Genomic DNA, 57,077 nt, shown 5'->3' with positions numbered 1-57,077 from the left:
ATTTGCTTTTTTGATAGTGTGTGCTCACTTAAAATTTAACGTTGGCGCTTTGTTTTGTTCAGTTTTCAAAGAGCAATGTCTTTCGGAACAGCTTATTTATAATAACATTTTCATTACTGCAAGTCAACAACTTTTTTAAAACTTTTTAAAGTTTGTAATCTGTTTGCAACTCGTTCGTAACGACAGATATAAATATAACACCATTACGTTAACTGCGCAATACCTTTTATAAAGTTTTTTTGAGATAATGTTGTTTTTCTTATAAACCCTAGAATCCACTGTATTGAAAGACATGAAATTATAATTAAAAAACAAAAACCGAATTGGACTTACCAGGATCAAGAGCTACGCCCATGATCCCGGCTATCCGAATTCGGCCCTGCAATCAAAACTCATTTTTGCTTATATTAGCGATGTCTCATTAAAGGGAATAACAGGACGTCACGTATAGAAGGAGAATTGGTCAATAGCATAACCAAACGGTCAACACCAATTCCCAGTCCGCCTGTCGGCGGCATTCCGTATTCTAATGCCTCTAAGAAATCTTCATCCATTTCATGAGCTTCATCATTACCTTGCTCTCGTTCTTTCAATTGAGCTTCAAAGCGTTGACGTTGATCAATGGGATCATTAAGTTCAGTGAAGGCATTTGCGTGCTCCCTACCTACAATGAATAACTCAAAACGATCTGTGAAACGGGAATCTTCCGGATTTTTCTTTGCTAAAGGAGAGATTTCCACTGGATGCCCGTAGATGAATGTAGGTTGAATTAACTTATCTTCGACCTTTTGTTCAAAGAATTCATTTACGATATGGCCGAACTCCATGGATTCCTTAACTTCAATCCCATTTTCTTTAGCAAGCTGCTGGGCTTCTTCTTTACTCATTTCAGTCCAGAAGTCCACACCAGTATATTCTTTTACAGCGTCAACCATGTGAAGTCGTTTCCATTCCGGTTTCAACTCTATCTCATACTCCCCATACTGGATGGTCGTCGTCCCAAGAACTTCTTGAGCTATATGGGCAATCAGGTTTTCCGTTAAGCTCATGATATCTTGGTAATCCGCATAAGCTTCGTACAATTCGATCAATGTGAATTCAGGATTGTGCCGTGTGGACACTCCTTCATTTCTGAAAACCCGGCCAATTTCATAAACTTTCTCCAATCCGCCGACAATTAAGCGTTTTAGGTGCAGTTCAATGGCGATCCTTAAATTCAAAGGCATATCCAAGGCATTATGGTGAGTAAGGAAAGGGCGTGCAGCAGCTCCACCAGCAACAGAGTGCAATAGCGGCGTCTCCACTTCAAGGTATCCATGATCGTCCAAATACCGTCTCATGGCTTGTACAATACGACTGCGCATGATCAACGTATTTTTACTTTCCTCATTTGTAATTAAATCGACATAACGTTTACGATAGCGCTCTTCAACGTCCTTCAAGCCGTGAAATTTATCAGGTAACGGGCGAAGCGCCTTAGCAAGGAACACATACTCTTTAGCTTTAATGGAAAGTTCCCCAACTTTCGTTTTGAAGATAACGCCAGTTACCCCAACGAGATCACCAAGATCTGTTTGGTTGAAAATTTGGTAAGAATCTTCCCCTATGTTATCCAAACGGACATAGATTTGGATTTGGCCGCTAATATCCTGGATATGGGCAAATCCCGCTTTCCCTTTTCCGCGCTTCGTCATGACACGGCCAGCAATCGTAACTTCAATTTCTTTTTCTTCAAGCTCTTCCTTTTCTAATCCACCATAAGCACTGATTATCTCCTGAGTGTTATGTGTGCGTTCGAATCTGCTCCCGAAAGGGTCTTGTCCATTATCAATCATGGCCTGCATTTTATCGCGCCTTACCTGCAGTTGGTCATTCAATTCTTCATGACTCACGAAAATCATCTCCATCTTTATTAATAAATGCCTTATATAATTAATCAAAAATTCTTTTGCATACATATTTATTCTTACATAAAGTAAAGGAATTCAACAGCTTTTTATCTTAAAACATTGTTTATATACATATAAAAACTGCCAGGATTACTGGCAGTTAAGATAAGCGTATTATAGGAAAATAGGAAGGTAATGTCAAACATCAGACCATTTGGATATTTTGTTGCTTCGCTTCAATATCATCAACAAGTCCATAAAGAAGATTTACAACATCTTCCCTTGTTTCACAAACATTAATTCCTTTGCGAGCCTGAGCATTCCCTTTAACACCCTTTAAATACCAAGAAGCATGCTTACGCATTTCACGAACTGCTACATTTTCATTTTTCAACGCAATCAGTCGATCCATATGAAGCACGCAAACGTCCATCTTTTCACGAACTGAAGGTTCATCCATAAGTTGACCGGTTTCTAGATATTTTACAGTCCTGTAAATCATCCACGGGTTACCTAGGGCTGCACGGCCGATCATGACTCCATCAACACCCGTTTCCTTCAGCATTCTTTCCGCATCCTGTGGAGTTTCCACATCACCGTTACCGATAAGGGGAATATTAATCGACTTCTTCACTTCACGGATGATGTCCCAGTTAGCTTTTCCTTCATACATTTGAACTCGTGTCCTGCCATGCATGGAAACGGCTTTACCGCCTGCACGTTCAACAGCCTGAGCATTCTGAATCGCAAAAACATGCTCATCATCCCAGCCAATGCGCATTTTAACCGTTACCGGCTTTTCAACGGCATCAACCACCGCTGAAACCATCTCATAAATTTTATTTGGATCGAGAAGCCACTTCGCACCCGCATCACATTTAGTGATTTTAGGAACAGGGCAGCCCATATTGATATCAATGATATCAGCATTTGTATTTTTATCTACAAATTGTGCAGCTTCGACCAAAGATTTCTTTTCACCGCCAAAGATTTGCAAGCTTAACGGCTTTTCTCTTTCATCTATATAAAGCATATTCATCGTTCTAGCATTTTGTAAAACGATTCCTTTATCACTGACCATCTCCGCACAAACAAGACCAGCACCAAATTCCTTGACGGTCAAGCGGAATGCCGAGTTGCAGACTCCCGCCATCGGTGCCAGCACTACCGGATTCTTCATTTCTATATCGCCTATTTTTAACACGTTGACCTCCTATAACATTCTTTCATTTATCGTCAGGTGGCTGAAGCTCCTCAATGGAAACATGAAGAATTTCCGCCACTTCCAGTAAAAATGCTTCTGAAGGGTTGCGGTTCCCTCGTTCAACTTCTCCCAGCAAGGAAACGGAAACACCTATTTCCCTCGCAAACCCTTCCTGGGTATAACCCTTTAACTTTCGAAAAGCGCGAATACGCCTTCCCCATTTTTCACCTTCCATAATCGAACTCCTTCTTTATCCGAAATCTGTTCAAGCAGGTCGCTCAAAGGTGCATCCATTTGCGGAAGTGATATATCAGGGTCCACTTCCATTAAAGGCACGATAACAAAAGCCCTCTCGTGCATACGAGGGTGCGGGACTGAAAGAATCTCTGTCTCAATATTTTCTTGATTATATAACAAAATGTCAAGGTCTATAGTACGGGGACCCCACCTAATCTCCCTTTTTCTTCCTAGATCTTGTTCGATTTTCATACACGCGTTAAGTAAGTCTTCGGGTTCTAAATCGGTTTCCACTTTAAGAACAGCATTTAAAAAACAGTCCTGGTCTTCATATCCTATCGGGTCTGTTTCATATAAAGAAGAGCAGGCCATCATCTTGATATGCGGATTCTCAGACAATAATTGGAAAGCTCTTTGGAATGTTTCAAGGCGATCCCCTAAGTTCGACCCTATTGAAAGGTAAGCAATATTTATCACAATCAGCGTCCCCTTACAATCTCTATAGCAACCGACTCATAGTGACCTGCTATCGGGGGATCTGGTTTATAAACCTTCACGGTGCAAGTCTCGATGGAAGAATATTTATTAAGTAGTTCTGAGGCAATTTTTTCAGCGACAGCTTCCACTAACTTAAAAGGTTCTCCCTCAACAACACTTTTACACACTTCATATAACTCGCCATAGTTGATCGAGTCTTCAAGCTTGTCACTCTTCCCAGCCTTGGCTAAATCAGTCTGAACGATTAAGTCCACTTTAAACCGCTGACCAAGCTTCGTTTCTTCCGGAAAAACTCCATGATAACCATAAAACTCCATCTTATTCACATATATCTTATCCATTTCATTCACCTTTTCCTAATAGAGCGTCCATCATCTTTGCAGCCCGGGCCATTTCCTTCACGTCATGTACACGAACCATCTGACAGCCTTGTTGAATTCCATGGCAAATTGTAGCGGCAGTGCCTTCCATCCTCTCACTAGGCGGCAAGTCCAGAACATGGCCAATCATGGACTTTCTCGATGTCGCCAGCAGCACGGGATAACCTAATGATACCAGCTTATCAAGATTCCTCATCATTTCCAAATTAAACTTTAAATCTTTCGCAAATCCAATACCTGGATCGAGAATGATGTTTTCATCCTTGACTCCCGCATCCTTTACCAATATGATGCTTTCGAATAAATCTTGAAGTACATCCCGGACAAAATGTCCATACTCCATATTATCCCTGTTATGCATCAAGATAATCGGCACCTTATATTCCGCTGCAACCTTTGACATCAAGGAATCAGCTTTACCTCCCCAAATATCATTTAATATATGGGCTCCTGCCTTTACCGCCTCTTCTGCAACTCTTGATTTATACGTATCGACCGATATTGGAACCTCAATATTACGCGATATCGCCTCAATTATTGGGGCGACTCTCTCTATTTCCTCTTCATCCGATATCCTCTCATAGTTAGGACGGGTTGACTCACCGCCTACATCCAATATATCCGCCCCATCGTTGACCATTAGTTCGGCATGCTTCAAAGCAGCATCTATCCGATTATATTTTCCGCCATCCGAAAAGGAGTCCGGCGTAACATTCAAAATCCCCATGATTAAGGTTTTCTTGCTGTAATCCAATTCAAATGAACCGCATTTTATTTTTGGTGCTCCTGCTAATGACATCCAACGTTCTCCTTCGCCTAAAGAAATCTATATATACGAGTTTACCCATTTACATAGGTATAGTGCAAGCTCCATGAAAATCAGGGATACTTCTGCATACTTTGCTACAAAAAGAAAAGCAAAGCCCCATAGGAACTTCGCTTCTCATTTAGTGTCTGTCTTACTCAAAGTTATATAATGGTGTACTTAAGTAGCGTTCACCATTACTCGGTATGATGGCAAGGACCTTTTTGCCTTTACCCAGTTTGTCAGCCACTTTAATGGCAGCTGCAATTGCGCCTCCAGAAGAGATACCGCCAAGGATTCCTTCCTCTTTTGCTGCGCGGCGGGCATAATCAAATGATTCCTCTGTATTTACTTGAATGATTTCGTCATAGAGATCTGTATTCAAAATGCTAGGAACGAAGCCTGCTCCGATTCCTTGGATTTTATGGGGTCCTGGAGTACCACCCGATAATACTGGAGAGTCCGCAGGTTCAACAGCGTAAATTTTAATGTCAGGGAATTTTTCACGCAGGACTTCACCGGCACCTGTTATGGTTCCGCCAGTACCGATTCCGGCAACGAATGCATCCAGGCCTTCATCTCCAAAGGCTTCAACGATTTCAGGGCCTGTAGTGTTCCGATGTACTTCAGGGTTGGCTTCGTTTTCGAATTGCTGTGGAATGAAGTAACCTTTTTCTTTAGACAGCTCAGTCGCCTTTGCGATTGCACCCTTCATTCCTTCAGGCCCAGGAGTAAGAACTAATTCCGCCCCATATGCGCGAAGCAAGTTACGGCGTTCCAAGCTCATCGTCTCCGGCATAACCAGAATTGATTTATAGCCCTTTGCCGCAGCTACCATTGCCAAACCTATTCCAGTATTTCCGCTTGTAGGTTCAATGATCGTATCACCTGGCTTAAGGGTACCATTTTTTTCTGCCGCTTCGATCATCGCAAGGGCGATACGGTCTTTTACACTGCTGCCTGGGTTAAAATACTCAAGTTTCAAATAAATATCTGCACTGTTTTCATTTTGAAGCTTGTTTAACTTAACAATAGGTGTTTGTCCAATTAAATCGATTACAGAATTAGCTATACGTGCCATTTTCTCCACTCCCTTATCATTTCAATACCGAGTATGTTTATTGGTTTTATAATTTTAAAGTTACCAGTTTTAATAGTTCATTGTCAATGATTAAATACTATATTCTAAATTTTCTCACACAACCATTGACCTACTTTTCTTCCTTCAATCCATAAAACCATTCTACATCAAATTCGTCCCAGAAAATTTTCCCTGAGACCGGTGCCTGAATCTGTTCAAGAGCTATTTGGCGGTGAATCTTGTCTTTAACTTCTTCATATTCATACTGCTTGCCCTTTATTCTTTCATGCAGGTAGAGAACGGCCCAGCCATCCTCCGTTTGGATTGCATCACTCCACTTTTTCACCTTCAATTTCTCGGCAGCGGCAATGTATTCCTTGGAGACTTGCTCGTTATCCTGGGATATATAACCCATGTCGCCTCCTTGATTGGCAGTGAATTCATCAAGGGACTTCTCCATTGCCAAGACATCAAAGGAGACACCTTTCTCCAGTTCACGTATGACTTGGTCTGCCTGCTTTTTTGTAGAAGTGGTGATATGGGAAATATGGAAAGCAGTAGGAATTCTATAGATATCCTTATTATTATCATAATGACTCCGCATTGCCGATTCGGAAACCGAAACGTCCTTGGTGAGGAGCTTCTCGAGAAGGATACTCGACTGAATTTCCTGCCTCAGTTGATCGTTACTTTTATTAAGGTTCTGACCGGCAGTCCCATACATCGTTTTCATCATTTTAAGTTCCCGATCAAGCTCTTCATCCGAAGTCTTCACTTTGTATTTTTCAGCTGCCTGTTTCACTACCTCTTTATCGACCATTTCCTCAAGTACATCTTCCCCATATCTTTTTTCGAGCTCATTAATCCATGCTTCCCGGGAAATATCCTTGGATCCAACCTTTGCGGCCGTTTCTTCCCCAATGACGGATTTTGAAATGATAAGTGGTTTTATGACAAAGATAATGATAGTCAATAGGTTCAACAAGGCAAGGCCAGCAATAATCGCCCGAAGCTTTTGTTTTGGCAAACCCTTATCCCCCGTAAATTATTTTTTTGTTTCTGCCTCTAATTTCTCGAGTTCTTCCTTCGAGAATTGGTAGGTCTGATTACAAAAATGACAATGCGCCTCCGCTTGTCCGTCTGTCTCAATGATATCCCGGATCTCAGCTTGTCCTAGGCTAATCAATGCATTCGCAATTCTTTCCCTGGAACATTGACAGGAGAATTGGACATCCATTTTTTCTAGTATATTCACATTGCCCTCACCTAAAATTTCAATTAGGATTTCTTCAGGAGTCATGCCACTTTGAATCATTTTGGAAACAGGAGTTATCGTGCTTAGTCGATTTTCGATTTTGGAAATCGTATCTTCGGATGTACCCGGCATCAACTGAATGATAAATCCACCCGCTGCAAGAATTGAATTATCCGGATTCACGAGAACCCCAACCCCCACAGATGATGGCACCTGTTCGGAAGTAACAAAGTAATAAGTGAAATCTTCACCTAACTCTCCCGATACAAGCGGTACTTGCCCCGAAAAGTAATCACGAAGACCAATGTCTTTAATAACAGTCAGCAATCCATCGGTACCCACCGCTCTCCTTACATCCAGCTTTCCCTGCTCATTCAAATCAAAGTGGGTTTGCGGGTGAGTGACATATCCGCGGACTTCTCCCTTTGCATTGCTGTCGACCAGGATGGAACCAATCGGTCCACCGCCCTCGATTTTAATCGTCAGCTTTTCTTCACCTTTTAACATTCCGCCCATCATAACGCCTGCCGTCATAGCCCGTCCAAGGGCAGCAGAAGCAGTAGGCCATGTATAATGGCGACGCTGCGCTTCTCCTACGGTGTCTGTTGTTGAAACAGCATAGGCCCGTACCTGTCCTTCATAGCCTAACGCCTTTATTAGATAATCCTTCATTTATTTTGCTCCTTTCAAGCTTTGTATTACTTCTTCACTTGCTCACGATTACGTTTATAAATCAACTGCAGCCCCTTTAAGGTCAAAAATGGCTCCACAACGTCAATAACAGTGGACTCATTGGCAATTAAGGTAGCCAACCCACCTGTCGCTATTACCGTTGGTTCTAGATTACTTTGCGCCTTAATTCGATTAACGATTCCTTCTACCTGCCCAACATATCCATACAAAATGCCAGCCTGCATCGCGGACACCGTATTTTTTCCAATAATCCCTTCCGGCCGGCTGATTTCTATTCTTGGAAGTTTGGCTGCTTTTGAATAAAGTGCTTCCGTAGAAATATTTATACCCGGAGCAATGGCTCCGCCCATGTATTGTTTATCCTCGTTTATGTAGCAATAAGTCGTGGCCGTGCCAAAATCCACGATAATGAGAGGGCTTCCATATTCCTGAATGCCTGCAACCGCATTAACGATTCGGTCAGCTCCCACCTCACGGGGATTTTCGTATTTAATATTCAATCCAGTTTTTATTCCAGGTCCAACTATTAGCGGTTTAATTCCAAAGTATTTTTTGCACATGCGTTCAAGCGCAAACATAATTGGCGGAACTACCGAAGAAATAATGATTCCATCAAATTGATCAAACGAAAGACCCTCATGTTGCAGCAAAGACTTTATGATCATTCCATACTCGTCTTCTGTCTTGTGACGGCTAGTCTCTATTCGCCAATGATATTTTAAAATATCTTCATCGTATACGCCTAATACAGTATTCGTATTCCCAACATCCAATACAAAAATCATCGTTTCATCACTCCGGTAAATTATTCTCCAACATCATAACACACTGTTATTTCCCACGCTATTAGTCGCACTTTTCGAAAGGTACCCCAAAAAACCTTATCATAAAAGTTAAGAAAAGGGTATTTCCGAGGCGGAAATACCCTTTTGAATTAAGTCAACTTAAGACTTTTTATTGTCATCTTCGTTCGGGAAGGAAAGCGGCTGATCTTGAGGTGCACCTTCTTTGATTGGAGGGGTATTTAAACCTTCCTCCGTTATTTCAAGGTCCTCAGGTCCTCTTTTATCCAATGGATCTAATAGGGCCTCTTTTTCTTCCTTCTTCTTATTGATGTTCACCTTGACATTCTCATCAGTGGTTAAATTCCCATTCAGTGCAGTATAATCACGTTCTGGCAATTTACCATTATGGAATAAACTTTTGATTTGTTCAGCATCAAGTGTTTCCACTTCAAGCAAGGTTTTTGCAACCAAATCAAGTTTTTCACGATTTTCAGTAAGTATCTTCTTACATCTTTCGTAAGCTTCCTTGATGATACGTTGAATTTCAAGATCGATTTCATATGCTATTGCATCTGAATAGTTTTGATCATTGTTGAAATCGCGGCCTAGGAAGACCTGACCTTGAGAATTACCGAATTGAAGCGGTCCAAGCTTACTCATACCATATTCCATAACCATGCTCCGAGCTATGCCCGTTGCACGCTGGAAGTCGTTATGCGCACCGGTGCTCACTTCTCCGAATGTAACTTCTTCGGCTACACGGCCACCCAATAGTCCTACGATTTTATCTTTAAGCTCAGGTTCCGTCATGAAGAAACGATCTTCTTTCGGCAGCATAACTGCATAACCGCCAGCTTGACCACGAGGGACAATCGTAACTTTATGAACGACCTCGGCATCATCCAGAACCAATCCAATAATGGTATGGCCCGCTTCATGCCACGCTACGATATTTCTTTCCTTTTTGGAAATGACACGGTTTTTCTTGGCAGGTCCAGCGATAACACGATCCGAAGCTTCATCCAAATCGGACATGTCGATCTTCTTCTTATCCTGACGGGCAGCTACAAGAGCCGCTTCATTCAGTAAGTTTTCAAGATCGGCACCAGAAAATCCTGGAGTACGCTGAGCGATCGCTTTCAAATCGACCGTTTCTGCTAAAGGTTTATTGCGTGCATGCACTTTAAGCACTTCTTCACGGCCCTTGACATCAGGTCGGCCTACCGTTATTTGACGGTCAAAACGTCCTGGACGCAATAATGCCGGATCCAATACATCAGCACGGTTAGTCGCAGCAATGATTATGATTCCTTCATTACCACCGAAACCATCCATCTCCACCAGGAGTTGGTTCAATGTTTGTTCACGTTCATCGTGACCGCCACCAAGACCTGCGCCACGTTGACGTCCGACTGCATCAATTTCATCGATAAAGATGATACATGGCGCATTCTTCTTAGCATTTTCAAACAAATCACGAACACGGGATGCACCGACACCCACAAACATCTCAACAAAATCAGAACCACTGATTGAGAAGAAAGGAGTTCCGGCTTCACCAGCCACTGCTCGTGCCAGTAAAGTTTTACCTGTACCAGGAGGCCCAACTAAAAGTACCCCTTTAGGAATACGGGCACCAAGCTCGGCATATTTGCGAGGGTCTTTCAAGAATTCGACGACCTCGACAAGTTCCTGCTTTTCTTCGTCCGCTCCGGCAACATCATTGAAGCGCACTTTTTTCTTATCATCATTATACAATTTCGCCTTACTTTTCCCGAAGTTCATGACACGGCCACCGCCGCCGCCTTGAGCTTGGTTAAGTAAAAAGAAGAAGAGGATAAAAATGATTACAAATGGAATGATGGAAGTGAAAAATGTCACCCAGCCACTTGTCTTTTCTGGAGGTTCGACAGTGATGATGTCTTTATCCAGCTTGGTTACAGCGTCATTGATCCGGCTTTGCGAATACTCACTGAAAGGCACGTACGTCACAAAGAATTTGTTTTCCTCATAACCTTTGAGCTTTCCTGTGATTTCAAATACACTGCTTTCGGGCTGCATCGTAAGTGATGTAACGTCCCCACTCTCCAAATGCTTATAGAATTCATCTTGGGTCAATTTTACGTTTGGTTCATTGTTATTATTAAAAATGCTTACAATCCCAATGATGACCAAAAAGATCAGTAAATAAAATATGGTATTACGGAAGATCCGATTCATCCCTTACCTCCTCCCACGGGTAAACAAACTATAGTAAATACTATCATACAAAATTAATGAATTACAATAATTTAACACCGCTGTTTTTATCTGGTCTTCTCTTTCAAACAGGTACGATTAATTCGAGTAAATTTCAGGCTTCAATATGCCAATATACGGGAGATTACGATATTTTTCCGCAAAATCAAGACCATATCCGACAACAAATGCATCCGGTACGATGAACCCGGCATAGTCCGGAGTGATATCCGCTTTCCTGCCTGTTGGTTTATCCAATAAGGTAACGATTTTAATTGATTTTGCTTTTCGATAACGGAAAAGTTCCGCAAGATAGCTAAGAGTCAAACCGCTGTCGATAATATCTTCGATGATTAAAATATCCCGGCCCTCAACTGATGTATCAAGATCCTTGATGATTTTCACTTCACCGGAAGATACAGTGGAGTTACCATAGCTTGAAACATCCATAAAGTCCATTTCAAGATGTGTATCAACGCGTTTCAGTAAATCTGACATAAATGGCATGGCGCCTTTCAGCACTCCGATGGCCAACGGGAACTTACCTTGGTAATCAGCTTCAATCTGCGCACCCAATTCCCTGATTTTCTTTTGAAGTTCTTCCTCTGTTATTAAAACCTTTTCAATGTCGTTTTGCATGGTCATTGTAATTAATTGCCCCCCATGAAGAATTAAGCTTTTTTATATTCTAAGTAGATTAAAGATTTTTCATCAGAAATTATATCCGGCTCAACATTCGATTTCTTTAAACCAGGCAGCCAAATGACCGTTCCCGTTTGATCGATGATGACCGGCCACACATTTCTTTCTAGCATCGGGATCTTTTCATTAATAAAAATATCCTTTAACTTTTTAGTTCCACCTAATCCCTTGACGGCCATCCGCTCGCCTTCATTCCTGTTTCGGACTGTAAGAGGAAGCTGAACAGCTGATTCGGGAAGTATAAAAGAATGATTTCCTCTAAGTACCGGAATTTCTTCTTTTATATAGTGCGCTTTAATCTTATATCCATTCGGAAGAATAGTCTCACCGGGAATTTGTAATTTATAGGAATATTTTTGGCTTTTTTGCCGGAAAAACCTAAACGTGCAAGTTTGATATGATTTTTCCGCAATAAGGCCCTCCGGAAGATGCAATTCTGCAGATGGTTGAGGATTCAAAAACAAAACTAAAAGTTGGTCAATATGTAATGCCGAAAGCGATGAAGGTCTCTCCAAATAAAGATAGTTTAATATTAGTTGAATCGCCCTTCTTTGTAAAGGTTTAGGCATCGCGAGAACCTTATCAATCTGAATAACCGCTTGATCTTTATCCTGTGTGATCCAAACATCGGACATTTTGCTTGAAACCAGGTTCAAAAAAAACTCTTCATCTTCATAAAGCTCTTCACTGAATCGTTGAAAATGCTCATGAACCTTGCCATTTTCTTTCTTTAAAAACGGAAGGACTTCATGTCTAAAACGATTTCTAGCATAGACACCGGTTTCATTGCTCGGATCAAATCTTGGTTCGATATCATGAAGGCCCGCATATTCGATTATTTGGCTTTTCGTGATTTCAAGAAAAGGCCTGATCAGATTTCCGGTATGGAAACGTCTCTTTATAGGAATACCTGCCCTTGCCTTCCCTGTCGCCCCTCTAGTTAAACGCATGAGCATCGTTTCGATTTGATCATCTCCATGATGCCCCAGGACAAGAGTGGAGGCTTGGTGCTTATCCATCATTTCTTCATAAAAGGCAAAACGCAGCTTTCTTGACGTTATTTGTGAACTTTCCCCCGTCTGTTTCATCCGGGCTGGAACATCGATCCTTTTTCCCTCAAATGTAATGCCCCACCGTTCACATATATGCTCGACATATTTATAATCCTCATAGGATTCTTCACCACGAAACATATGGTCAACACTCGCAACAATCATCTCGTAATGAAAGAGAGATTGAATTTCCTTAAGGATATGGAGAAGCACCAATGAATCCGGCCCTCCGGAAACGCCTATTAGCAACTTCGAGTTCTCCTTAATCAATTCGTTTCTATAAATGGTGCTCAGAACTTTTTCCTTTAACATACAATCTTCCTTCTTTATGAACAGGCATTAGTTTTATACGATTCAATCATGAAATGGTTTCAATTATTCCATGGCATTTCACCTAATAACTATATCATAACAACTGTTCATATATGTAAAGAACATAGAGCATCGAAATGATGGCAACCAACAAAAAAGTTTCAAAAAAACCGCCACTTTTCTTTTTTGAATGGTTTTGGGACCTTCTTGCTTGTCTCGTTGCAGGTTGAATTGTTTGTGACTGGCCGGTAGATGCCTTGGTCGGACCCTTTTTCTTCGAGTGATTTTGCTTACTTAGCACCGTGACCAAATCCTCCCGCATTTGGAGGGCAGAATCATACTGCCCGTGAAGTGCTTTATCCAATATCTTTCTATATGGGTGCAATTCCTTTTTCTGCTTAATCAAGTCGTTAAGCTGTCTATACCCCTCCCCTTGCTTGTGGAAACGTCCAGGATAGGCCGAATTGATTATAATCATCGCCACAGCGAACAAGTCATATTGCGGATCTGCCTTTCTTGATCCAAGACCCCAGTAACCCCTGTCAAAGAACTCGGTGAATTCTTTAACAGATCGCCCAATTAAGGTGGTTCCGCCTACATCTACGCACCTCACCTTATAGGCTGGTGAAGTCACAATCAAATTCTCAGGTTTTAAATCGCCGAACACCCAGCCATTGGTATGCAAGGCAGACAAGCTGGTTAAAAGCTGAAGCATTAAGACTCCAATCCATGATGACCCTTTCTTATCGATGAAACGCAAAAAATCGTGTCCGTGGATATATTCCATGACATAAAAAGGGAGCTGCTTTCCTGTTTTCATGAAATCATCCGCTTCCAAAAAGGAAGGTCCAAGGGTAGACCCCTGGACCTTTGAAAAGGATTTTAGGATATTCATCTCCGAAATAATGGACGTCCCATTATCACTGAGCTTTAAAGCATAATGACGATTTTTGCTTTCAACCAAATAGACGATCCCGTTCGCTCCACACCCCAATTCCTTAATTATTTTGTACTGGTTTTTATTCCATTTTCCAGTGACCAAACTGCCAGGCAGGAGTTTACATTGATTCCTCAAAGTATTGTTCATCATCATGTGATAACAATCCCCTCAATGAACGTTTTTTATTGAAATATGTTAAAGCTTCACGAATGGCTGGACCTGTCGGAGTGAGTCCCCCTGTACTAAGCTTTGGAAAAGTTGCCGTCAGGGCTTCAAGGTTCGGGGTCCAATCCAGCAACTTTTCAACATCATTTCTTTTCCCAGGAAATACGAATACGGAAAAACTGCTGTCACCCATTCTTGCATTCATGCTAAGGGAAAGATCTAATAAGGAATCTTTTACTGTAGGCAGTTTATGTTTCATGCTTGCACTGGTATCAACAAGAATCAGTACTTCGAGCTTGCTCGTTTCCCCAAGCTCATCGACCACCTCCATCACTTCTCCTCGTTTATCCGGCGGAAGATCCTCCATCGTTTTTGAATCTCCAAGTATTTGTTGAAGTTCGCGATTGATAACTCCCTGTATAGTTTGAGTCATTGCCTTTTGTGTCACCATTTGGACGGTTTGTGACAACTGCTGGGAATAGACTATTTGACTTACGCCACCTCCTGAACCAGCAATCTTCTCGATCTCCTTAAGACCCTTTTCATCTATAACATCATTTTCCATGACACCTATGACATTGATTGTTATGCCTTGCTTCCTTGCTAATTCAGCCATGGCAGACGGCTCCTCACCATGATTTGAACATCCGTCGGTTATAAGCAAAATCTGTTTTAATGTTCCTGCTTTCATGTTTTGCTCTCCCTTCCTATCAATTTGTTACCATAATTGACTAAAAAGGGGGAATTTATACGCTAAGACATCGCATCAAGTCACATCATGGAGTGGAGTGCTTGAAAAGTCTCTTTACCTTTTAACCTTCTTCCATTTCACCACCTCATTTTTGGTTTTATTTATTATATATATAAACGGCCTACTGGGCCTTTTTGCGTTTTGGAGAAACGGGAATGGATGCCCATTTCGGTGTGTTATGCTTGATTTTCGATGTTACCACTGTCATGTCATCATCTATGATCCCTTTTGTTCGGATGACCTCTTCCAATATTAAATCAGAGATTTCCTGCGGATCGTCTGTTTCCATTTCCTTAATTTTCCGTTTAAGCCAGAACTCGATATTTTCAACATGTGAGGGGCCATCGAACACTCCATCGCTCATCATGATTAGTATGTCCCCTGCCTTGAGCTCTTCTGATACAACATCAACATCGAAATCCTGGATGATTCCCATAGGGAGGTTACTTGATTCAATTTTTATTATCCTATCCCCCCTTTTAATGAAACTCGGTATTGAACAGATTTTTAAAAACTTAGCCTTTGCGTCCTGAAGATCAATCATTGCCAAATCAAGAGTCGAAAATATTTCATCGGTAGTGCGTAGAGATAATACGGAGTTTACGGATTTAATGGCTATTTTTTCTTCAATTCCCGATTGTAAAAATTTTTGAAGCAGCTTCAATGTCTCTGTACTTTCAAAATGGGCCCTTTCCCCATTTCCCATTCCATCACTAATGGCTATTGCGAATTTGCCGCAGCCAATTTCCATGGTCGTATGACTATCTCCTGATACAAGCCCTCCCCCCTTGGCAGCATGAGCAACACCCGTTTCGACCGTGAATTTTTTTGCTGACCTAAATATCACCTCACATTGCCCGTTTGGATACGTTGCACACTCTTCTGAATGAACGACTATCGTTTCCCCTAAAATGTCAGAAAGCATAGGTGCAATCAATTTTTCACATTCCCCTCTGCCCTGGCAGTATGGGACACTCATTTCTATATCAACATTCCCTTGTTCTAGACTGTATATTTCTACATACCCTATGTGCAGGCCAAAATCCTGGATGGCTTCCAAAATGGATTCTTCATGTACATGATGATTCTTCCTTTCCCTTTGAATTTCTTTCGCAAAATCATCCATTACTGCCGAAACTCCCCGCAATTGATCCGCAACTAGCTTCCGGCTTTCCTTCACCTGCCTTTTTAATTTTTGGTTGGCTTCAAAATAAGTAAGCTCCTGTGATATCGCCCCAATGACCTGAGGGCCGCGGCTACAATATTTCCCCCATTCCTTCGAAGTCTTTTGGGGAAGCTGACCATTATTTTCACTTAATTGAAGCATAATTTCCTGCATGCCGTCATAGGTTGTATTAAAGTTCTTGGACCAGCACTGTTCCTTTTTAAAACAAAGCTGGCACGTCTTTTCCGTTACATTACTTAAGAAGTAGTCGAATTCTTTCTCATCTTCCTCCAATCTCCCCCTTTCATCCACTTGGGAAAAGCTATTTGAGAGCGCCTCAAATACATGTGAGAATTGCTCCACTCTTTGAGCGGTGACATCCCTCACTTTCCGGGCATACTGCTGCTGTTCATCAGAATTCTCGACTGTTCCCGGTATATGTTTCGCTATTTTGTTGATTATGGATGACGGTGTTAATATAAATAGGGCCACAGCTATAATTGATTCATAGAGGGTCACCATAATATTGCCGGTGCCCTCACCATATAAACCTATCAGTAACGTAGCAATCATGAGGCCCGCGGCAACCCCTATCTTCCTTCCCTCCTTCAACAGACCGCCCAGAAGCCCGGAAAAAGCGAGAAGGCTCATTTGATAGAGACTAGCAATACTTGCCAGGCTGAATATCAATCCAGTAACTACACCTACAGTGGAGCCTATGGCGGCCCCTCCCGCCAGCCCGAAGAGGAGGACCAAGTATCGCGAGAATATATGGTCGAGTGATAGATCGTATATCATCCAGCCTATGGTTCCGGTCATCACCGAAGCCAGCAGGATGATGATGCTGACGATTTCCTCCGTCTTTAATGATTGGGACTTTGTCCGAATGGTCAGCAGCGGGATGGACTGTATGAAGATTAAGGTTAAGATCATTGCGAGTCCCGCCTCTACTCCTATCATCATTAAGTCGTACAGCTGAATCGTTCGGAATACCAGATATTGCTCGGCCAGGTTGACCAGGAATAGTGAAGCAAAAACGTACATCGACATCGTCTTGAATTGTCCTTCCACGGCGGGCTTCTTGATCTTATGAAATAACAGGAGCAGAAACGCCGATGCAAAGATGACTAAACTATTAGAATAGTGAACGGTCAGCCCACCTGCAATCAATCCGAATAAAGCAAGTGGTGCCCTGTCACGTCTCATGAGAAACACGGCTGCGAAAAACGGAAGTCCAAATGGTGCCAGCTGTGAAAGAATTAATGCCCGTCCTAATAAAAAACCAATAATTGCTAAAGAGATACCTTTTTTTATGAATATGTCTTCCGTCTTCATTTGCAGTTGTTGGATCCAATTGATGGCCCCTGCCTTCGCTTCTTTTAACTGAACATCACCAAGAGGTTCCATCATAGGTCTTTCTACTTTTTCCATTTCAACACCCCATTCGTATTAGTGATTTTTATTATATAGAGGGCTTGTTTATTTTTTTGTCAGAATTTTATAAGCGGATAAGAAAAACGTTCGACGAAATTCTTCTTGAACAATCATTTGTATACAGGTTTTTGTGCCTTTTTTTCCAATACAGAAACGGGTGTTCTTTTTTTTTTGAAGAAAAGCAAAGTTTTTAGGTTATTTTTGCGGAAAATAACACGAATAAATAATCAGGAAATGGAAACCGACAAACTTTATTTTTTTTGTTGACATTTATTCTTCACGAATGTAAGATATAACTTGTGCTTCAGTAGCACTTATCATTATGGCGGCGTAGCTCAGCTGGCTAGAGCGTACGGTTCATACCCGTGAGGTCGGGGGTTCGATCCCCTCTGCCGCTATCTTTTTTCATAAAAATAATGGCCCGTTGGTCAAGCGGTTAAGACACCGCCCTTTCACGGCGGTAACACGGGTTCGAATCCCGTACGGGTCATCAAATACAAAAGCGCCTCTTTACACCTATCTCAGTAGGTGAAGAGGCGCTTTTTTTATGTTGTTGATAATTAAAAGAAGACAAGCCGGCAAGCTTGCCTTTATCTACACTATGAATAATTTCACAGGAAAAGTTGCTAAACTATTATTTTCAGCAGCAGTTTTATCCGCGTCTTCCTCCTCGACCTCCCCGTTTCGTTTCGGTGCTACGTTTAAGGGTCGTTAAGCGGTCTTCGCTATCTTTTAAGAATTTAGCCATTTTTTGCTCAAAGTTTTCCTTCGGTTGGAAACCATTACCTTTCGAGCGGAAGTCTTTGGAACGGCTGTCATTCCCTCTTCCTTGGCGCGGACGTGGTGTGTATGCAGGTTTTTGCTCAGCTTCAGGACGGTCTATCGCTTTTTTTATGGACAAGCCAATCTTGCCATCTTTAACATTGATGACTTTCACCTCAACTGTATCGCCCACTTTTAAATGATCATTGATATCCTTGACATAGTTATCAGCCACTTCACTGATATGGACAAGACCGGTTGAACCTTGAGGTAGCTCTACAAATGCACCAAAATTAGTTATGCCTGTTACTTTACCTTGTAACTTGCTGCCTACTTCGATTGACATAAAAAAAATGTTCCTCCTTAGAAATGTTAAAAAATCTCTTCACTCTATATTATAACGAAAGTAAAAAAACAGTGTCAATATTAGTCACTATCTTCCTTCCCTTTTGGAAGGGTAAATATGATTTCGCCTTTTTCAGATAAGAAATAATCCCGTCTGGCTATTTTCGCTATATAGTCGTCGTCATTAAGCTTTACGATTTCTTCTTTAAGAAGGGTCTCGTCTTTTTTCAATTCAGCTAACTTTCCCTTCAATTCTTCCTTCTGTTGTACTTTCTCATCCAGTGCAACATTTTGCGTTATGAGGGTGGAAACGGCAAAAATCAAAAAGACAGCGGCGAAAACTGAGTAAAGAGTTAATCTACGCATTAGACCACGCTTCTTTTTTTCTACGGTTTGTACTTTTTTCTCTTGTTGAGCGACGTAGGGATTTTCTATTTTTGCCACTTTCCTTTTACGCAGGCTACTCATTTTTTATCGCTCCTCATTTCTTTTTATTTCTCCATCTATTTAGCGTTCTAAATATAGAATTCTTTATTTTCAATAAAATCCCTTTTCCTTTATTATAAAACTTCCCGACGTTTTTCGTAACAAAAACCGGCAATAAATTCCATATATAGATCAAAATCCATTTTAATGGCCTCCAGAAAATATTCAAAATGAAAAGAAGTATTTTCCCCGCCCATTTTAATAATGCTAAAACGAACTTACATATCCCGAAGATAATGGCTATTACAGATACTATTACCCATTTTATCGGAACAAATATCAGCATGTGAACCGAATTCGTTATAAATCTCGCCAACTTTATCACAAGTATTATCAAAAACTCTAAAAAACGTTGATAGAAACCTTTGAAAAGTGCTTGATAAGCTGAAAAACCGCATAATAAGGCCAAAAATAAATAAAGGCGAAACTCTCCCTCATTCACTAAAAACAAAACATAAAAAATAAGGAGACCCTGAATGATCCAGAAAAGGAAGTCATGGATGAATACAATCCACCTTTTCCTTTCTGATCGTTTCAGGAACCGGCTATACGTATCCAGGGCAGCTCCAAAGCCACTGCCCATGCCTATCATCGCAAGCAACGTATAAAATTGAATCGTTAAGGTCATTTGAACAATTTGCCAAAGAAGCCTTTAGCTTTCTCCCCTGATTGCTCATCTAAATAAACAAGGTCGAAAATCTTTCCCTTAATGGAGACGATGCCTTTATCAACGTCTAAATTCTTCATTTGCAAGTTTTGGCCCCGGATAGATAAGAATCCCATTACAGTTTCGAGCAGAAACTCCTCATTATCAAAACTTTCAACTTGTTTGACACCGGTAATATCAAGCAAACGGCGGCCTTTCATCGTTACATCGTGCTCTTGGGTCGTTCCCTTTGTGTAACCAGCATTCGGATCATTATATTGGCTCATTTTTTCATCCCTCACAGTACCACTGATTTTGTACAAGTGTATGTCCGTAAGAGCGGAATTAGAACCAAGCCTGTCCTTACTCCTCCGCTAGCTTTTCTTCCTTTACGATGGTATACATATCTGCAGCCGCTTCTTTTTTGGTCGTTTCTTGAATTTTATCGACACGTACCGTAACGAGCTTTTGACCGAATCGTACAGTCAATTCATCGCCATCTTTCACATTTGAACTTGCTTTGGCCTGTTGTCCGTTAATCGTGATTCTCCCTTTATCGGCAACCTCTTTCGCAAGTGTGCGGCGCTTGATCAATCTTGAAACTTTTAGGAATTTATCCAATCTCATCGACATTAATATCTCTCCCTTAATTAAAGTCCTTTAGCTTTTGCTTCATCCCAATATGAATCCAGTTCTTCCAATGTATATTCCTCAAACTTTTTGTCTGCCCTTTGAATGCACTCTTCTATATATGTAAAACGCCGGTGGAATTTCTGGTTTGCTTTGTAGACGGCTTCTTCCGCTTGTATGTCATAATAACGTGAAATGTTGACAAGCGCAAAAAAGAGGTCGCCCAGCTCTGATTTTATTCTTTCGACATCCATTTTCGGGCTTAATATTTCAGCTTCCAATTCCTGTACTTCTTCCCTGACCTTTTTCCAGGCTTCGGAAACCTCATCCCAATCAAATCCAACCTTCGCAGCCCTTTTTTGATACTCTTCGGCCCGAAGTAAGTTTGGCAGCGATTTCTCAATCCCATCAAGTATGGATTGCGATGCTTTTGTTTCGCTCCCTTTTTCATTCTCTTTGATTTTCTGCCAGTTCACTAATACATCTTCCTCGCCGTTCACTTCAACATCTCCGAATACATGAGGGTGGCGTCGAATCATTTTCGCCGTAATGCCTTCAATCACATCGTCTATCGTGAACATGCCCTCATCTTCACCGATTTGTGAATGAAGCATCACTTGAAGCAGGACATCCCCAAGTTCACCAACCATGCCCTCATCGTCCTCTTCATCGATGGAATCAATCAGCTCATATGCCTCTTCTATTAGATATTTCTTCAAGCTTTCATGAGTTTGTTTCTTATCCCAAGGACATCCTTCAGGACCTCTAAGTTCTGCGATGACCTGCCGCAGCTTAGAAAACTCCCTGTATCGTAAAGCTTCTTCCCTAACAGGCGGGACATAAACACTCGTCAAGTTACTTAACTCCATCTGACGGTCGAGCTCGAACAGAGCGCATCTTGTCACTTTTTCCTGACTGCTTCCTGCCGCTGTAACGATATATACCTCGTAGTCATCCGGTAGCTTTTCCATTAAAGTCAGCTTCACATTGGACGCACTGAATGCGTCATACACCTGTCCGATTATCATATGCTGGGTAATGTGCAAATCATCTGGTGAAAGATCTGTTCCATCCAATAGCTGGAACCCTTCAATCGGATCGATTTTAACAGCCTGAAACAAGGGATCAAGGAAACTTTGCCCGCCTTCCAGCTTAATGGCTATTCCAAGAGCCGGACCCTTTTCGAGCAAAAGCTGAACCGTTTTTTCCGCTACCATAGGATGCCCCGGAACTGCGTAAAGAACGGAACGGTTTGAAGCCTCCTGTAATAATGTTCCGGCAATTTCTTCATATACCGCTTCAAATTGGTCGTGCTTTTCATATATCCCGTCAAACGCCGTGAAATTGATTCCTTCCTTTTTCAAATCCCCGATAACCGGATGATCAATAGTTCTGATGAAGCATTGTTCTGTTTGCAGCATTTTTTTATAAATTCCTAGGGGAAGCTGATCTAAATCCCCTGCACCAAGGCCTATTATCGTAATCTCATTCATGATTTCGTATACTCCTATTCGTTATAATAAATCGTTTAAGCTTTGAACCTGCAGGTATAAGTGCAAGTTCTTCTTCACCAAATAAGCCTGAACGAATGGCGGTCATCACAAAAACGGCTGCACCGATCCCTACACCGGTCAAAGCTTGAATCGTAGCTAACAACCGGCTCTCGCCTGAGGACATCAATTCGAATAAGCCATTGAATATAACAACCGCCGTACCCATGTAAACCGTACTCTTCAAGATTATTAACACGTGCTTCTTTTCAATTAATGTCTTTTTAATATGTACTCTCAATACCACATAAAATAATACAGACATGATCATAAACGCAAGCACTGTTGCCGAGGCTGCTCCCGCGATTTTGTAATGAGGCACCAGGACAAGGTTCAAGGCCCACTTGCTGACCACACCCACAAGCGTGATGATCACCGGTATGAACGAATAGCCTAAGCTTTGAATCACTGCCGCTTCTGCCATTATGACGGATGTGAATAAAATCGATAAAGAGAAAATTGCTAAAGTAATGGTCCCTTTAACATCCGTGAACAGCATATGATTGACAGGCTCCATCGTCACCACCAGCCCGATCGCAGCTGCGAGTCCTATCGTCGCGCTTACACGAAGCGCCAATTTGATTTTATTCAATAATTCATGTTCACTTTTCCTCTGAACGAATCCGGATATTACAGGTACCAGTGCCAATGCAAAAGAATTAGCCACGACTGTACCTAGCTGAAGCAAAGGCTGTCCCCGGTCATATACCCCTTTCCATTCCTTGGCTTCCTTTTCCCCCATCCCCGTTTCCCTTAGTAGGGAATATAGGTGCAGAGAATCGACAAACTGAAACAAGATAAGGATCAAGCCAGTTATACAAAAGGCCAACCCTTGGAAAACCAGGACTTTGGAGATTTTGATGAAATTCACCGGTTTGATTCTCATCCGTAAAAAAAGCTTCCATTCTTCTCTTAAAATAACGAAAGCAATAAGCAGTACCAGGCCGGTCATGCCCCCGGTTATCGAACCGAGGACCGCTCCCTTGCCGACCACATAAGGAGAGTAGCCCTGATTCACGAATATCGTTGAAAGAACCAGTATCGTCAACACACGGATGCATTGTTCAGCGACCTGCGAACTTGCTGTCGGTAACATGTCGTTTATTCCTTGAAAATAACCTCGTAAAACAGATGAAATCGGCATTAATAGATATGAATAGGCAACGATTCTCAGCAGACCGGCTAAACGAGGATCCTTCATCCATCCTGCTATCCAATCAGCGCCAAGGAATAGTGCAGCAAACATCATGACTCCTATCGAGCTTAAGACGACGAATGATGTCATTAAAATGTCGTTGACCGCAAAGTTATTTTTGGAAGACTCCCGTTCAGCAATAAGTTTGGATATGACTACCGGAAAGCCGAGTGTTGATAATGTAAAAGCAACACCGTAGAAGGGGTAGACCTGTTGATAGATATAAAACCCGATGTCACCCGCAATGTTCTGATAAGGAATGCGATAGGCCGCACTCAATACTTTTACGATAATCGCAGCTGCGCTCAAAATCAGCGCACCTCGAAGAAGTTCATTTGATGTTTTATTAGGCTTTTCAGCCATTCTTTTTCCCCTTTTCACTCATATGTGGTAGTTATTATAGCATAATTCTAATGGTTATTTTTCAATTCCAGCCATACTGTTAATTAATTTCCATATCCACTTCTTTTTTAGAAATTGCAAAAAGGACAGCGCGATTGCTGCCCTTTCCACCTTTAAAAATATAATGGCATGTCCAAGGTTACTGTTCCATTTGTCTAGCTAGGAAACTTGCTGCTGTTTCAACCGATTTCTGTTCCACTTCACCAATGGTACTATCTTTAGAGAAAATCAAGACGGCACCAATCGGGTCGCCACTCGCAATGATCGGAGCTGCAGTATAAGATTGGACCTCTTCATCATTGGAATCAACGAATGAAATTTGTCCATTTGGAGACTCCAGGACAGGATTTCTTTCTTCCATGATTTTTTCCACTAGTTCACTAACGCTTTTATTTAAGTATTCTTTTTTGGAGCCGCCTGCCACTGCAATGTAAGTATCCCTATCACAAATCATAACTGGATTTCCAAGGCTATCATAAAGTGCTTCTGCATATTCCCTAGCAAAATCGCCTAATTCACTAATAGGAGAGTATTTCTTAAGGATGACTTCCCCATCCCTATCCACAAATATTTCCAGTGGATCTCCTTCACGGATACGGAGGGTCCTGCGAATTTCTTTCGGGATGACGACTCTTCCTAAATCATCAATTCGGCGAACGATACCAGTTGCTTTCATCTAATGTTGCCTCACTTTCATCTAATTGATTTGATAAATCCTCATTTTGTAGCAAAATCATCACCAGCTATTGTACTTAGTATTTTTCTAATGGTAAGTTCTATGCACTTTGAAAAAATTTTTCTTTTTGTTGCATTTTTTTACCATGGTACCTAAAAAAATTTCTTCAAGAGGACTATCATTCAATTTTAGTTTTTTGTGGCTTGAGTCTCTTTTTTTACATATTGTAAACCCTTGGTCATCTCAAATAAGATATTAAGCCATTTGCTTTGTTCTACGCCCTTTATGTGCAGGACCAGCTTCATTCTATTGCCGTCCATGCCGAAGCCGACCATACGGCCATACTTCGATCCCAGCTCGAACACCTTTTGTCCATCCACATCGCTGCTGACCTTTTCCCTAAGGATAATGCTGATTTCCTGCTTTAATTGTTTAATGCTTTCAATTCCGGCCTTTTCAGCATATACCTTCATTTCGGCAATCAAGAATAAATAGGAAACTTCGTCTGGATACTCTCCGAAACGATCGATCATTTCATCCTGTAATTCTTCCACTTCTTCAAGCGAAGCAATACCTCTGAACCTTTTATACATTTCTATTTTCTGATGTCCATCCATTATGTAGGCATCAGGGATATAAGCATCCACTTCAACATCAATTTCAAGGGTGTTCTTTTCTTCGGCTGGCTGGTCATTACGTTTCGCATCTACCGCTTCTTTCAGCATTTGTGAATACAGATCAAAACCGACTGAATCGATGAAGCCATGTTGTTGAGCCCCCAAGATGTTTCCAGCTCCCCTGATGGATAAATCACGCATCGCGATTTTGAACCCTGAACCCAATTCTGTAAATTCCTTAATGGATTGAAGACGTTTTTCTGCCACTTCAGTCAACACTTTATCTTTCCTATAAGTGAAGAATGCATATGCCACCCGATTGGATCGTCCTACACGCCCACGCAGCTGATAGAGCTGTGAAAGTCCCATTCTATCCGCTTCATTCACGATAAGCGTATTGACATTCGGGATATCAACACCCGTCTCTATAATGGTTGTACTCACCAAAACATCATATTCGCCTTCTAAAAAGCTGAACATGACGGATTCCAGTTCTTGCTCTGTCATTTGCCCATGAGCATAGGTGACACGGGCATCGGGCACAAGCATGGAAATTTCTTCTGCTTTTCTTGCTATATCCTCTACCCGATTGTAAAGGAAGTAAACCTGACCATCCCTGGCCAATTCCCGTTCTATCGCTTCCGTTACCAACGAGCCATTATACTCCATGACATAAGTTTGGATCGGGAACCGGTTCTCAGGCGGTGTTTCGATGACGGACAAATCCCTCACGCCCAACATGGACATGTGAAGGGTTCTTGGAATCGGCGTCGCAGTCAAAGTCAGTACATCCACATTAGTTTTTAACCGTTTGATCTTTTCCTTATGTGTAACGCCAAAGCGCTGTTCTTCATCAATGATTAGCAATCCCAAATCTCGGTACACGATATCTTTGGATAAAATCCTATGCGTACCAACCACAATATCCACCGTGCCGGCCTTCAATCCTTTAATCGTCTCGGTTTGCTGTTTTTTAGTCCGGAAACGGCTCATATGACCAATCGAAATCGGATAATCTTGAAAACGCTCCCTTAATGTTTCATAATGCTGCTGGGCGAGGATTGTGGTCGGAACAAGAAATGCAACTTGCTTGCCATCCATTATGGCTTTAAAAGCGGCCCGGATGGCCACCTCTGTCTTCCCATATCCAACATCACCGCATAATAAACGATCCATCGGCCGTTCCCGTTCCATATCCTTTTTGATTTCGACGATGGAACGTAATTGATCTTCCGTTTCGTTATAAGCGAATGATGTTTCGAATTCCCTCTGCATATCACCATCAGGTGAAAAGGCATAGCCCTTTGCCGCTTCTCTTTCTGCGTATAACTTGATTAAATCATCGGCAATATTCTCAACGGATGATTGAACCTTGCTTTTGACACGTTTCCATTCCGTTCCGCCTAGCTTATAAAGCTTCGGTTCCTTTCCTTCAGAACCGACATATTTTTGGACAAGATCAATCTGGTCGACAGGAACATACAATTTGTCATCCGCTTGATAACGAATATTCAGGTAATCTTTATGGACCCCGTTGATCGTAAGGGTCTCAATACCCAAGTATTTACCGATTCCGTGGTTAACATGAACGACATAGTCACCGATCTTCAGTTCGGAATAACTTTTGATTCGCTCCGCATTCGATAGTTTCTGTCTCCGTATTGATTTCTTTGTCTTCTTATTGAACAATTCCGTTTCCGTTATGATACTGAATTTTTGCATAGGTAATTCAAAGCCGCTATTAAGACTGCCGCGTAAAATCTGTACTTTACCTGGAAGAATGCTGTCCGCATTAAACAGTTCTGCGGCCTCTATATCATAATCGGCCAAAACCGAATGCAGCTTTTTTACCCGTTCTTCATCCTGTCCAAGTATGACGACTGTGTATTTACCTTTTTTCCAACGTTCCAGTTCAGCTTTGAACACATTCATCTGTCCATGGAAATTTTGCATTTGTTTACTGGCAAAATTCAGGATATTCTGAGGATTCGTATGCGGTACATGCCGTAAAAACAATGAAAGGTATACAAACGGCCTGCTGGATTTCACTATTAATTCCTGCATGGGATGAGCCAATTTTATATCATGGATAATTTGTCCCTGACTTAAAAGGTCTGTGTACCACCCAGCCTCTTCCTTTTCCAAAGAATCATTGATTTCCTGGATTCTACTGATTTCATCTAAGAAAACCAAACCATTTACCGGTAAATAATCTATTAAACTAGCTGGATCCTCATACGCTAAACTTAAGTATTTAAAGATTTTGTCAGGTATATTTCCCATTTTCAGCTGTTCAAGTTCATAACTGATCGTTTGAACCAGCTGTTCCTTAGTTTTCTCATCTTTAAGTTTTTTCAAGCTTTTACTTAATCCGCTCTCGAGCCTTGTTATGATTCTTTCGATATGCTCTGTCTCTAGCAAAGCCTCACTGACGGGACCAATCGTCACCTTCTTGAGTTTCTCGATGGATCGCTGATCTTCGCTTGAAAAGGTCCTTATTGAATCTATTTCGGTATCGAATAATTCAATTCGTATTGGATTTGGTTCGGTGATCGGATAAATATCGATTATGCCGCCCCTGATACTGAATTCACCTGGAGAAGCAACCATTTCAGACCGGTTATAACCCATGGCAATGAATTTATTAAGCGTTGATTCAAGCTCGATGTCTTCCCCTAAATTAAATGCTAGCTGATGCCTCTTCCAAATATCCTTTGGAGGAAGCACACGACGTACCCCTGGAATTGGCGCAATGACAATCCCTTTCTTTCCTTCCGCCCAAAAGTTCAATGCCTCTACACGTTGAGCCCTTAATTCCGGGCTGGCTACACTCAAATCAGCCGCTATCAATTCATTGGCTGGATATATATATAATTCTTCCTCGGGAATGAAACTGGATAAGTCCTCATGGAATTTTTGTGCTTGCAATAAATTATGGGTAACCAATAAAATAGGCCTATTCGTCTTTTCATATACGGAAGCCAGCAATAGTGATCTCGAGGAACCTGTCAGACCAGAGACGATTTGCTCCTTAAGTCCTTCATCGATGCCGGCTATTAACGAATGAACATCATCTTGTTTGGAGAACAAGTTCTGTAATCCATTCATTTTATTTCCCCCCTCTCTTAACGTGCGAAAAACATTTGAATTCTTTGTATTAGAACTTGGCCATTTAACCAAGCGTCCTTTTTATTAAAGGCACTTTTTTGTGCCCTGGATTCCAGACAAACGGAAAAATGCTTTGGATTTTGTCCAAAGCCCTCTCCCGCTAATGAATAATATAATCGTTTTCATATAAATCAGGGTTTCTTTGCAGCGATTCATGACAGTCTTCACATATCGCCCTTACATGCATATCCCCTTCAGAATCATAAACGATCATCTCTTGTCGCTCTTCATCGGTAAGTTGATTAAAACCTAACTGCTCCGTACTCAGTGAGTGTGCCTCGATTGAGCCCAGCTTAGTTCCGCAATGTCGGCATCGATAATGGAGAGCCATTTGGTAACCCCCTATTTAGTAATAGTGTTAGTATGTACAAAAATAGAGGGGTTTTATTCAGCGAAACAGGAAGATATTATTCTTTACTTATATCTACTCTCTGCTTATTGGTTATATTCGTTCATTACCTGTAGAAATGGTTTTTCCAACCAGGCTTCACAAGAAGCTGCACTTTTTTCGATCGTTGCACCGACATGATCCCATTCTTCAGGCGAAAAGCGCCCTAAGACATAGTCAGATACCGGAATACGGCCAATCGGGCGGCCAATCCCTATTCTGATTCGATTGAATTCTTGCGTACCCAAATGGGCAATTGAAGATTTTATCCCATTATGACCGCCTGCACTTCCTTTTTGACGAAGGCGAAGCTTCCCTGGAGGCAAATCAAGGTCATCATATATAATGACAACATCCGCGATATCCACCTTAAAGAAATGCATAACAGCCGAAATGGATTCTCCTGACAAATTCATGTAGGTTAAGGGTTTAAGCAATAAAACCTTTTCTCCCTTTACCATTCCTGCACCATAGATCCCCTTATGCTTTGCTTGATCAAGTGGGATCGACCATCTTTTGGATAACTCATCTATTACTTCAAATCCGACGTTATGCCGAGTTTTTTCATATTGTTTACCTGGGTTCCCTAACCCTACAATAATTTTCATGATTCACACTCCGTCATTACGGTTATTTAGGGAGTTACGCTGGGACGAAGTTTTTCCAAGATCATTGACCTTAGAAAAATAGTACCCTAATTTCAACCTTGCCTGCAAGCTACCGGAGAACTAATTAGTAAAAACCCTATTAAAGGAGTCGATCACGAAAAAATGGTCCGGCTTAAATCGATGATCCAGAGATTGAAAAGACGTAACTCGTTAAGAGCTACGCCTATTATATCACGATTCACTTGTTTAATCCCGGCATCATGACTCTGGTGATGCCTTGGTTTCCCTGCCTTCTTCATTTTCAGGGATACCGCCATCTTGCTGTTCACCTGTACTTATTTCCTCTTCCTGACGAGGAGCCAGAACAGATGCAACGACTTCTTCACCATCGTTGTCGATTGTAACTTGTTTATTCGTTTGAATATCGGATATGTAGATTGTATCTCCTACCTGAAGTTCGGTAACGTCAACATCGATGGAGTCAGGAATGTCATTAGGTTTAGCTGTAACCGTCACTTCATGAAGAGACTGCTGAAGGACCCCGCCGTCTTTCACGCCTTTACAAACACCTACAAGGTTAACGCGTACTTGTGCCTGTAATTGGGCGGACATATCTACAATTAAAAAGTCTGCATGATAAATGGAGTTCTTTATTGGATCCTTTTGATAGTCAGAGAGCATGACTTTATAATTCTTACCTTCCAAGTCCAAAGAAATGATTCCATTACGGCCTATTTCCTTGATTGTCTTTTGAAGCTCAATATTATTGACTGAAATGGCCGTACTGTCATTTTTATTGCCATATACTATCGCAGGGATTTCGCCGCTTTCTCTCAAATTCCTTAAATTAGAGTGTTTTGAATCCGTACGTTCTTTTGCAGCTAATATATTACTCATACATCCTCCGCCTTCCTGAATATGAATTGCAAGTTTCTCTATATTTAACATTTCCCTAAATGGCGAAGCATTAAACATGAAAGGTAAAATCCAAAGGGAGCAAGAAGGTGATAAACATATGGTAAACATAGGAATTTGCTACAAAAAACTTTTTTCATTTTTTTCTCTGATTCAAGCGTGAATCGCCTTTTTTTCCATTTCCCCCTCAACTTGCATCACCCGGTTAAGGATTTGGGCTGCTAGTGATGAATATTGAATGCTATCCTTTTTCCGCGGTCTCGGCAGATTGATTTCCTTATTCATGACGACTTTGCCTTCTTCGATTAATAAGACACGATCGGCAAGCATTACGGCTTCTTCAACATCATGTGTAACAAGTAAGGCAGTAAAGTCCCTTTTCCTCCATAGTTCCTCAATCAGCCTTTGCATGCCAATTCTAGTCAAAGCATCCAATGCCCCTAACGGCTCATCCAAGAGGAGTATGTCAGGTTGGTTCACCAATGCCCTCGCTAATGCCACCCTTTGTTTCTGCCCCCCAGATAAAACGGACGGCCACTCATTTGCTCGATCGGCAAGGCCCACTTGCTCCAGTAATTCCATAGCACTTGGCTTCCAATCCCCTTTTAAGCCTACACCAATATTTTCAAGGATTTTTTTCCAAGGAAACAGCCTTCCATCCTGAAACATCGTACGTGACGATCTATTTAATCCATTCAAAGGCTTTCCATTCACCAGTATCTGCCCGTCCGTCGGCTTCTCCAGTCCTGCCACAAGACGAAGCAATGTGCTCTTTCCACATCCACTTTTGCCGACAATGGCTACGAATTCCCCTTTTTTAAAGGTGAGGTCCATTCCCTTTAATACTTCAAACTCCCCAAAATTCTTTCTTACCCCCTGCAACTCCAACGAATTTCCACTTTTCATGCAAATGACCTCCTCATTGGTATGATGGATGCCACTTTAAGCATCTTTTTTCAATTATTTTGGCCGCAACGTCCGATATTTTTCCCAATAAGGCATATAAGAGAATACTGAGAACAACAATATCCATCCTCATGAATTCCCGGGCATTCATAGCCATATATCCTATTCCGGAATTGGCGGATATAGTTTCTGCTACAATTAATGTGACCCACATGATTCCAAGGGAGAAGCGGATACCCACCAAAATGGATGGAAAGGCTGCAGGGAGGATCACATTCCAGAATAAAGAAAAACCACTTAGCCCATAAACCCTCGCCGCTTCGATTAATTCCTTATCCACCGATTTCACTCCATGAAATGTATTTAAATAGATAGGAAACAGAACCCCTAGGGCGACAAGGAAGATTTTCGCTTCTTCTTCTATACCAAACCATAGAATAACCAGCGGTATTAAAGCTAAATGCGGAATGTTACGTAACATCTGAAGCGATGTATCGAATAAGGTTTCTGCAATGGATGATAATCCATTTAATAAACCCAGTACAAAACCAATGACACCGCCTATTAAAAAGCCGATGAAGGCACGCTGAGCACTGATGCCGATATAATCAATAAGTTCACCTGTCTCCAATAAAGCAACACCTGCTTGAAATACTTCAGTCGGGGCAGGCAATATCCGATCCGACAAAATCCCCCACAATGACAGCAGCTGCCAAGTTACCAAAAGGAGAATGGGCACAAGCCATGATATGAGGTGGAACCTATTGAACTTTTTGTTTAACTTTTTCTGCATCATCAATTTCACTTCCTTTTGTAGGGTAGTGGTCATTAGCCAGTATTTCCCCGAATGGGCTCGTAGCTTTTGAAACGGGTGCTTGCTGCTGTTCAACAGGGAGCAAAGGGAATAATAATTCAGCAACTCTATACGCTTCTTCCAGGTGAGGGTACCCGGATAAAACAAAGGATTCTATTCCGATTTCTTCATATTCCTTCATTCTGGCGGCAACATTTTCAGCACTTCCGACTAGTGCTGTACCGGCGCCCCCGCGCACTAGACCAACACCCGCCCATAAGTTTGGACTGATTTCGAGTGAATCCCTGCTTCCTTTATGAAGTTGCGACATCCTCTTCTGTCCCACTGAATCAAAGCGTTCAAAAATCTTTTGTGAATTTTCAATCATTTCATCATCCACATATTTAATGAGTTCGTCCGCTGCCTGCCAAGCTTCTTCTTCCGTTTCTCTTACGATGACATGCATGCGAATGCCGAATCTGACTTCACGTCCGTACTCTGCTGCCTTTTTACGTACCTTTTCAATTTTTTCAGCCACTTGCACCGGCGGCTCACCCCAAGTCAAGTAGACATCAATATGCTTTCCCGATATATCGATGGCTGGATCGGATGAACCTCCGAAATAGAGCGGTGGGTACGGTTTTTGTACAGGTGGCAACAGAATATTTCCACCTTCAACCTTTAAGTGCTCCCCTTCATATTCCACACTCTCACCAGACATTTCCCTTCTCCAGATATCGAGAAATTCATTTGTTTGCTCATAGCGTTCCCCATGATCCAGAAATACGCCATCACCTGCCAATTCGACCGGGTCCCCCCCAGTTACAACATTGATCAAAAGACGGCCATTCGACAACCTGTCGAAGCTTGAAGCCATACGCGCAGCTAAGGTTGGCGACATTAAACCTGGACGGATAGCAACTAAAAATTTCATTCTTTCCGTTGCAGAAATCAATGAAGAACCAACTACCCAAGCATCCTCACAGGATCGTCCCGTTGGAAGCAAAGCCCCTTCAAATCCCAAATGATCAACTGCCTGTGCAATTTGTTTTAAATAAGGAAGTGTAATCGCTCTCCCTCCCTTTGTCGATCCTAAATAGCGACTTTCCCCATGTGATGGCAAAAACCAAAATACTTTCATTTTATTTCCCCCTTAATTTTTTTTAACATCTGCAGATGCATCTAGAACATTAATTTTGCTTGGAATTAATTTAAGATTGTAAAATGTATCGGCAATATTTTGTTGATCATCCAAAACCGTACTGGAAATCTCCTCAAGTCCGTATTCTTTTCTATTTAATGTTTTTTCTAATGCCTCCACACTCATTCCAATTTCCGGAGATAAAAACTCAGCGACATCCCCTGGGTTTTCTTCAATCCATTTATCAACTTTTATCAGTTCTTCTTTGATGATCTTCAAAGCCTCTTCGTTCCGGGCAAATGAATCAGTTGCCAAGAAGAATTCTCGATTCGCAACCAGTCCTTCTCCATCCCGGATCGTTTTCGTTTCAAGCTCCAATTCCGCCGCTGATAAAAATGGATCCCATATTACCCAGGCATCGATTTGGTTTCCTTCAAAAGCAGCTCTCGCATCAGCCGGTGGCAAGTAGACGGGCTGAATGTCATCAAGAGTAAGACCTGCTTCCTCTAACGCTTTGACCAATAGGTAATGAACATTTGAACCTTTATTCAAGCCAACCTTCTTTCCCTTTAACTCTTTCACATTTTTAATGGGTGAATCCTTTTGTACGACTATAGCCTCTCCTGATGGGTTTGCCGGTTGATTGGCAATGTAGACAAGTGGTGCCTTGGCTGCTTGTGCAAATATCGGCGGCGCCTCCCCTGTGTGCCCAAAATCAATGCTGCCGACATTCAAGGCTTCAAGCAGCTGAGGTCCTGCAGGGAATTCAGTCCAATCGACGGTATATCCCACTTCTTTTAAACGTGTTTCCAGATTCCCTTTTGATTTTAAAATATTTAATGTCCCGAATTTTTGATAACCGATTTGGATGGTTTTCTCTGATTCTTTTGCGTCAGCACTTGTGGAGCTGTTCTTTTCCTGCCCACATGCACTCACTATCAGCATGAAGATGCTAAAAATGGATAGGAGCCATATCTTTCGTTTTTTCTTCATATTCTGCACACCCTTCTTAAACTATTTATATAAAAATAAAAGGCTCCTTTCCTTCACCGATAAGACAATAGGGCAAAATGATGCCCAATGTTTTATTGGTAAGTGAAAAGGAGCCTTCGGTAGTCCGATCGGCGTTAACCAGTATGTACCTGCGTTAGTTCAGTTTTTCATTCCATGAATATGAATTGAATTTGTATAGCTATTTTATTATTACTATTCTCATCTGTCAACTAAGAATTAAGTATTTTCTGAAACTTTTAAACAAAAACACGGCGAGCCCGATGGCCCGCCGTGTTTTTGTTTATTATGTTATCAATCGAATAATGTGCTGACTGATTGTTCCTCATGCACACGAATAATTGCCTCTGCAATCAATGGTGCTACAGAAAGTCCAGTAATTTTATCGATTTTCTTATCTTCAGATAGGGCAATCGAGTTAGTCACGACCAATTCCTTGATCGTTGAATTTTGAATCCTTTCGATGGCAGGACCTGAAAGGACTGGGTGTGTACAACAAGCATAAACTGCTTTAGCGCCATTCTCCACAAGGGCATTGGCCGCTAGTGTGATAGTTCCTGCAGTATCGATGATGTCATCAATCAGTATTGCTGTCTTCCCTTCAATATTACCAATGATGTTCATGACTTCAGCCACGTTCGGTCTTGGACGGCGCTTATCGATAATGGCGATCGGCGCTTTTAGGCGATCGGCCATTTTACGGGCACGAGTTACACCGCCATGATCTGGGGAAACGATGACGATATCACTTAAATCTTTTTCCTTGAAGAAATCAGCTAAAATCGGAACAGCAACAAGGTGATCGATCAGAATATCGAAGAAACCTTGAATTTGTGGCGCGTGAAGATCTAATGTGATTACACGGTGGGCACCAGCCGTTTCTAAAAGATTTGCGACAAGTTTAGCTGTAATTGGTTCACGCGCACGCGCTTTACGATCTTGTCGGGCATAACCGTAATATGGCATTACAATATTGATCGTTTTAGCTGAAGCACGTTTAAGAGCATCGATCATAATTAAAAGTTCCATTAAATTTTCATTGACTGGTTGGCTTGTTGATTGTATTACGTAAACGTCACAGCCACGAATGCTTTCTTCAATATTAATCTGAACTTCACCGTCACTGAAACTTGTTACGCTACATTTTCCAAGTTCAACACCGATTGCAGCAGCAATTTCCTGAGCTAAATCGAAGTTTGAATTTAAAGAGAATACTTTTAAATTAGGATCTAAATACTGATTTGACATGATGACCTCCGTCGGTTATTTATTAAATTTCAAATTCTTGACATAATCTTCTTTGTTAACTTGACGTGCCCGGGCAACGGATAGGGCATCCTGCGGTACATCTTGCGTGATGGTTGACCCAGCAGCTACATATGCTCCTTCTCCTACCGTTACAGGCGCAACCAGATTAGAATTGCAGCCTATGAAAACATTATCTTCAATCTTCGTCAAATATTTATTTTTCCCGTCGTAATTCACGGTAATAGATCCGCAGCCTATATTAACATTCTCCCCAACCTCAGCATCACCAATATAACTCAAATGCGATACCTTGCTTCCTTTGCCAAAAACGGTCTTTTTAATTTCGACAAAATTACCGATCTTAACGGAATCCTTAATATCAGATTGAGGTCTAACATGTGCGAATGGACCGATTTTCACAAAACTTCCAATACTGCTTTCATGTACAACCGATTGGAGGACTTCCGTTCCATCACCAATTTCACAATTACTGATTTCCGTATTCGGGCCAATTAAGCAATCCTGCCCGATAATACTTTTTCCTTTAATGAATGACCCAGGGTTAACGACTGTATCCTGCCCGATTTGTACATCCGCTTCAATGAACGTAGTAAGCGGATCGATGATCGTTACACCATTCCTCATATGCTTTTCATTGATGCGTTTTCTTAAAACCTGCTCAGCCTGTGATAAAGCCACACGGTCATTCACACCCAATGTTTCCTCGAAATCACTGGATTGGAAGGCCGTCACCACTTCGCCTTCCTGTTTTAAGATTTCAATAACATCCGGTAAGTAATATTCTCCCTGGACATTTTCATTTGAAACTTTTTTCAGCGCGTTAAACAATGCTTGATTGTCGAAACAATATGTACCGGTATTTATTTCCTTAACATATCTTTCTTCATCAGAGGCATCCTTATGCTCTACGATTTTTTCTACAAGTCCGCCTTCACCGCGAAGGACCCTTCCATAGCCAGCAGGGTTATCTGCATATGCTGTTAAGATTGTTGCTTTCGCCTGACTTTGCTCATGCAATGCTATAAGCTCTTTCATCGTTTCCGCTTTAATCAGAGGCGTATCACCGCAAATAACAAGGGTCGTACCACTTTTTACGGATAAAACGCTTTCCGCTTGCATTACAGCATGTGCCGTACCTAATTGCTGTTCTTGTAAGGCATACTTGCATGAATCACCAAGTTGTTCTTGAACTTTTTCAGCTCCATGGCCGATGACTGTTACAATTTCTTCTATTTGAAGTTGATTGACTTGATCGATAACATGTTGTACCATTGGTTTCCCGCAAACAGGGTGCAAAACCTTATAAAGCTTAGATTTCATCCTAGTACCTTGCCCAGCGGCCAATATTATTGCATAGCGATTACTCATAACAGGCCTCCATTTTCACCTTTTTATCCACTAAAAATATTATCTCAAATAGTGATTCTTTTCAAGGTAACAATTAAAAGTACATATAATTGTCAACCGATCAGGTGAAAAAAGTTCGATTTTCGACAAGGTTTTAAATGTTATTATTGGACCTTGGAGAATTATTTTACATCATGGTCGATGTCATTTTCATTAACAGCATAATACAGAAACAATGTCCCCTGCCTTTTATAACACCAGCCAACCCATTATCTCAAAACACTATCATGGTGCGCCATACCCTATGTACAAGCCATTTGGGCATACTTCACCCTTTGTTAACTCCCATTCCGAAATCAGGTTACCAATTCATTTCATCTTCAGCCAGATGGCTAGATTAAGTGGCATCCCTTTAATTTCACTTACAGAAATTTCAATATCTGGGTGGACAAAAAAGGTTTAAAAATTAAAAAGGACGGGTACTTAAACTTTTGAAGATAACAACGTAGGTTTATAAATTCATTAGAGTAAATATCTGCATGATGAGCGGACAAGTTCTAAACTTATCCGATTTTGAATAAATAAAAAAGAGCACTACTTATGAAGTAGGCTCTAGATGCACGAATTATAATTTTAAAGTTTAAAAGTAATGTTATTTTAAGAAGCACCTGCTCCAGCTTCCTCTAATTCAGTTTCAAGTTCTCCCAATCGATGATATTCTGTCAAGACAGCTTCTTGAATTTTCCCGCGTGTCGAGGAATTGATTGGATGAGCGATATCCCGGAATTCTCCATCTGGAGTTCGTTTACTTGGCATTGCTACAAATAAACCATTGTTTCCGTCGATCACACGAATATCATGAACCACAAATTCATTATCCAGTGTAATTGATGCGATAGCTCTCATACGACCGTCCGTATTCACACGGCGTAATCTTACGTCAGTTACTTCCATTTAAGCTCACCATCCCTTTTTGTTGTTGTTAAAACTTAAAGTACATATTCAACAAAAAAACGTGAACTCCTTCTATTATCTGTAATTTTTTTAGAAAATTCAGCCTAGTTTTTTAAAATACTAAAAATCACCCTTATATTAAAGGAAAATTACCCATTACGAATTGCCTTTAAAAAAATAAAAAACGCCCGTTTATTTAACGAGCGCTACTACTTCTATTTCCACTAGTGCGTCTTTCGGAAGCCGAGCAACCTCTACACAAGAGCGAGCAGGTTTGTGAGCAGAAAAATATTCTCCGTATACTTCATTAATCGAACCGAAATCGTCCATACTTTTAATGAATACTGTAGCCTTAATGACAGTTTCCAATGAAGCCCCAGCTTCTTTCAATACAGCTTGGAGGTTCTTAAAGACCTGGTGTGTTTGTTCCTTTACATCCCCAGTCACCATCTCACCAGAAGCAGTAAGTGGGATCTGTCCTGAACTGAAAAATAACTTATCCACGATCACGCCTTGTGAATATGGTCCGATCGCTGCCGGTGCTTCATCAGTATGTATCGTTTTCATTAAATGATTCCCCCTATTCCTTTTTCGTAAAATAATTCCCACGGCTTACATTAATTTTCTTGTCTCTTTCGACCACCTGCGTCAACTTGATTAAAGAAACATAATCCTCGACAAGGCACTCTTCCGTATGTTCGGATTCGACCAGCACCGCTATTCCGGCAACTGTTGCCTTAAATTCATCCAATAGACTGATCATACCATTAACGGTACCCCCAGCCTTCATGAAATCGTCTACAATTAATACATTCGAACCCTCAACCAAGCTTCTCTTAGAGAGTACCATAGTCTGAATCCTCTTTGAAGAGCCTGAAACATAATTGATGCTCACTGTTGAACCTTCCGTTACTTTATTATTCCTACTTACAATGACAACTGGAACATTCAAATAATTTGCCACGGCGTATGCTAATGATATCCCTTTGGTTGCCATTGTCATGATGACTGAGATGTTTTTCTTGGCATACATTGAAGCGATTATCCTTCCAACCTTATTCACGGTTTGCGGATGTCCTAATATGTCTGTCATATATAGATAACCGCCAGGAAGTAGCCTTTCGGGACTAGCAATCGTATCGCATAATCCGTCAATGAAGGCATTGGCTTCTTCTTCCTTGATGGAAACAATATATTTCACTCCACCGGCCGCACCTGGAACGGTTGTTAAAGATCCTATCCCGCGTTGTTCAAAGGTATCTTTGATGATCGTCAAATCTTCACTGATAGAGGATTTTGCCGAACTATACCTTTCAGCAAAATAAGTCAGCGAAACAAGTTCCCCCGGATGTTCTAATAAATAATTGGTCATATCGACTAGCCTCTCGCTGCGACGAAATTTCATTGAGACACCCCCTTTGTGAATTCCGAATATTATATAGCAACTATACCACTAATGTACGTTTCTATTCAAGATTGTTTCGATCACCCAGTAAACGGACTGCATAGACTTGATCACAAAATCCGCGAAGTCCATTATAAATTCTTTGCATGCGCGAATCATGTTCCACCAAACCAAAAACGGTCGGACCACTTCCGCTCATCAAGACCGAATCTGCTCCAAATGTCTTCATTTGATCTTTAATGTTCGCAACCTCTGGGTATAACTGCAATGTCACCTGTTCCAGAACATTGCCCAACCCCTCGCATACATCGTGATAATTGTTTTCCATAATAGCCGTAATCATTCCAGGTACATCCGGATGCTCCATTTTTGAAGTTTGGAGCCTTTTATATATATCCGCTGTCGAAACGCCAATCGTCGGTTTGGCCAAGATGACCCAGCATTTTGGCGGTGCAGGAAGATGCGTGATTTTTTCCCCGCGCCCTCTGGCCAATGCCGTACCTCCGTATACACAAAATGAAACATCGGAGCCAATTTCAGCTCCTATTTCCGCAAGTTCATCCATGGAAAGACCTAGCTTCCACAGTCTATTTAAGCCCCTCAATGTAGCTGCGGCATCACTGCTTCCACCAGCAAGCCCTGCGGCTACAGGTATATTTTTCTCTATAGTTATAGAAACACCTTTATTGATTCCAAAACGTTCCTTTAGAATAAATGCGGCTTGATAAGCTAAATTCCGATGATCATCCGGAACAAATCGATTATGGGATAGAATTTGGATATGATTTCCCTTTATTTCCTTTAGTTCAATTCTATCGGCAAGGTCGACTGTCGTCATGATCATTTCCACCTCATGATACCCATCAGGCCGTTTGAAAAGCACATCCAAAGCCAAATTAATCTTAGCCGGGGCTTTTTCCATAAGCTTCAATATGTCCACCTACTTTAACGTTCTTAAAAGTTCTTGTCCTATTCTATCATATTTGTTTATATTCTAAAGGTTTTTTCATCGTAATTTCAATGTAATGAAGCTAAGATTGGCCTTTAGAGGGGAATAGACACATGTAGGCACATGGGAGAGCAGCCACTTCCTGAATCCCAAAAGACTTGCTACATATCCAAATAGCAATTACCGATACATAAAAAAACCAGACTCCTTAACTACAATGTAAGCAAAAATGAATAGAGCTATACATCGCATAAGAAGTCTGGCTACTTTCAACATGACGGCATGATACAATTAAGTGTTTATCTTACTCCTTGTTCACCAATTGACGTTGTGCTTTTTCGATAGCAAGTTTTACCATGTTACCTGCGTCCCTGGCCCGGATTCCTCCCCAGCCTTCTTTCTGGACAACATCGTAAAATCCAAGTTCTTTAGCCAATTCCTCTTTAAGACCATTTGACATAATCCCTTTTTTCCTGCTCAAGCGAAGCAACCCCTTTCACATGCCGTCACATGCCTAGTGTTTGCATCATAAGCTATTTCATTACATCCTTTTTAAGCCTTTATTGGGGCTCACAGGATATTTTACACAAAACAAAAAGCAGCAAACATAGTTGTTCGCTGCCTCGTCTAAGTTAAATCTCTTGTTGTTTGTTTAAAAATGTTAGTTCTACGGTTTCCGTTAAAACATCCGCATAGCTGTAAGATACTCTTTCAAACGCATTTTCATCTTGGTCGAGCTCAATTACAAAAACAGCCGGATAAGTTTCCGCCAAAGTTCCAAATCGTTCTACAGTCTTTCTTCTTCCACCGTTTGCTTTTAAGAGCAATCTTTTACCTAGGTTTGAATCAAGTGCAGTTTTAATATCAGCTAGAGTTTTTGGCATTTTCGGTCCACCTCACTAAGTTAAGTATATCACAATTTACAAATATACGCAAACAAAATAATAAATTATATCAGCACTTAAAAATGTAGTCAATATATTTTTATCTGAAATCCGGCAAAATCGCGAACAATTTTATTATATCCTAGGAAATGAAAAATTATGTAAACGAACTATTTCATTAATTATTAAACCGAATTTTCGTAGTTAAATCATTACTTAGTGACATTACCAAACAAAAAAACCGTTTTTTTGTGAGGATATCCGAATTCTTCCCCACCAAAAGCAAGCTGCATTCTTTTAAAATGCAGCTCGTTCATTCTTCCTGAAATGGCTTGAAAGGCAACCCGGTCCGTAACACCCCTTTAGTCTCAATTCCCCCCAACCCCTTCTCTCCCGTTAATGTATTCCGAAGGACATCCCAAACATGAATATGATCGGAAAAAGGTGTAAAGCTTATCTTTCCGACGATATATACCGGATCAAGAGCATGTATATTAACACGGGAGGGAGAACTTGCAAAATTAGCCCCCGCTTGGATCAATGATTCAAAATGCGATTGACAAGCCCCGGCAAATATAATCAGTTGGTCTAAATGGGAAACCCTCCTTCGTGCTTCTCTAACTGTCTGTACAAAATCCTTTGAGTGACGGTAGGCATTGATATCGGACATCGGTCCTTTTGATTTTGAATAGGCATCATGACCGGTGACAACAAGAATGTCCGGCCGATAATGGTCCAACAACTCCCCGATTCTTTGGGGCATTTCCTTTTCATTGCAATAGATGCCATTGACCGGAATACTGAATTTCTGATATAGTTCCATGCATTTCCTTAAGTAAGACGCATCCCCATCAACATGGAGGACCCTCCCTGGTATCTGAAAATATTCACCGCTATACCGATAACCATTACTCGATTGATAGCCATTTTTTTGTTGTTGCAGCTCTAGATCTTGTGTTAATAATCGGTAAGATTGTTCTTGAAGTACCTCATTCGATTTTTGTCGATCATTTCTTTCATTATCATTAATGATCATTAAATCTTGAAAAGGTGCATCTGCAATCAGTCGGATATCTTCCCCATAAAGAATAGCTTCACGCCTTCCGTCAATATCACGGATATCGATTACCCGGAACAACACGTCGCATTTATAAGAAACCCGACCGACAATATCGTTTATTTGAATATTCATGGCCTCACCCCATGAGAAGACTTATTTTCAGCCCGCCCTAGTTTATTTTCATTCTTAAGTTATGCGAACCATTCTTGAATGGTGAAAGGTTGGGATTGATTACATTTTTGGGTACGGTTCCATCATGGTATGCCAATATTAAAATAAAAAAAGCCGGAAGCTGGGAGTGACCCCATTCCGACTTTAATCTTTCACCTTATCTTTATTTGAAATTCGGCAATAACGCATCACTTAAGCGGCCAAATTCTTTGATGCTCAGTGTTTCTCCTCGTCTGGAAGGATCAACTTCTGCGGCTTCGAGAGCGGCAAGTATGAGCTCTTTTTTCGACTTACCATCCGGCAGCTGACTGATGAGGTTATTTAATATCGTTTTCCGGCGCTGTGCAAAGCTCGCCCGGGTCACAGTGAAGAAGAAATCCTCATCCAGGACCTCAACGATTGGCTTATCGCGCAAGGTAAGGCGGATTACGGCTGAATCAACATTAGGCTGAGGCATGAATACCGTTTTGGGTACGATCATCACTGTTTCGGCTTCGGTATAATATTGAATCGCAATGGATAAAGAACCATATTCCTTTGTCCCAGGTTTTGCGGCAATTCGATCAGCCACTTCCTTTTGCAGCATGCACACGATGCCTCTAATGGGCAGGTCCTCGGACAATAGCTTTAAAATGATCGGCGTCGTGACATAGTATGGCAGATTTGCAACAACCATCAGGTCCGAGAAGCCAGCGAATTCCTCCTCGATTACCTTCTTGACATCTGCCTTGAGAACATCCCCGTGAATGATGTTTACATTGTTATAGGGAGACAGTGTATCCGATAAGATGGGCAGTAGACGCTGATCAATCTCAAAGGCCGCAACCTTTTTGCTGCTTTTCGCTAGTTGTTCCGTCAATGCCCCGATTCCCGGCCCAATTTCGATGGCGCCGCTTTCCTCTGTCAAATTGGCATGTTCGACAATACGTTTCAAGATATTCGTATCGATTAAAAAGTTTTGTCCTAAGCTCTTTTTAAAGGAGAATCCGTATTTCTTTAATATTTCTTTCGTTCTGACAGGGGTTGCAATATCCTTATTCATTATTTTCCTCCTGAATTATCTGTACCATCGCTTTCTCAAAAGCATCAGTTGATATTTGGAACATTTTAAGTCTCTTATATAACTGTTTACCATTGGTAAACCCGATTTTTAAAATAGATCCAAGTTTTTCCCTTCGTTCCTTGGCACCGGACCCGCCGATTAAACCTGCATCTATTAAATCCTGCTGTGAAATCTCTTCTGAAGCCTCTTCATCCATTAACTGGGCATCCTTTAAAGCATTACGAATCGCCTCAGGAGAAGCATGTTCCACACCAATTCCTCTACCTGACTTAGGAAGGGCTTCCTCCTTCGTTAAAAAGGCGTGTTTACACCCTTTTACTTGTTCTGAAATGATGTTCCTTATTTTTTGACCAGGAAAATCAGGGTCCGTGAAAATGATGGCTCCACGCGTCTTTTGTGCAAGCCTCACCTGCTCGATACAGGACTCATTCACCGCGGAACCATTGGTTTCTATTGTATCAGCATTAACAGCCCTTTTTATCGCTACCGTATCGTCTTTTCCTTCTACAACAATAATCTCTTTAATCTTCTTCATGGTTTCCTCCATACAGAAAAGCGCAAGCGCTTTGATTAGCTCTTGGATAAACGTAACCGGTCCCCCGTAAAATTTTTCTGGATAGAGAATCCAGTCAAGATCATTTATGAAAGTTTACACACATAAATTGAAATCTTATGGAATAGTGAGACGTCTATCTTATTAAAACAGTTTTACATAGGGTTTTTCAACAAGTGGAAAATAAAACGCAAAAAACAGGAGACGAATTCATCTCCTGCGAGAGAAACCTTATTAGTCCAATACACGAACCTTTACTCTCTTTACACCCCAACGATAGGCATCATTTTTCGAGGAAAAGAAGACATCAATCCTATTTCCCTTTATTGCTCCGCCTTTGTCAGCAGCTACAGCATAGCCGTATCCATCTACATATACTTTCGACCCCAAAGGAATCACGCTTGGATCGACAGCAATGATCTTTGCACCCGGATTACTCTTAAGATCTACGCCTGTAGACGTGACACCGGAACAGCCCTTACAACTGGCAGTATAAGCTGTTGATGATACGTATATTTCTTTTCCACTTGAAGAACTAACGTTAGTTACTCCGCGTGATGCCTGGGCAACTGTCGTTCGAGTTCCGACCGTTACAACTTTATCCTGCTTTTTATTAACTACTCTTTCTGAAAGTAATTCTCTTTTGACCTCTTTGCCATTTTCCTTAACAACTTCATATTTCTTGGAAATGAGTCCGTCTTTTCCTTCTTTGACAATTTTCTCTTTCCCTTTTGATAAAGAGTCATCTTTTTTTGTTATGACAGCAAAGTCAACTGGTTCTTCCACTACATCGGTGACTTTTTCAATTCGAACTACGTTTACCGTATTCTCAGCTTCAACTTTTTCGGTTAATTCTGGCTCAACTCGATCCAAATCATTGAGTTTTACTCCTTGTTGCTTTAAAAAGTCAGCGACAGTAGTCGAAGTTGACCATACCTGCTTTTCGTTTCCACCTACCACTAATTTCAGTGAAAAGGCTTTGTCTATGGCAACTTCCATATTCGCTTTCAGCTTCGTATTTTTTGAAGGGGTGATCTTATCCTGTTCCTTCACACTAAGATCTTGATCTTTTAAAAGATCATCTACCGTTTCGGCAGTGGACCAGACTTCCTCCGTCTTACCATCCTGTACCATGACGATTTTTTGTGCAGGCTTCCAAACCACCTCTAAATCATCATCAACCTTCGTGGCTCTTGATGGATGGACATAGTCTGCGGCTTGAACGGTAATCTCTAAATCTTCCAACATATCATTTACAGTAGCCGCGTGTGTACGCACTACCTCTTTTTTTCCGTCTAACATGATTGTTACTGTATCCTTTGTACCTTGATATATTAGTATTCCCAATGCTGTAGAAACAAGAATAGCACTGCAAATGGCAATTGCCATTCTCTTCTTCCCAAAAGGTTTGGGAATAAGGTTTTTCATAGTTTTTAATAGAATGAAAAACTCCTCCTTCCTCCCGGTGATTATATAGACTTAGTTATCAAGCTGTCAACCCATTCACTTCTCATTCAGGAAATTACTACCTATTATGCATATTCCATATTGAAAAGGAAAGGGTGACTTCTCGACATAATAAGCCTATAGTTGGAGCGAGATTTGTAGAAACTTTAAAATAATACGATTTTAGCTAGCGAACCCCGGGAGATATTGTAAAATAAAATGTCAGTTAATGCCGAATAATTTCTTGGCATTTTCTGTTGTCACCTGGGAAACTTCCTCGATTGTAAGTTGTTTGATTTCTGCAATTTGTTCAGCAACAAGCTTCACATACGAAGGTTCATTACGCTTCCCCCTATAAGGATGGGGAGCCAAATATGGACAATCGGTCTCTATCAGTAAACGGTCTAAAGGTACGGCCGCTGCCACTTCCTTTGGTTTTTTTGCATTCTTGAAGGTCACAGGGCCACCCAATGAAATATAAAAATTCATATTAATGCATTCCAAAGCCGTTTCCGCACTTCCGCTAAAGCAATGCATGATGCCTCCAACCCTTGATGCCTCTTCTTCCTTGAGTATGTTCACGATATCCGCGGTCGCTTCCCGATTATGGATGATAATGGGCAGCCCAACCTTTTTTGCCAGACGGATTTGCTTCCTGAATACCTCCATTTGAACATCTTTCGGTGATTTATCCCAATGATAATCCAGGCCCATCTCACCAATGGCCACAACCTTTGGATGGTTGGATAATTCCTCGATCCATTGTAAGTCCTCTTCTGTCATATCTATAGCATCGACAGGATGCCAGCCGATTGCGGCATACATGAAATCATAAGCTTCTATCAATTCCATTGCCCTTATAATAGTAGGCCGGTCAAAACCAACGACAACCATATTATTGACTCCTGCTTCCTTAGCTCTTTCTATTACTTCTTCGAGATCCTCGTTGAATTGTTCCGCATTAACATGTACATGTGTATCAAATAACATTATTCTTCTTCCTCTCTAGCACTATTTTATAAAAAAAAGAAAGTTTTATGTTTCACATTTAGGTAACAAAAAGATTACAGAGGGCCTATATGCCAACAGGTAACTGTAAACCAAAAAAACAAACCTATAATCATGTACTTTTTCCAAAAGCATAAAGAAAAAAACATAAAAATGTTTCATATGAAACACCTTTATGTTTTCATCGGTTTATTTCACCTTTGAACCATTTGGAATCGATGAATCTATTGTAGCGACTGAGAGTACACCATCTTGGCTTCCCGCCAAAATCATTCCTTGCGATAGCTCGCCACGAAGTTTAACAGGTTTCAAATTCGTTACGCATATCACCTTTTTGCCCACTAAATCTTCGGGTTTATAATGCTGTGCAATGCCTGAAACGACTTGCCGTTTCTCATAGCCCAAATCAAGCTGAAGTTTAAGAAGCTTATCCGCCTTCTTTACTGGTTCAACTTCCATGACCTGAGCAACACGAAGCTCCACTTTTGTAAAGTCATCAATAGTGATTTCATCAACCTCGGGAATCTCCACTTCCACTTTTTCCTCGGCCTTAGGTGCATCGCCCTGCATTTGTTCTTTAATATATAAAACTTCCTCTTCCATATCCAAACGAGGGAAGATCGGATCTCCCTTCAAAACTTTTGTTTCAGCAGGAATTTGACCGAACTCCGCTAAACTGTCCCAGGATTTCAACACATCATCTTTGATGCTAAGCTGAGCAAAGATTTTTTCCGGTGTTTGCGTCAAGAACGGTTTCAAAAGGATTGCCGTCCTGCGTAATGATTCCGCCAAATGAACCATGACACTAGCAAGGTCCGCTTTCCTTGATTCATCTTTAGCAAGAGTCCATGGCTGGGTTTCATCGATGAATTTGTTAGTTCTGCTCACTAATTGCCAAATGGATGTTAGTGCAACTGAAAATTCCATGTTTTCCATTGCTTCCTCATACTTGCCTACCGTTTCTTGGTTCATTTCAAGCAAAGCCTTTTCGAATTCACCATTGGATCCATCGTAATTTGGAATTACACCATCAAAATACTTATTGACCATTGCAACTGTTCGGTTTAATAAATTCCCTAAATCATTTGCCAGGTCAAAATTGATCCGTTCAACAAACCCTTCCGGTGTAAATACTCCATCGGAACCAAATGGAACTTCACGCAATAAATAGTAGCGTAAAGAATCCAAACCGTAACGATCAATCAATGTAACGGGATCCACTACATTTCCTTTTGATTTGGACATTTTACCATCTTTCATGAGAAGCCATCCGTGGGCAAAGACTTTCTTTGGAAGCGGCACATCAAGAGCCATTAACATGATCGGCCAATAGATCGTATGGAAACGCACAATTTCCTTTCCGACCAGATGTACATCGGCCGGCCAATAATTCAAGTATTTAGAATCATTATCCGTTCCGTACCCTAATGCCGTTATATAATTGGTCAAAGCATCTATCCAGACATAAATAACATGCTTTGGATCTCCCGGCACCTTGATGCCCCAATCGAAAGTAGTACGTGAAACGGCCAGATCTTCCAATCCAGGCTTGATGAAGTTATTGATCATTTCATTTTTGCGGGATTCCGGTTGAATGAAATCCGGATTTTCCTCATAAAACTCCAGTAACCGATCCGCATATTTACTCATCTTAAAGAAGTAAGATTCCTCTTTCACCTTCTCAACAGGCCTGCCGCAATCAGGACAGTTTCCATTGCTTTCTTCCACCTGACGTTCCGTGAAGAAAGATTCGCAAGGTGTACAATACAGCCCTTCATATTGGTCCAAATATATATCACCCTGGTCCAATAGCCTTTTGAATATCTTGGCTACAACCTCTTTATGGCGATCTTCCGTCGTCCTGATGAAATCATCATATGAAATATCAAGCTTTTCCCAGAGCTCTTTAATCCCTGATACGATATTATCTACATATTGCTGTGGAGTGATTCCTTCCTCAGCCGCTTTACGCTGGATTTTTTGACCATGTTCATCAGTTCCTGTTAAATACATGACATCGAAGCCACGCATCCTTTTATAACGAGCCATGGCATCCCCTGCAACTGTCGTATACGCGTGCCCTATATGTAAATTACCACTCGGATAATATATGGGTGTCGTGATATAGAATGTTTTTAATTTATCTTGCACTACGTTCCCTCCTCATCTTTTGAAAAACCGGCTAAAGGATTGACCCAAGCCATAAGAATATATTTAAGTTATTATCTCTATTTTAACGCTATATGCGACAATAATCACTAATCTAATCATCGTGTTAATAGAATTAAAAAATTATATTTAAAAATAAGTGATCTGGACGTGACTACCCTTATGACAGCATTACCTCTTACCTCAACAAAATATACCTAAATTTCTTTTTTTGTGCAACAACTCACATATTCGTAAAGTTTTTCAGAAAATTATCCTTAATTCAGAACTTTTGTTTTGAAACTAAATTATATTAAACATATAATGATGAAGTATGTTTTATATGCACACTTTTGTCGAAATCTGGTGAAGTGAGGGGTTCCTTGTAGTCTAGCTATTTCTTTACTTTTAAAGGCATAACCGATTTTTTCTCTTTAAAAGCCTTTTTGTTACACGAAATGAGCCATGCTATTTCTTACAAAAAAATGAAAATAAATCATTGACGAATTTGGGAATGGCTGGTATTATAAATTTATAAAAAAATTTGTCGAATAATGGCGAAAAAAATAGAAAATAGGGTACTAGATTGTAACTGAGAGGAGAAATTATAAAAATGAAATCTACAGGTATTGTTCGTAAAGTTGATGAGTTAGGCCGGGTAGTTATTCCAATCGAACTTCGTCGTACATTGGGTATCGCTGAGAAAGACGCTCTTGAAATCTATGTTGATGATGAGCGCATCATCTTGAAAAAATACAAACCAAACATGACTTGCCAAGTTACAGGTGAAGTTTCCGATAACAACCTTACACTTGCTAATGGTAAATTGATCCTTAGCCGTGAAGGTGCAGAATTACTTATTCAAGAAATTCAACAAAACTTCACTGCTTCTAAATAAATGATATAAAAAAAACTTCCGACCTTCGGAAGTTTTTTTTATGTTTATTATTCTTGTATATCAATATGATACGCTTGATATACATCCCGTTTTTGCATATTGCGATCTTTTGCGACCTGCTTGATTGCGTCCTTTGAAGTGAATTGCTTGGTTTCCATATAATGATTAACATGACCGACGATGTCAAGGACCATCCACCAAGCTTCTTCAGGTTCCTCCTCCGACCATTTCCCTCCTTCTATTATTAAACAGAACTCTCCGCGAATTTCGGATTCCGTCGCCCATGTCAATGCTTCACTCACAGTCCCTCGAATGAACTCTTCAAATTTCTTGGTCAATTCACGGCATAATACTATACGACGGTCACCTAAAATTTCATGCATATGTTTCAATGTATCTTTCAATCGATGTGGCGATTCATAAACGATCCAAGTCGATTCCAATTTTTTTAATTTTTCCAGCTCCTGCTTTTTTTCTTTTGCTCCCCGCTGTAGAAAGCCATAAAAGTAAAAGGGCTGCGGAATCAGTCCAGATGCGATCAATGCAGTTAATGCAGCATTTGCCCCAGGCAACGGGATGACTTTAAACTGTTCGGCAATGGCTTCTTTGACCAGTTCATATCCCGGATCGGATATCGTCGGCAAGCCCGCATCACTTACCAATGCAATGACCTCTCCAGACCGAAGCCTCTCAAGCATCTGCTTTCCGCTATATTCCTTATTATGTTCATGGTAACTGACGATAGGTGTCGAAATTTCAAAGTAGTTGCATAATTTCTTTGTATTTCGCGTGTCCTCAGCAGCAATGACATCCGCTTCCTTTAAGATTCTTAAAGCCCGGAAACTCATATCCTCAAGGTTTCCTATCGGTGTAGGAACCAGATATAGAGCTGGCTCCAATCCTTCTTTTTCAAAACTCTTTTGCTGCCACATATCATGTATCCTCCTTTGCCATCCACTTTTGCTTTTGTTTTCTGGTTAATTGCTTGAATTTATATTCAGCCTGCATGGCCAATGTCTGTGTTTCGAATATTTCATGATAAATCAGTTCAACCGGGGTCCGGCCACGTGTATACTTTGCACCCCTGCCTTGATTATGAGCATCAATCCTGCGGTCCAAATTATTGGTATACCCAGCATAATAGCTTCCGTCCCTGCATTTTAAAACATAAAAATAATGCTTATTCCTCTCCATATAAAATCCTTCTGATTTCCGGATTATACTCATTTTGATCATTATATACAACAAGCGGAGGAAGAATCTTCAAATCAGGGTTGCCGTCCTTTATCCCTTCAATAAGAATCGTATTCGCTTCTTTTGAACTCTTTGGATAAACGAATTGCAGTCGCTTCGGTTCAATTCTGTACATCCTCATGAAATGGAGGATATCCATCAGACGGCCAGGTCTATGAACGAATGCCGCTTTCCCACCTTGACGCAACAACTGACTTGAAACACGCATGACGTCCTCTAGATTACACATTAATTCATGTCGGGCAATTGCAAAATGCTCATTTTTGTTAATTTCCTCGATAGATGGCGTCGGGAAATAGGGTGGATTGCAAGTAACTACATCATATTTGCTATACCCTATCTGTTTTGGTATTTCCTTTATATCCCCATGAATCATCTCGATCTGCGAGGATACGCCATTATAGTCCATGCTCCTCTGGGCCATATCATATAACCGCTCTTGAATTTCAACACCGGTAATTTGCCCTTTCGTTCTTGTACTCAGCAGCAAAGGTATGACCCCATTCCCTGAGCAAAGATCTACGATTTTCCCTTTTTGGATCGGGACATTTACGAACCTTGATAATAAAACGGCATCTAATGAAAAAGAGAACACCGACGGGCTCTGGATGATCCTTAATTTCTCAGCCAATAGATAATCCAGGCGCTCATCTCCTTTAAGTTCCACCATTGCTGTTACCCTCCTAATCATGTATGGAAAAAGCATGTATAGGGTACATGCTTCGACATAACTATCGTACAAAAAGGGGCCTGACTCATAGTATGCGTCAGACCCCGAATCACTATATATTGTAAACGGTCTATCTATCACGTAAAAGAGATGGAACATCTTTTATATTATTCCATTATCACTTCTTGTTTAAAAAAGATAAACAGAACAAGCAATCTCCTTCTTTTCTTAAACTGCCAAAATGCAGATTGCAAATGTGAAAGCCTTCTTGATAGATACGGGCTAAATTATCATAGCCTTCCCCGATATCCATAACCTTGTCCGCACTTGCAGTACGGTTTTTCACTTTTTGTTTGACCTTTACTGCAGCAGGAGCAGTTTCGACTTCCACAAGGCCCAACCGATGGCGCAAATGCTCGTTCTCCAGCTTGATCGACTGATTTTCCTCAAGGATTTCAGCTAAGTTCTGCTTCAATTCTCCAAGCTGCTTATATAATTGGCCTATCTGGGTTTCCATATTGGTCACCGACTCAAAAATATCTTTCTTATCCACGCTCTCCCACCACCTTAATAATCTGTGGCTTGAATAGAAACGGCTCCCTCTTTAAGAATCTCATCTAGAGTATACTCTAATACTCTTTCTTGCTCGATTAGTTCAATCTGAAGTACGCGTTCTAGAATATTAAGCCCCACTACCTTGCCTTTGCCACCAGGCGTATTAATCATTTCACCTAAATCAGGAAGCATTTCCTTCGCACTTTCATACTCATCATTTTCATATTTCAGACAGCACATCAATCGACCGCATAAACCTGAGATTTTTGTAGGATTTAATGATAAATTCTGATCCTTCGCCATTTTGATGGAAACCGGTTCAAAATCCCCAAGAAATGTGGAGCAACAAAGCATTCTGCCACAAGGTCCGATGCCACCAAGCATCTTTGCCTCATCCCTAACCCCAATTTGGCGCAGTTCTATGCGAGTTCTGAATATGGCAGCTAAATCTTTGACTAAATCACGGAAATCCACGCGACCATCCGCTGTAAAATAAAACACGACTTTATTTCTGTCGAAAGTATATGACACATCAACCAGCTTCATATCCAGTTTATGCTCCACAACCTTTTGACAACATATAGAGTAAGCCTCTTCTGCAGCCGCCTTGTTCTCGTCTACAATCAGCTTATCTTTTGCATCAGCGACCCTAAGTACTTTTTTCAATGGCAGGACAACATCGTTTTCATCTACTTGTTTACGGGCTGTAACGACTCTACCGAATTCAACACCGCGGACAGTCTCCACTATTACAAAATCGTCCTTAGGAATAGTGAATTCACCCGGATCGAAGTAGTATATTTTGCCCGCCTTTTTAAAACGGACACCTACAACATCATACAAATCATGATCCCTCCTGCAAATTCAGCACAAGCTGTTCCATCAACAGCTGTGGATTCGTGTTGGACATCAGCTTCCTTTTTGCTTCCAAAATGCAACCCATATGTTCAGCAAGGCGTCTTGGGGAAAGATGAAGAGCGTGAGTTTCAAATTCCTTCAGTTTATTTTGGAATACAACGAAGTCCTTTTTGTCCAACTGAATGTATAATAAATCCTTATATATAAGAAGTAACAAATCAAGACCTCTGTCAACCTGTTCTCTTTCTTTAAAGTGTGTGGACCAATCCGTCTGAAGGTACAGCAATGCCTTCAAGGAATTGATTTTTAACACTTCATATAATTTTACCACTATTTTTTGAGCTTGTACAAACCATTCATCATGGCTAAGCTCGATTCCAGCTTCCAGATTCTGTGTTATGTGTGCGATGACCGAGGCCAGCTGTGGTTCTAACTCCTGTTCTATCAGCTTCCGTCTCACATTCTCCGGAGATAATGGTTTGAATGAAATCACTTGGCACCTAGATAATATAGTCGGTAGAATCCTCTGAAGCTGTTCGGTCATCAATATTGCTACAGTATCAGCCGAAGGTTCTTCTAAAAATTTCAATAGACTGTTGGCTGCCCCCACCGACATTTTGTCCGCATCGGCAATCATATAAACCTTTCGATCTGCCTCTACGCTTTTTTTCGAAAACTCTTCCTGCAGCCCCTTGATTTGTTCTTTCTTTATTGAGAGACCGTCTTTTTCTATCAAATGGACATCAGGATGATTCCCACTTGAAATCCGTTTGCAATTCCGACAAAGTTCGCATGGCTCATAACCTGCTGTCGGGGCTTCACATAGTAAGCTTTTGGCAAAGGCAATGCTTATCTCTTGCTTACCTGTCCCTTTTTCCCCTTCAAATAAATACGCATGAGCCACCCTGTTCTTCGTTATGCTATTTTGCAGCATCGTCATTACCTGCGGCTGAATTTCACTCATGTCCTGCCATGTTTTATCCAAAACCATCAACTCACTTAAGTATATAAATTAATCAGCAAACCTTTAATATCGCCAATCATTTCCAATATTTCAAGCGAGCTTTTCTCTTTATTAAGAATTTCCTCGCTTAACTCAACTAATCTTGCATCTATCGTTTCCACGGTTTTCAACGGCCGGCTTTGTCCATATTCGTTCCAGCTCGTAGATTGTTTCAGTTCCAGTCCATATTCAACCGCTTCTTTAACAAACCGTTTCACCAATGCTTTATATTTTGCCAATTCCCTAAAAGTACGTGACCTTACTAAACGCTGACCCGCACCTTCAATATCGCCTATCAAACGGTTTAATGTTTGGATTTGCATCTTTTGATCCTGTGTCTGAACCATTTGTTGAAATCTTCCATTCCCAGTTTGGAACTGTTTGGCATCCTGACGCGATTTATCAAGCTTAATAGGGATATCATGGTTGATTTTCATAATGAACCTCCCTGTAACTAACCGTTAAAATTGTAAAAAGTTTTCAACCGGCAGAACAAAAATGGTCGCACCGCCTACTTGAATCTCCACTGGGTAAGGTACATAGGACTCGGCATTCCCACCCATCGGTGAAACCGGTGATACTAATTGAGATCGTGACTGACAATTCTGTTTGATTATCTGAATGGCTTGGTCAACGCGTTCATCCTCTGTGCCAATCATAAAAGTCGTATTACCTGATTTTAAAAACCCGCCAGTGCTGGCTAGCTTGGTCGTTCCGAAATTATTTTCCACTAATTGATTCAGCAGGCGATGACTATCCTTGTCTTGAACGACAGCAATGATCATTTTCATTCTCATCATCCTCCGGTTACTCTGAATTTTTACTAACTCCATTATATCAACTAGTCCTTGCCTGGAATAGTATTGGTTGAATAATATGGAAACCTATATATTCAGTTTCCCGTTTTTGCTAAAAAATCCAACAAGCTGGCTTTCGTTTCTTCAAGTACTTCATCTATTGTCCGGCCTGCATCCACGATGATGAAACGGTCTTTCCATCTATTTATAATGAATTGATACCCCTCACAAACTTTTTTATGGAAGTCGAGGGCTTCAAGATCCAGCCGGTTCACTTCCCTTTCCCCATTGGACTGGATACGTCTCAATCCCTCTTCTGGGTCGATATCAAAAAAGAGCGTGGCATCTGGCATCATATCTCCAATTGCGAATTTATTGATATTGTAAACTTCTTCTATATCCAAACCCCTTGCATGGCCCTGATAGGCTAACGAGCTGTCTATAAATCTGTCACAGAGGACAATTCCCCCTCGTTCCAACTCAGGAATGACCACTTCCACTAAATGCTGACGCCTTGCTGCTGCGTATAATAAAGCCTCTGTTCTCGCGTCCATGGCTGTATTATCTTTATTAAGGATCACTTCCCTAATTTGTTCCGAAATGGGTACTCCACCTGGCTCACGCGTTAATAGTACTTGGTAGCCTTCTTGTTGCAGAGCCTTGCCAAGCATTTGGGTAATTGTTGTTTTCCCGGCACCCTCAGGCCCTTCCATTGTTATAAAAATACCACGTTTCATCGATGTACCTCCAAGGTTCTTTGTTTGTAGTATAACATTTTAACCAGTCTGCCCGCTTTCATAAACGATCAATTCTCCGTTTGAAAGGGAGGAACCGCCATGAAACCTTGATCCCAGTTCTAGCAGGCTTCTCAAAATGGATATATGTTCAGGAGTAATCATTTCCCCGGACATAATCAAAGGGATGCCTGGTGGATAAGGAATGACCATCTCGGCAGATACCTCACCCACTGCTTTGTGTAATGCGACAGGTTTTGATTTACTATGTTTCATGACGGAGTATGGCATTTCAAGTCCTGTCATTGACCTTCGTTCAGGCAAGCTTTCCCCAAGATTCTCTTCCTTGAATCCAATTCTGCCTTCAGTGGCACTTTTTATAGTTTGAACGATTTCATGAAAAGGAAATTCGGCATCCATTTTTAATAAGGGTAAAATCAGTAATAAATTATCACGATCAGCCAATTCCGTAAAAATGCCTTCGGCTTCACATAGCTGCTGTAACTCAAACCCGCTTAAACCATTTGTTGATTGAATGACCACTTTCAACGGGTCCGCCGCGATGCCTAGTGGCGCCTCCAGCACCCTTACTGTATCCAGGGCACCTAATTCGCTTCTGAAATCTAATATCTTTTCGATAAGGGAACTTTTATCTTCTGATGTAAAAGCGGCTAAGTAGGCCCTGGCCAAGTCGAGCGATCCCATAATCGGGTAAGATGGACTGCTCGACTGAAGCATTTGTAAATAGAAGGCTACTTGATCGACATCAACTAAGGATGTATTCACATGAAGAAATGACCCCATCGTCATGGCCGGCAGTGTTTTATGCGCAGAATGGACAACGGCATCTGCCCCTGCCAATATGGCCGGCTTTGGAAACGGGCTTCCTAACTGAAAATGAGCGCCATGTGCCTCGTCCACCAGCACCGGAATCCCCTTTTGATGTGCGAGTCTTACCATTTCCGTCAAGTCTTCTTCACCAAGACCATAATAATTAGGATAGGTAACAATGATCGCTTTTACAGCTGGATGTACACTCAAGGCTTCTTCAATTAATTTTGAACTTACACCGCCAGCAATGCCCCATTTCTCATAATAAACCGGTTGTAAAAAGATCGGTTGTACATTCGCTAACATCAAGCCATGTAAAATTGATTTATGGCAGTTTCTTTGGACAAGGACCTTATCGCCTTCCCTGCAGGTAGCAAGAATCATGGCAATGTTGCCTACGGTTGACCCATTAACGAGAAAATAACTCCGCTTTACCCCATATAGGTCAGCGAGTAGTTGCTCGGACTTTAAAATGGCGCCCTCTGGAGCATGCAGGTCATCTAAACCACTTAACTCCGTGGCATCAATACCAAGCAGGGAGTTATATAAAGCTTGGCCCTTTTTACTAAACACCCATCCATTTTTATGTCCTGGGACATGCAGGGATATTGGGCTTTTTTTTTGAAATGCACTCATTGCATCGAACAATGGTGTCTGAGATTGATTCATTTTTCTCTTCCCTCACGTCTTAGTATTTTTTCATTTTATCAAATAAGTTCAATTTTATCTCATATTACGACAATAGGAAGGCGATTATGTATCCCCGAACAGTCTGGTTGCAGCTTGAAGCGTGTTGGCAAGCATTCTTCTAAAGTACCAAAAAAAGAATCAGAGACTAAAGAAACACACCATTTCTTTTTTCTCTGACTCTTTAACTTTCCACAAACTATTTTTTCATGATAATATTTCAGGATTAGTGATTTTTCTTAATTTCTTTAAGTAATATTGGTACTTGGGGTCGTTCGTATCCGTCCCGATCATATCCCTTTCGCATTCCTCGCAAATAAAAGTCGTATATAGATGTATACCCATCCCTTTTATTTCTTCACAAACCGCGCATGTTTCCCCTGCCGTTGTTTTGGTTGTTGTTGTCCCCAACATCTCCACCTCCATACCTGCATTCTCCCCAAAAACCATTGTTCGCATACATTAATTTAAATAGTTTAAGAGAACCGGGGATGCTTTTTACAATGTATGATGAAGAATTTCATTACGTGTATGTCTTTATAAAAGTTTCCATAATTGATAATCCCTTTATATCCAATGATTTTTCTTAGCATTATGCAAAAAAAAGACCAGCCGGATGGCTGATCTTTTGAAATGGCTTGGCGGCGTCCTACTCTCACAGGGGGAAACCCCCAACTACCATCGGCGCTGAAGAGCTTAACTGCCGTG

General features: G+C 41.1%; 58 protein-coding genes, 2 tRNA genes and 1 rRNA gene. 3 read left to right on the top strand and 58 right to left on the bottom strand.

Going from position 1 to position 57,077, the window contains the following annotated elements; genetic code table 11:
* Positions 1–407 precede the first annotated feature (407 nt).
* The 16 genes from lysS to spoIIE form a co-directional block, all read right to left on the bottom strand.
* Complete coding sequence (gene lysS, locus ACYP5M_RS26095) at positions 408–1,907, bottom strand: lysine--tRNA ligase (protein ID WP_202190663.1); 1,500 nt, start codon at positions 1,905–1,907, stop codon at positions 408–410.
* A 187-nt stretch (positions 1,908–2,094) separates the two neighbouring features.
* Positions 2,095–3,093 (bottom strand): tRNA dihydrouridine synthase DusB, encoded by a 999-nt coding sequence (gene dusB / locus ACYP5M_RS26090; protein WP_101225932.1) that lies wholly within the window; start codon positions 3,091–3,093, stop codon positions 2,095–2,097.
* 22 nt (positions 3,094–3,115) lie between these two features.
* Positions 3,116–3,328: a helix-turn-helix domain-containing protein gene (locus ACYP5M_RS26085; protein WP_101225931.1), complete on the bottom strand. Its 213-nt coding sequence runs from the start codon at positions 3,326–3,328 to the stop codon at positions 3,116–3,118.
* Complete coding sequence (gene folK / locus ACYP5M_RS26080; protein WP_101225930.1) at positions 3,280–3,807, bottom strand: 2-amino-4-hydroxy-6-hydroxymethyldihydropteridine diphosphokinase; 528 nt, start codon at positions 3,805–3,807, stop codon at positions 3,280–3,282. The genes ACYP5M_RS26085 and folK overlap by 49 nt, the downstream gene beginning before the upstream one ends.
* Positions 3,808–3,809: 2 nt before the next feature.
* On the bottom strand, positions 3,810–4,169 hold the full coding sequence (folB, locus tag ACYP5M_RS26075; RefSeq protein WP_101225929.1) for a dihydroneopterin aldolase: 360 nt from the start codon (positions 4,167–4,169) through the stop codon (positions 3,810–3,812).
* A gap of 1 nt (position 4,170) precedes the next feature.
* A complete protein-coding gene (gene folP, locus ACYP5M_RS26070; protein ID WP_459735707.1) occupies positions 4,171–5,007 on the bottom strand; it encodes a dihydropteroate synthase in 837 nt (278 codons plus the stop codon).
* Positions 5,008–5,167: 160 nt separating this feature from the next.
* Positions 5,168–6,094 (bottom strand): cysteine synthase A, encoded by a 927-nt coding sequence (gene cysK, locus ACYP5M_RS26065; protein ID WP_095394505.1) that lies wholly within the window; start codon positions 6,092–6,094, stop codon positions 5,168–5,170.
* A gap of 130 nt (positions 6,095–6,224) precedes the next feature.
* On the bottom strand, positions 6,225–7,121 hold the full coding sequence (locus ACYP5M_RS26060) for a peptidyl-prolyl cis-trans isomerase (protein ID WP_459735706.1): 897 nt from the start codon (positions 7,119–7,121) through the stop codon (positions 6,225–6,227).
* 18 nt (positions 7,122–7,139) lie between these two features.
* Positions 7,140–8,021 (bottom strand): Hsp33 family molecular chaperone HslO, encoded by an 882-nt coding sequence (gene hslO / locus ACYP5M_RS26055; RefSeq protein WP_101225926.1) that lies wholly within the window; start codon positions 8,019–8,021, stop codon positions 7,140–7,142.
* Between the two features lie 26 nt (positions 8,022–8,047).
* Positions 8,048–8,827 (bottom strand): type III pantothenate kinase, encoded by a 780-nt coding sequence (locus ACYP5M_RS26050; protein WP_403064266.1) that lies wholly within the window; start codon positions 8,825–8,827, stop codon positions 8,048–8,050.
* Between the two features lie 159 nt (positions 8,828–8,986).
* Positions 8,987–11,047, bottom strand: a complete 2,061-nt coding sequence (ftsH, locus tag ACYP5M_RS26045; RefSeq protein WP_260358020.1) for an ATP-dependent zinc metalloprotease FtsH — start codon at positions 11,045–11,047, stop codon at positions 8,987–8,989.
* Between the two features lie 117 nt (positions 11,048–11,164).
* Positions 11,165–11,704 carry a hypoxanthine phosphoribosyltransferase gene (gene hpt, locus ACYP5M_RS26040; RefSeq protein ID WP_101225937.1) on the bottom strand — a complete coding sequence of 180 codons (540 nt, stop codon included), beginning with the start codon at positions 11,702–11,704 and terminating at the stop codon, positions 11,165–11,167.
* A 32-nt stretch (positions 11,705–11,736) separates the two neighbouring features.
* Positions 11,737–13,131 carry a tRNA lysidine(34) synthetase TilS gene (tilS, locus tag ACYP5M_RS26035; protein ID WP_427575521.1) on the bottom strand — a complete coding sequence of 465 codons (1,395 nt, stop codon included), beginning with the start codon at positions 13,129–13,131 and terminating at the stop codon, positions 11,737–11,739.
* Positions 13,132–13,225: 94 nt separating this feature from the next.
* Positions 13,226–14,224 carry a protein kinase domain-containing protein gene (locus ACYP5M_RS26030; protein ID WP_459735705.1) on the bottom strand — a complete coding sequence of 333 codons (999 nt, stop codon included), beginning with the start codon at positions 14,222–14,224 and terminating at the stop codon, positions 13,226–13,228.
* Positions 14,190–14,927, bottom strand: coding sequence for a VWA domain-containing protein (locus ACYP5M_RS26025; protein WP_101225922.1), 738 nt, complete (start codon positions 14,925–14,927; stop codon positions 14,190–14,192). The genes ACYP5M_RS26030 and ACYP5M_RS26025 overlap by 35 nt, the downstream gene beginning before the upstream one ends.
* Positions 14,928–15,108: 181 nt before the next feature.
* Complete coding sequence (gene spoIIE / locus ACYP5M_RS26020; RefSeq protein WP_101225921.1) at positions 15,109–17,583, bottom strand: stage II sporulation protein E; 2,475 nt, start codon at positions 17,581–17,583, stop codon at positions 15,109–15,111.
* A gap of 327 nt (positions 17,584–17,910) precedes the next feature.
* Between spoIIE and ACYP5M_RS26015 the strand changes: the two genes are divergently transcribed.
* Positions 17,911–17,984, top strand: a tRNA-Met gene (locus tag ACYP5M_RS26015).
* A gap of 20 nt (positions 17,985–18,004) precedes the next feature.
* A tRNA-Glu gene (locus ACYP5M_RS26010) sits at positions 18,005–18,076 on the top strand.
* A gap of 162 nt (positions 18,077–18,238) precedes the next feature.
* Here ACYP5M_RS26010 and ACYP5M_RS26005 read toward each other — a convergent pair.
* The 30 genes from ACYP5M_RS26005 to metG all read right to left on the bottom strand — a co-directional run bounded on the left by ACYP5M_RS26005 (position 18,239) and on the right by metG (position 48,085).
* On the bottom strand, positions 18,239–18,694 hold the full coding sequence (locus ACYP5M_RS26005) for a S1 domain-containing RNA-binding protein (RefSeq protein WP_101225920.1): 456 nt from the start codon (positions 18,692–18,694) through the stop codon (positions 18,239–18,241).
* An 80-nt stretch (positions 18,695–18,774) separates the two neighbouring features.
* On the bottom strand, positions 18,775–19,161 hold the full coding sequence (locus ACYP5M_RS26000; protein WP_101225919.1) for an FtsB family cell division protein: 387 nt from the start codon (positions 19,159–19,161) through the stop codon (positions 18,775–18,777).
* A gap of 13 nt (positions 19,162–19,174) precedes the next feature.
* On the bottom strand, positions 19,175–19,807 hold the full coding sequence (gene yabQ / locus ACYP5M_RS25995) for a spore cortex biosynthesis protein YabQ (protein WP_101225918.1): 633 nt from the start codon (positions 19,805–19,807) through the stop codon (positions 19,175–19,177).
* Positions 19,804–20,112, bottom strand: coding sequence for a sporulation protein YabP (gene yabP / locus ACYP5M_RS25990; protein WP_101225917.1), 309 nt, complete (start codon positions 20,110–20,112; stop codon positions 19,804–19,806). Before yabP ends, yabQ begins: the two co-directional genes overlap by 4 nt.
* Positions 20,113–20,188: 76 nt before the next feature.
* On the bottom strand, positions 20,189–20,452 hold the full coding sequence (locus ACYP5M_RS25985) for an RNA-binding S4 domain-containing protein (protein WP_034316386.1): 264 nt from the start codon (positions 20,450–20,452) through the stop codon (positions 20,189–20,191).
* A 23-nt stretch (positions 20,453–20,475) separates the two neighbouring features.
* Entirely contained in the window at positions 20,476–21,948 is a 1,473-nt protein-coding gene (gene yabN, locus ACYP5M_RS25980; protein ID WP_459735704.1) for a bifunctional methyltransferase/pyrophosphohydrolase YabN, read from the bottom strand.
* Positions 21,941–23,563 (bottom strand): putative polysaccharide biosynthesis protein, encoded by a 1,623-nt coding sequence (locus tag ACYP5M_RS25975; protein WP_459735703.1) that lies wholly within the window; start codon positions 23,561–23,563, stop codon positions 21,941–21,943. The genes yabN and ACYP5M_RS25975 overlap by 8 nt, the downstream gene beginning before the upstream one ends.
* 178 nt (positions 23,564–23,741) lie before the next feature.
* Entirely contained in the window at positions 23,742–24,278 is a 537-nt protein-coding gene (gene spoVT / locus ACYP5M_RS25970; RefSeq protein ID WP_063235918.1) for a stage V sporulation protein T, read from the bottom strand.
* A 188-nt stretch (positions 24,279–24,466) separates the two neighbouring features.
* Entirely contained in the window at positions 24,467–28,003 is a 3,537-nt protein-coding gene (mfd, locus tag ACYP5M_RS25965) for a transcription-repair coupling factor (RefSeq protein ID WP_459735702.1), read from the bottom strand.
* 160 nt (positions 28,004–28,163) lie between these two features.
* Positions 28,164–28,394, bottom strand: a complete 231-nt coding sequence (locus ACYP5M_RS25960) for an anti-sigma-F factor Fin family protein (protein WP_034316319.1) — start codon at positions 28,392–28,394, stop codon at positions 28,164–28,166.
* 104 nt (positions 28,395–28,498) lie between these two features.
* Positions 28,499–29,059 carry an aminoacyl-tRNA hydrolase gene (pth, locus tag ACYP5M_RS25955; protein ID WP_101225913.1) on the bottom strand — a complete coding sequence of 187 codons (561 nt, stop codon included), beginning with the start codon at positions 29,057–29,059 and terminating at the stop codon, positions 28,499–28,501.
* 258 nt (positions 29,060–29,317) lie between these two features.
* Positions 29,318–29,956 carry a 50S ribosomal protein L25/general stress protein Ctc gene (locus tag ACYP5M_RS25950; protein ID WP_101225935.1) on the bottom strand — a complete coding sequence of 213 codons (639 nt, stop codon included), beginning with the start codon at positions 29,954–29,956 and terminating at the stop codon, positions 29,318–29,320.
* Positions 29,957–30,127: 171 nt separating this feature from the next.
* Entirely contained in the window at positions 30,128–30,880 is a 753-nt protein-coding gene (locus tag ACYP5M_RS25945) for an ATP-binding cassette domain-containing protein (RefSeq protein ID WP_402945537.1), read from the bottom strand.
* A gap of 13 nt (positions 30,881–30,893) precedes the next feature.
* Positions 30,894–31,676, bottom strand: coding sequence for an aliphatic sulfonate ABC transporter permease SsuC (gene ssuC, locus ACYP5M_RS25940; RefSeq protein WP_230178759.1), 783 nt, complete (start codon positions 31,674–31,676; stop codon positions 30,894–30,896).
* Positions 31,642–32,814: an FMNH2-dependent alkanesulfonate monooxygenase gene (gene ssuD, locus ACYP5M_RS25935; RefSeq protein ID WP_427575512.1), complete on the bottom strand. Its 1,173-nt coding sequence runs from the start codon at positions 32,812–32,814 to the stop codon at positions 31,642–31,644. Before ssuD ends, ssuC begins: the two co-directional genes overlap by 35 nt.
* Positions 32,815–32,826: 12 nt before the next feature.
* A complete protein-coding gene (locus ACYP5M_RS25930) occupies positions 32,827–33,807 on the bottom strand; it encodes a sulfonate ABC transporter substrate-binding protein (protein ID WP_101225910.1) in 981 nt (326 codons plus the stop codon).
* A gap of 312 nt (positions 33,808–34,119) precedes the next feature.
* Complete coding sequence (locus ACYP5M_RS25925) at positions 34,120–35,073, bottom strand: ribose-phosphate diphosphokinase (protein WP_057276495.1); 954 nt, start codon at positions 35,071–35,073, stop codon at positions 34,120–34,122.
* A gap of 15 nt (positions 35,074–35,088) precedes the next feature.
* Positions 35,089–36,462, bottom strand: a complete 1,374-nt coding sequence (gene glmU / locus ACYP5M_RS25920) for a bifunctional UDP-N-acetylglucosamine diphosphorylase/glucosamine-1-phosphate N-acetyltransferase GlmU (protein ID WP_459735701.1) — start codon at positions 36,460–36,462, stop codon at positions 35,089–35,091.
* 636 nt (positions 36,463–37,098) lie between these two features.
* Positions 37,099–37,395, bottom strand: coding sequence for a septation regulator SpoVG (gene spoVG, locus ACYP5M_RS25915; RefSeq protein ID WP_034316332.1), 297 nt, complete (start codon positions 37,393–37,395; stop codon positions 37,099–37,101).
* A 192-nt stretch (positions 37,396–37,587) separates the two neighbouring features.
* The gene (locus ACYP5M_RS25910; RefSeq protein ID WP_101225908.1) at positions 37,588–37,962 is read right to left on the bottom strand and encodes a RidA family protein; all 375 of its coding nucleotides are present in this window, start codon (positions 37,960–37,962) and stop codon (positions 37,588–37,590) included.
* 13 nt (positions 37,963–37,975) lie between these two features.
* Positions 37,976–38,800: a pur operon repressor gene (purR, locus tag ACYP5M_RS25905; protein WP_076372944.1), complete on the bottom strand. Its 825-nt coding sequence runs from the start codon at positions 38,798–38,800 to the stop codon at positions 37,976–37,978.
* 61 nt (positions 38,801–38,861) lie between these two features.
* The gene (gene ispE, locus ACYP5M_RS25900; protein ID WP_101225906.1) at positions 38,862–39,731 is read right to left on the bottom strand and encodes a 4-(cytidine 5'-diphospho)-2-C-methyl-D-erythritol kinase; all 870 of its coding nucleotides are present in this window, start codon (positions 39,729–39,731) and stop codon (positions 38,862–38,864) included.
* A gap of 322 nt (positions 39,732–40,053) precedes the next feature.
* A complete protein-coding gene (locus ACYP5M_RS25895) occupies positions 40,054–40,230 on the bottom strand; it encodes a small, acid-soluble spore protein, alpha/beta type (RefSeq protein ID WP_101225905.1) in 177 nt (58 codons plus the stop codon).
* Between the two features lie 151 nt (positions 40,231–40,381).
* Positions 40,382–40,633, bottom strand: a complete 252-nt coding sequence (gene veg, locus ACYP5M_RS25890; protein ID WP_061440325.1) for a biofilm formation stimulator Veg — start codon at positions 40,631–40,633, stop codon at positions 40,382–40,384.
* A gap of 313 nt (positions 40,634–40,946) precedes the next feature.
* Positions 40,947–41,825 (bottom strand): sporulation peptidase YabG, encoded by an 879-nt coding sequence (gene yabG / locus ACYP5M_RS25885; RefSeq protein WP_459735700.1) that lies wholly within the window; start codon positions 41,823–41,825, stop codon positions 40,947–40,949.
* A 202-nt stretch (positions 41,826–42,027) separates the two neighbouring features.
* Positions 42,028–42,906, bottom strand: a complete 879-nt coding sequence (rsmA, locus tag ACYP5M_RS25880) for a 16S rRNA (adenine(1518)-N(6)/adenine(1519)-N(6))-dimethyltransferase RsmA (protein ID WP_101225903.1) — start codon at positions 42,904–42,906, stop codon at positions 42,028–42,030.
* The gene (rnmV, locus tag ACYP5M_RS25875) at positions 42,899–43,462 is read right to left on the bottom strand and encodes a ribonuclease M5 (RefSeq protein WP_137019647.1); all 564 of its coding nucleotides are present in this window, start codon (positions 43,460–43,462) and stop codon (positions 42,899–42,901) included. Before rnmV ends, rsmA begins: the two co-directional genes overlap by 8 nt.
* 252 nt (positions 43,463–43,714) lie before the next feature.
* Positions 43,715–44,869, bottom strand: a complete 1,155-nt coding sequence (locus tag ACYP5M_RS25870) for a ubiquitin-like domain-containing protein (RefSeq protein WP_434168240.1) — start codon at positions 44,867–44,869, stop codon at positions 43,715–43,717.
* A gap of 279 nt (positions 44,870–45,148) precedes the next feature.
* Complete coding sequence (locus tag ACYP5M_RS25865) at positions 45,149–45,916, bottom strand: TatD family hydrolase (RefSeq protein WP_459735699.1); 768 nt, start codon at positions 45,914–45,916, stop codon at positions 45,149–45,151.
* A gap of 207 nt (positions 45,917–46,123) precedes the next feature.
* Positions 46,124–48,085 carry a methionine--tRNA ligase gene (gene metG, locus ACYP5M_RS25860; protein ID WP_101225899.1) on the bottom strand — a complete coding sequence of 654 codons (1,962 nt, stop codon included), beginning with the start codon at positions 48,083–48,085 and terminating at the stop codon, positions 46,124–46,126.
* A 610-nt stretch (positions 48,086–48,695) separates the two neighbouring features.
* Here metG and ACYP5M_RS25855 point away from each other — a divergent pair.
* Complete coding sequence (locus ACYP5M_RS25855) at positions 48,696–48,980, top strand: AbrB/MazE/SpoVT family DNA-binding domain-containing protein (protein ID WP_048689982.1); 285 nt, start codon at positions 48,696–48,698, stop codon at positions 48,978–48,980.
* 47 nt (positions 48,981–49,027) lie between these two features.
* On the opposite strand, the gene rsmI is transcribed toward ACYP5M_RS25855, so the two are convergent.
* The 12 genes from rsmI to rrf form a co-directional block, all read right to left on the bottom strand.
* On the bottom strand, positions 49,028–49,912 hold the full coding sequence (rsmI, locus tag ACYP5M_RS25850; RefSeq protein WP_459735698.1) for a 16S rRNA (cytidine(1402)-2'-O)-methyltransferase: 885 nt from the start codon (positions 49,910–49,912) through the stop codon (positions 49,028–49,030).
* Position 49,913: 1 nt separating this feature from the next.
* Positions 49,914–50,174: a GIY-YIG nuclease family protein gene (locus ACYP5M_RS25845; RefSeq protein WP_101225897.1), complete on the bottom strand. Its 261-nt coding sequence runs from the start codon at positions 50,172–50,174 to the stop codon at positions 49,914–49,916.
* Positions 50,161–50,904 carry a tRNA1(Val) (adenine(37)-N6)-methyltransferase gene (locus ACYP5M_RS25840; protein WP_101225896.1) on the bottom strand — a complete coding sequence of 248 codons (744 nt, stop codon included), beginning with the start codon at positions 50,902–50,904 and terminating at the stop codon, positions 50,161–50,163. The genes ACYP5M_RS25845 and ACYP5M_RS25840 overlap by 14 nt, the downstream gene beginning before the upstream one ends.
* Before the next feature lie 178 nt (positions 50,905–51,082).
* A complete protein-coding gene (gene yabA, locus ACYP5M_RS25835) occupies positions 51,083–51,421 on the bottom strand; it encodes a DNA replication initiation control protein YabA (RefSeq protein ID WP_397315131.1) in 339 nt (112 codons plus the stop codon).
* Positions 51,422–51,471: 50 nt separating this feature from the next.
* Positions 51,472–52,302, bottom strand: coding sequence for a PSP1 domain-containing protein (locus ACYP5M_RS25830; RefSeq protein WP_101225894.1), 831 nt, complete (start codon positions 52,300–52,302; stop codon positions 51,472–51,474).
* A 1-nt stretch (position 52,303) separates the two neighbouring features.
* Positions 52,304–53,302 (bottom strand): DNA polymerase III subunit delta', encoded by a 999-nt coding sequence (gene holB / locus ACYP5M_RS25825; RefSeq protein ID WP_101225933.1) that lies wholly within the window; start codon positions 53,300–53,302, stop codon positions 52,304–52,306.
* Between the two features lie 14 nt (positions 53,303–53,316).
* Entirely contained in the window at positions 53,317–53,757 is a 441-nt protein-coding gene (locus tag ACYP5M_RS25820) for a YaaR family protein (RefSeq protein WP_434168238.1), read from the bottom strand.
* A 24-nt stretch (positions 53,758–53,781) separates the two neighbouring features.
* Complete coding sequence (locus ACYP5M_RS25815; protein ID WP_034316369.1) at positions 53,782–54,111, bottom strand: cyclic-di-AMP receptor; 330 nt, start codon at positions 54,109–54,111, stop codon at positions 53,782–53,784.
* 101 nt (positions 54,112–54,212) lie between these two features.
* Positions 54,213–54,854 (bottom strand): dTMP kinase, encoded by a 642-nt coding sequence (gene tmk / locus ACYP5M_RS25810; protein WP_230178754.1) that lies wholly within the window; start codon positions 54,852–54,854, stop codon positions 54,213–54,215.
* 39 nt (positions 54,855–54,893) lie between these two features.
* The gene (locus ACYP5M_RS25805; RefSeq protein ID WP_459735697.1) at positions 54,894–56,351 is read right to left on the bottom strand and encodes an aminotransferase class I/II-fold pyridoxal phosphate-dependent enzyme; all 1,458 of its coding nucleotides are present in this window, start codon (positions 56,349–56,351) and stop codon (positions 54,894–54,896) included.
* A 225-nt stretch (positions 56,352–56,576) separates the two neighbouring features.
* On the bottom strand, positions 56,577–56,795 hold the full coding sequence (locus ACYP5M_RS25800; protein WP_101225890.1) for a sigma factor G inhibitor Gin: 219 nt from the start codon (positions 56,793–56,795) through the stop codon (positions 56,577–56,579).
* A gap of 210 nt (positions 56,796–57,005) precedes the next feature.
* A 5S ribosomal RNA gene (gene rrf, locus ACYP5M_RS25795) occupies positions 57,006–57,077 on the bottom strand; the annotation flags it as partial.

The sequence above is a fragment of the Peribacillus sp. N1 genome (assembly GCF_054600815.1).
The sequence above is the reverse complement of the archived record's forward strand: the minus strand, read 5'-3'. Positions and strand labels throughout refer to the sequence as shown.

What these genes read in the sequence shown, in the direction of transcription:
- ACYP5M_RS25930 (WP_101225910.1), bottom strand. Translation starts at nt 33,807, where the DNA reads ATGAAGAAAAAACGAAAGATATGGCTCCTATCCATTTTTAGCATCTTC.
- lysS (WP_202190663.1), bottom strand. Translation starts at nt 1,907, where the DNA reads ATGGAGATGATTTTCGTGAGTCATGAAGAATTGAATGACCAACTGCAG.
- ACYP5M_RS26005 (WP_101225920.1), bottom strand. Translation starts at nt 18,694, where the DNA reads ATGTCAATCGAAGTAGGCAGCAAGTTACAAGGTAAAGTAACAGGCATA.
- ACYP5M_RS25820 (WP_434168238.1), bottom strand. Translation starts at nt 53,757, where the DNA reads ATGAAAATCAACCATGATATCCCTATTAAGCTTGATAAATCGCGTCAG.
- tmk (WP_230178754.1), bottom strand. Translation starts at nt 54,854, where the DNA reads ATGAAACGTGGTATTTTTATAACAATGGAAGGGCCTGAGGGTGCCGGG.
- ACYP5M_RS26085 (WP_101225931.1), bottom strand. Translation starts at nt 3,328, where the DNA reads ATGGAAGGTGAAAAATGGGGAAGGCGTATTCGCGCTTTTCGAAAGTTA.
- ACYP5M_RS25805 (WP_459735697.1), bottom strand. Translation starts at nt 56,351, where the DNA reads ATGAATCAATCTCAGACACCATTGTTCGATGCAATGAGTGCATTTCAA.
- yabN (WP_459735704.1), bottom strand. Translation starts at nt 21,948, where the DNA reads ATGAATGAGATTACGATAATAGGCCTTGGTGCAGGGGATTTAGATCAG.
- ACYP5M_RS25925 (WP_057276495.1), bottom strand. Translation starts at nt 35,073, where the DNA reads ATGTCAAATCAGTATTTAGATCCTAATTTAAAAGTATTCTCTTTAAAT.
- tilS (WP_427575521.1), bottom strand. Translation starts at nt 13,131, where the DNA reads ATGTTAAAGGAAAAAGTTCTGAGCACCATTTATAGAAACGAATTGATT.
- folP (WP_459735707.1), bottom strand. Translation starts at nt 5,007, where the DNA reads ATGTCATTAGCAGGAGCACCAAAAATAAAATGCGGTTCATTTGAATTG.
- yabP (WP_101225917.1), bottom strand. Translation starts at nt 20,112, where the DNA reads ATGAGCCAATATAATGATCCGAATGCTGGTTACACAAAGGGAACGACC.
- ACYP5M_RS25840 (WP_101225896.1), bottom strand. Translation starts at nt 50,904, where the DNA reads ATGGTGGAACTTAAAGGAGATGAGCGCCTGGATTATCTATTGGCTGAG.
- pth (WP_101225913.1), bottom strand. Translation starts at nt 29,059, where the DNA reads ATGAAAATTATTGTAGGGTTAGGGAACCCAGGTAAACAATATGAAAAA.
- ACYP5M_RS25910 (WP_101225908.1), bottom strand. Translation starts at nt 37,962, where the DNA reads ATGAAAACGATACATACTGATGAAGCACCGGCAGCGATCGGACCATAT.
- purR (WP_076372944.1), bottom strand. Translation starts at nt 38,800, where the DNA reads ATGAAATTTCGTCGCAGCGAGAGGCTAGTCGATATGACCAATTATTTA.
- ftsH (WP_260358020.1), bottom strand. Translation starts at nt 11,047, where the DNA reads ATGAATCGGATCTTCCGTAATACCATATTTTATTTACTGATCTTTTTG.
- ACYP5M_RS26000 (WP_101225919.1), bottom strand. Translation starts at nt 19,161, where the DNA reads ATGAGTAGCCTGCGTAAAAGGAAAGTGGCAAAAATAGAAAATCCCTAC.
- ssuD (WP_427575512.1), bottom strand. Translation starts at nt 32,814, where the DNA reads ATGAAAGTATTTTGGTTTTTGCCATCACATGGGGAAAGTCGCTATTTA.
- yabQ (WP_101225918.1), bottom strand. Translation starts at nt 19,807, where the DNA reads ATGACCTTAACGATTCAATTTTATACGTTGCTTGCGATGATAGGCATG.
- spoIIE (WP_101225921.1), bottom strand. Translation starts at nt 17,583, where the DNA reads ATGGAAAAAGTAGAAAGACCTATGATGGAACCTCTTGGTGATGTTCAG.
- hslO (WP_101225926.1), bottom strand. Translation starts at nt 8,021, where the DNA reads ATGAAGGATTATCTAATAAAGGCGTTAGGCTATGAAGGACAGGTACGG.
- mfd (WP_459735702.1), bottom strand. Translation starts at nt 28,003, where the DNA reads ATGAATGGATTACAGAACTTGTTCTCCAAACAAGATGATGTTCATTCG.
- ACYP5M_RS25845 (WP_101225897.1), bottom strand. Translation starts at nt 50,174, where the DNA reads ATGGAGAGGAATAAGCATTATTTTTATGTTTTAAAATGCAGGGACGGA.
- ACYP5M_RS26030 (WP_459735705.1), bottom strand. Translation starts at nt 14,224, where the DNA reads ATGATGATGAACAATACTTTGAGGAATCAATGTAAACTCCTGCCTGGC.
- spoVT (WP_063235918.1), bottom strand. Translation starts at nt 24,278, where the DNA reads ATGAAAGCAACTGGTATCGTTCGCCGAATTGATGATTTAGGAAGAGTC.
- ACYP5M_RS25865 (WP_459735699.1), bottom strand. Translation starts at nt 45,916, where the DNA reads ATGTTATTTGATACACATGTACATGTTAATGCGGAACAATTCAACGAG.
- yabA (WP_397315131.1), bottom strand. Translation starts at nt 51,421, where the DNA reads ATGGAAACCCAGATAGGCCAATTATATAAGCAGCTTGGAGAATTGAAG.
- ACYP5M_RS25870 (WP_434168240.1), bottom strand. Translation starts at nt 44,869, where the DNA reads ATGGCAATTGCCATTTGCAGTGCTATTCTTGTTTCTACAGCATTGGGA.
- veg (WP_061440325.1), bottom strand. Translation starts at nt 40,633, where the DNA reads ATGCCAAAAACTCTAGCTGATATTAAAACTGCACTTGATTCAAACCTA.
- rsmI (WP_459735698.1), bottom strand. Translation starts at nt 49,912, where the DNA reads ATGTGGCAGCAAAAGAGTTTTGAAAAAGAAGGATTGGAGCCAGCTCTA.
- ACYP5M_RS25855 (WP_048689982.1), top strand. Translation starts at nt 48,696, where the DNA reads ATGAAATCTACAGGTATTGTTCGTAAAGTTGATGAGTTAGGCCGGGTA.
- yabG (WP_459735700.1), bottom strand. Translation starts at nt 41,825, where the DNA reads ATGAATATTCAAATAAACGATATTGTCGGTCGGGTTTCTTATAAATGC.
- spoVG (WP_034316332.1), bottom strand. Translation starts at nt 37,395, where the DNA reads ATGGAAGTAACTGACGTAAGATTACGCCGTGTGAATACGGACGGTCGT.
- ACYP5M_RS25800 (WP_101225890.1), bottom strand. Translation starts at nt 56,795, where the DNA reads ATGGAGGTGGAGATGTTGGGGACAACAACAACCAAAACAACGGCAGGG.
- ACYP5M_RS25975 (WP_459735703.1), bottom strand. Translation starts at nt 23,563, where the DNA reads ATGGCTGAAAAGCCTAATAAAACATCAAATGAACTTCTTCGAGGTGCG.
- glmU (WP_459735701.1), bottom strand. Translation starts at nt 36,462, where the DNA reads ATGAGTAATCGCTATGCAATAATATTGGCCGCTGGGCAAGGTACTAGG.
- folB (WP_101225929.1), bottom strand. Translation starts at nt 4,169, where the DNA reads ATGGATAAGATATATGTGAATAAGATGGAGTTTTATGGTTATCATGGA.
- rsmA (WP_101225903.1), bottom strand. Translation starts at nt 42,906, where the DNA reads ATGAATAAGGATATTGCAACCCCTGTCAGAACGAAAGAAATATTAAAG.
- ssuC (WP_230178759.1), bottom strand. Translation starts at nt 31,676, where the DNA reads ATGATGCAGAAAAAGTTAAACAAAAAGTTCAATAGGTTCCACCTCATA.
- ACYP5M_RS25960 (WP_034316319.1), bottom strand. Translation starts at nt 28,394, where the DNA reads ATGGCTCTCCATTATCGATGCCGACATTGCGGAACTAAGCTGGGCTCA.
- hpt (WP_101225937.1), bottom strand. Translation starts at nt 11,704, where the DNA reads ATGCAAAACGACATTGAAAAGGTTTTAATAACAGAGGAAGAACTTCAA.
- ACYP5M_RS25950 (WP_101225935.1), bottom strand. Translation starts at nt 29,956, where the DNA reads ATGAGTAATATATTAGCTGCAAAAGAACGTACGGATTCAAAACACTCT.
- ACYP5M_RS26025 (WP_101225922.1), bottom strand. Translation starts at nt 14,927, where the DNA reads ATGAAAGCAGGAACATTAAAACAGATTTTGCTTATAACCGACGGATGT.
- rnmV (WP_137019647.1), bottom strand. Translation starts at nt 43,462, where the DNA reads ATGAAGAAGATTAAAGAGATTATTGTTGTAGAAGGAAAAGACGATACG.
- ACYP5M_RS26050 (WP_403064266.1), bottom strand. Translation starts at nt 8,827, where the DNA reads ATGATTTTTGTATTGGATGTTGGGAATACGAATACTGTATTAGGCGTA.
- ACYP5M_RS25985 (WP_034316386.1), bottom strand. Translation starts at nt 20,452, where the DNA reads ATGAGATTGGATAAATTCCTAAAAGTTTCAAGATTGATCAAGCGCCGC.
- cysK (WP_095394505.1), bottom strand. Translation starts at nt 6,094, where the DNA reads ATGGCACGTATAGCTAATTCTGTAATCGATTTAATTGGACAAACACCT.
- ACYP5M_RS25945 (WP_402945537.1), bottom strand. Translation starts at nt 30,880, where the DNA reads ATGAAAAGTGGAAATTCGTTGGAGTTGCAGGGGGTAAGAAAGAATTTT.
- ACYP5M_RS25815 (WP_034316369.1), bottom strand. Translation starts at nt 54,111, where the DNA reads ATGAAAATGATCATTGCTGTCGTTCAAGACAAGGATAGTCATCGCCTG.